This is a genomic window from Streptomyces sp. NPDC127106 (assembly GCF_042677605.1).
Lineage (GTDB): Bacteria > Actinomycetota > Actinomycetes > Streptomycetales > Streptomycetaceae > Streptomyces.
The window spans coordinates 265,889-307,437 of sequence record NZ_JBHXTC010000003.1 but is presented as its reverse complement, the minus strand read 5'-3'; the positions used below and the strand labels follow the sequence as shown (position 1 = coordinate 307,437).

General features: G+C 72.8%; 29 protein-coding genes and 1 pseudogene. 21 read left to right on the top strand and 9 right to left on the bottom strand.

Going from position 1 to position 41,549, the window contains the following annotated elements:
- Positions 1 to 157 precede the first annotated feature (157 nt).
- Positions 158 to 1,117, bottom strand: coding sequence for a DUF1152 domain-containing protein (locus ACFVGY_RS05745; protein WP_385671506.1), 960 nt, complete (start codon positions 1,115 to 1,117; stop codon positions 158 to 160).
- Between the two features lie 75 nt (positions 1,118 to 1,192).
- On the opposite strand from ACFVGY_RS05745, the gene ACFVGY_RS05740 reads away from it, so the two are divergent.
- The 7 genes from ACFVGY_RS05740 to ACFVGY_RS05710 all read left to right on the top strand — a co-directional run bounded on the left by ACFVGY_RS05740 (position 1,193) and on the right by ACFVGY_RS05710 (position 8,270).
- Positions 1,193 to 2,032, top strand: coding sequence for an arylamine N-acetyltransferase (locus ACFVGY_RS05740; protein ID WP_385671503.1), 840 nt, complete (start codon positions 1,193 to 1,195; stop codon positions 2,030 to 2,032).
- A gap of 32 nt (positions 2,033 to 2,064) precedes the next feature.
- Positions 2,065 to 2,670: a YdbC family protein gene (locus ACFVGY_RS05735; RefSeq protein ID WP_385671500.1), complete on the top strand. Its 606-nt coding sequence runs from the start codon at positions 2,065 to 2,067 to the stop codon at positions 2,668 to 2,670.
- A gap of 73 nt (positions 2,671 to 2,743) precedes the next feature.
- A complete protein-coding gene (locus ACFVGY_RS05730; RefSeq protein ID WP_385671497.1) occupies positions 2,744 to 3,403 on the top strand; it encodes a histidine phosphatase family protein in 660 nt (219 codons plus the stop codon).
- An 11-nt stretch (positions 3,404 to 3,414) separates the two neighbouring features.
- Positions 3,415 to 4,332: an ADP-ribosylglycohydrolase family protein gene (locus tag ACFVGY_RS05725; protein WP_385671494.1), complete on the top strand. Its 918-nt coding sequence runs from the start codon at positions 3,415 to 3,417 to the stop codon at positions 4,330 to 4,332.
- Positions 4,333 to 4,587: 255 nt separating this feature from the next.
- The gene (locus ACFVGY_RS05720; protein WP_385671491.1) at positions 4,588 to 6,435 is read left to right on the top strand and encodes a DUF4153 domain-containing protein; all 1,848 of its coding nucleotides are present in this window, start codon (positions 4,588 to 4,590) and stop codon (positions 6,433 to 6,435) included.
- A gap of 429 nt (positions 6,436 to 6,864) precedes the next feature.
- Positions 6,865 to 7,575: a ribonuclease HII gene (locus ACFVGY_RS05715; protein ID WP_385671488.1), complete on the top strand. Its 711-nt coding sequence runs from the start codon at positions 6,865 to 6,867 to the stop codon at positions 7,573 to 7,575.
- Positions 7,576 to 7,634: 59 nt separating this feature from the next.
- On the top strand, positions 7,635 to 8,270 hold the full coding sequence (locus tag ACFVGY_RS05710; protein ID WP_385671485.1) for a hypothetical protein: 636 nt from the start codon (positions 7,635 to 7,637) through the stop codon (positions 8,268 to 8,270).
- A gap of 188 nt (positions 8,271 to 8,458) precedes the next feature.
- Here ACFVGY_RS05710 and ACFVGY_RS05705 read toward each other — a convergent pair whose 3' ends face one another.
- Complete coding sequence (locus tag ACFVGY_RS05705) at positions 8,459 to 9,088, bottom strand: hypothetical protein (RefSeq protein WP_385671482.1); 630 nt, start codon at positions 9,086 to 9,088, stop codon at positions 8,459 to 8,461.
- 214 nt (positions 9,089 to 9,302) lie between these two features.
- Positions 9,303 to 11,462: a RecQ family ATP-dependent DNA helicase gene (locus ACFVGY_RS05700; protein ID WP_385671479.1), complete on the bottom strand. Its 2,160-nt coding sequence runs from the start codon at positions 11,460 to 11,462 to the stop codon at positions 9,303 to 9,305.
- Between the two features lie 122 nt (positions 11,463 to 11,584).
- Between ACFVGY_RS05700 and ACFVGY_RS05695 the strand changes: the two genes are divergently transcribed.
- From ACFVGY_RS05695 to ACFVGY_RS05665, 7 genes and pseudogenes are all read left to right on the top strand, one after another.
- A complete protein-coding gene (locus ACFVGY_RS05695) occupies positions 11,585 to 12,847 on the top strand; it encodes a DUF4192 domain-containing protein (protein WP_385671477.1) in 1,263 nt (420 codons plus the stop codon).
- A 131-nt stretch (positions 12,848 to 12,978) separates the two neighbouring features.
- Entirely contained in the window at positions 12,979 to 14,943 is a 1,965-nt protein-coding gene (locus ACFVGY_RS05690; RefSeq protein WP_385671474.1) for a glycogen debranching N-terminal domain-containing protein, read from the top strand.
- A 69-nt stretch (positions 14,944 to 15,012) separates the two neighbouring features.
- Positions 15,013 to 15,759 carry an NUDIX domain-containing protein gene (locus ACFVGY_RS05685; protein WP_360629282.1) on the top strand — a complete coding sequence of 249 codons (747 nt, stop codon included), beginning with the start codon at positions 15,013 to 15,015 and terminating at the stop codon, positions 15,757 to 15,759.
- A gap of 155 nt (positions 15,760 to 15,914) precedes the next feature.
- Positions 15,915 to 17,777 carry an ATP-binding cassette domain-containing protein gene (locus ACFVGY_RS05680; RefSeq protein WP_385671471.1) on the top strand — a complete coding sequence of 621 codons (1,863 nt, stop codon included), beginning with the start codon at positions 15,915 to 15,917 and terminating at the stop codon, positions 17,775 to 17,777.
- A gap of 137 nt (positions 17,778 to 17,914) precedes the next feature.
- Complete coding sequence (locus ACFVGY_RS05675; RefSeq protein ID WP_385671469.1) at positions 17,915 to 18,856, top strand: FadR/GntR family transcriptional regulator; 942 nt, start codon at positions 17,915 to 17,917, stop codon at positions 18,854 to 18,856.
- Positions 18,857 to 19,306: 450 nt separating this feature from the next.
- Positions 19,307 to 20,884 carry an RNA polymerase sigma factor gene (locus ACFVGY_RS05670; RefSeq protein ID WP_385671466.1) on the top strand — a complete coding sequence of 526 codons (1,578 nt, stop codon included), beginning with the start codon at positions 19,307 to 19,309 and terminating at the stop codon, positions 20,882 to 20,884.
- A gap of 130 nt (positions 20,885 to 21,014) precedes the next feature.
- Positions 21,015 to 21,815: pseudogene (locus ACFVGY_RS05665) on the top strand (S1 family peptidase); the annotation flags it as partial.
- 370 nt (positions 21,816 to 22,185) lie between these two features.
- Here the strand turns inward: ACFVGY_RS05665 and ACFVGY_RS05660 are convergent.
- Positions 22,186 to 22,419, bottom strand: a complete 234-nt coding sequence (locus ACFVGY_RS05660; protein ID WP_114054552.1) for a hypothetical protein — start codon at positions 22,417 to 22,419, stop codon at positions 22,186 to 22,188.
- Between the two features lie 458 nt (positions 22,420 to 22,877).
- On the opposite strand from ACFVGY_RS05660, the gene ACFVGY_RS05655 reads away from it, so the two are divergent.
- The 3 genes from ACFVGY_RS05655 to ACFVGY_RS05645 all read left to right on the top strand — a co-directional run bounded on the left by ACFVGY_RS05655 (position 22,878) and on the right by ACFVGY_RS05645 (position 27,326).
- On the top strand, positions 22,878 to 24,998 hold the full coding sequence (locus ACFVGY_RS05655; RefSeq protein WP_385671463.1) for a type IIA DNA topoisomerase subunit B: 2,121 nt from the start codon (positions 22,878 to 22,880) through the stop codon (positions 24,996 to 24,998).
- 232 nt (positions 24,999 to 25,230) lie between these two features.
- Positions 25,231 to 25,737 carry a DUF485 domain-containing protein gene (locus ACFVGY_RS05650; protein WP_385671460.1) on the top strand — a complete coding sequence of 169 codons (507 nt, stop codon included), beginning with the start codon at positions 25,231 to 25,233 and terminating at the stop codon, positions 25,735 to 25,737.
- On the top strand, positions 25,734 to 27,326 hold the full coding sequence (locus ACFVGY_RS05645; RefSeq protein ID WP_385671457.1) for a cation acetate symporter: 1,593 nt from the start codon (positions 25,734 to 25,736) through the stop codon (positions 27,324 to 27,326). The genes ACFVGY_RS05650 and ACFVGY_RS05645 overlap by 4 nt, the downstream gene beginning before the upstream one ends.
- A 44-nt stretch (positions 27,327 to 27,370) precedes the next feature.
- On the opposite strand, the gene ACFVGY_RS05640 is transcribed toward ACFVGY_RS05645, so the two are convergent.
- Positions 27,371 to 28,069, bottom strand: coding sequence for a response regulator (locus tag ACFVGY_RS05640; protein ID WP_385671454.1), 699 nt, complete (start codon positions 28,067 to 28,069; stop codon positions 27,371 to 27,373).
- Entirely contained in the window at positions 28,066 to 29,667 is a 1,602-nt protein-coding gene (locus ACFVGY_RS05635; protein WP_385671451.1) for an ATP-binding protein, read from the bottom strand. Before ACFVGY_RS05635 ends, ACFVGY_RS05640 begins: the two co-directional genes overlap by 4 nt.
- Before the next feature lie 367 nt (positions 29,668 to 30,034).
- Here ACFVGY_RS05635 and ACFVGY_RS05630 point away from each other — a divergent pair, with 367 nt between their 5' ends.
- Positions 30,035 to 31,246 carry an IS110 family transposase gene (locus ACFVGY_RS05630; protein ID WP_385671448.1) on the top strand — a complete coding sequence of 404 codons (1,212 nt, stop codon included), beginning with the start codon at positions 30,035 to 30,037 and terminating at the stop codon, positions 31,244 to 31,246.
- A gap of 87 nt (positions 31,247 to 31,333) precedes the next feature.
- Here the strand turns inward: ACFVGY_RS05630 and ACFVGY_RS05625 are convergent, their stop codons facing one another.
- Positions 31,334 to 32,614: a citrate synthase gene (locus ACFVGY_RS05625; protein WP_385671445.1), complete on the bottom strand. Its 1,281-nt coding sequence runs from the start codon at positions 32,612 to 32,614 to the stop codon at positions 31,334 to 31,336.
- 70 nt (positions 32,615 to 32,684) lie between these two features.
- Between ACFVGY_RS05625 and ACFVGY_RS05620 the strand changes: the two genes are divergently transcribed.
- Together ACFVGY_RS05620 and ACFVGY_RS05615 are read left to right on the top strand one after the other, a co-directional pair.
- Positions 32,685 to 33,836, top strand: coding sequence for a citrate synthase (locus tag ACFVGY_RS05620; protein ID WP_385671442.1), 1,152 nt, complete (start codon positions 32,685 to 32,687; stop codon positions 33,834 to 33,836).
- A gap of 14 nt (positions 33,837 to 33,850) precedes the next feature.
- Positions 33,851 to 35,182: a CobW family GTP-binding protein gene (locus ACFVGY_RS05615; protein WP_385671439.1), complete on the top strand. Its 1,332-nt coding sequence runs from the start codon at positions 33,851 to 33,853 to the stop codon at positions 35,180 to 35,182.
- A gap of 17 nt (positions 35,183 to 35,199) precedes the next feature.
- Here ACFVGY_RS05615 and ACFVGY_RS05610 read toward each other — a convergent pair whose 3' ends face one another.
- Positions 35,200 to 37,356, bottom strand: coding sequence for a restriction endonuclease (locus ACFVGY_RS05610; protein WP_385671436.1), 2,157 nt, complete (start codon positions 37,354 to 37,356; stop codon positions 35,200 to 35,202).
- A gap of 99 nt (positions 37,357 to 37,455) precedes the next feature.
- A complete protein-coding gene (locus ACFVGY_RS05605; protein WP_385671433.1) occupies positions 37,456 to 39,912 on the bottom strand; it encodes a DNA topoisomerase (ATP-hydrolyzing) subunit A in 2,457 nt (818 codons plus the stop codon).
- A 260-nt stretch (positions 39,913 to 40,172) separates the two neighbouring features.
- On the opposite strand from ACFVGY_RS05605, the gene ACFVGY_RS05600 reads away from it, so the two are divergent.
- On the top strand, positions 40,173 to 41,549 hold a 1,377-nt coding region (locus ACFVGY_RS05600), incomplete at its 3' end, for a M16 family metallopeptidase (protein ID WP_385671430.1).

The window sequence follows — 41,549 nt, the reverse complement described above, 5'->3', positions numbered from 1 at the left end:
CCGGGGCCGGCCCCCCCCCGCGGGCGCCCCGCGGGGGGGGGCCGCCGCCCCGCCCCCCCCCCCCCCCCCGCCGGCGGGCGAAGGGGATCGACCACCGGTCGGTCCCCTTCGTCGTGCCGGCCCCGGTTCCTGGGGCATCGTCCTCGGGACAGACCCGTCAGTGGGGGATCCGGCGGGCGGGGCGGGTCGCGATCTCGTCGCGGAACTCCGCGATCCGCGAGCTCACCTGCCGGATCAGGTGGGTGTCCTCGATCCGGTCCAGGTAGAGGCAGCGAGCCGCCAGGCCCGGCAGATCGAAGACGAAGCACAGCGACATCAGCGGATTGACGAAGAGCTCGCTGTTCCTGGTCCGGTCCGTGAAGCGCACGTCCCCGAAGTCGCCGCGGACGGCCGCCGCGATCGAGCCGTTCACGATGCTCGGACGGTCGGGAGTCTGATGGTGGGCGTGTGCCACCGCGTCCAGGTAGAGGGCGCCCTCCCGGGTGGCCCGCGGGATCGAGAACGCCCCCAGGTACGCCCCCTCGCGGTCCAGCGCCGCGATGTTCTCCAGGACCAGGGCGTGGCTCACCCCGTGGTAGGCGTCCACCCCGAAGCCCACCGAGACCACCAGGCGTTCCGTGACGCCGTCCAGGGCGGCCAGCGCGGCGACGCTGGCCAGGTCCTCCTCCGGGGTGCCCAGTCCGGCCTCGTCGCCTCGCATCAGGATGTCCGTACCGCCGTCGACGAGGACGACCGCATCGATGCCGAGCCGGTCGATCAGCGCCCGGTAGGCGGCGCGCAGGGGCTGCACCCCGAGCTGCGGGAAGGCGTGGACGGTGGACGGATAGCCGTGCAACTTCAGCCACCGGGCCAGTGTCCGCTCCGGGAAGTACGACTGGTGGGGCGCGGTGTCCGGGGTGATCGCTGCGACGTCCGGCGCGACCCAGGCATCGCCGGGCAGGCCGGCGAGGGTGCTGAACGACAGGTTGGCCAGATGGACTTGCTTGCCCTGATGTCGAAGCGAGAGGGCGATCGGGAGTCCGGCGTAGACGTCGAAGCCTCCGCCGGCGCCGGCGACCAGGATGTTCTCGGCATCGGTGAGGCGGGCGAAGAGGGGGTTGGTGTGTAGGGCCGTCATGTCGATCATTGTGCGAGTGCGGCGGGCAAGTGCCACGTGCTTTGACGGGCCGCGAGGCCGGAACGGGGGAGCGTCATGTGGAGTGGTGACCAGCTGGATCTCGGGTCCTATCTCGCGCGGATCGGATACGACGGACCCGTCGGGGACGACGGGGAACTCCGGCCGGACCTCGCGACGTTGTACGCAGTGCACCGGGCCCACACCGGTGCCATAGCCTTCGAGAGCCTGGACGTTCTGCTCGGCCGCCCCATCGCGCTGGACGTCAAGGCCCTCGAGGACAAGCTCGTGCACGGCCGCCGCGGCGGCTACTGCTACGAGCAGAACTCGCTGCTGGCCGCTGCCCTGGAGCGGATCGGCTTCGAGGTGGCCGGGCGCGGCGCCCGAAACCGTACGCGGGGCGACACCCTCCTCCCGGTGACGCACGCCGTCCTCGTCGTCACCGTCGACGGCCAACCATGGCTGTGCGACGCCGGGTTCGGCCACCAGGGCCCGCTCGAACCCGTTCCGCTGGGGCAGCTCGGAGCCGAAGTGACGCAAGGGGCATGGACCTATGCCGTCCGCGAGGAGGAGGACGGCATCCTCGCGCTGTCCCTGCTGCGCGGGGACACGTGGCGTGATCTCTACGCCTTCTCCCCGCAGCGCTACCACCCCGTCGACTACGTCCTGCTGAACCACTACAGCTCCACCCATCCCCGGTCCGCGTTCATCGGGCAGGTGATCGTGCAGAAGCCGGGCGACGGCGTCCGCGCCGCCCTCGTCGGGCGGGAACTCACCCGCCTGTACCCCGACGGGCGCAGCGAGCGCCGGTCGGTGACGCCGGGCGAACTGCCCGCCGTGCTCGACCGCGAGTTCGGTCTTCGTCTCTCAGAGCGGGATGCGGAGGAACTGGACGGGGTGATCCGCGCTGGGGACTGACCCGGGCCGCGCAGGGCCCGTACCATGACGCCGTGCTGGTCAAGTGGATTCGCTGCACGGTGACGGACCGACGCGGGTTCGAGCGTGGGCAGCGCAAGTGGGCGGGGCTGCCGGGCGAGCCGGGATTCCGGGGACAGGGCGGCGGTTGGAGCCGGGGGAGGCAGGGGGTCGCGCATGTCTTCGCGTTCTGGGAGAGCCGTTCCTTCTACGACTCGTTCATGGCCCGCTCGCACGACCGGCTGGCCGCCGCCCAGGCGGGCACGTACACCAACGCGCGGGTCAACCTCTTCGACCACCGCTTCGACGTGAAGACCGGCTTCGAGCCGCGGTTCACCGATGCCGACGTCGTCCGCGTTGCCCACACCCGGGTACGGGAGGGCCGCGTGGACCACTTCGCGCTCATGCAGGAGAAGGTGTGGAACCCGGCCATGGCCGGGTCGCCCGGAATGGTCCGCGGCCTGTTCGGCGAGGCCCCCGGCCGGGAATTCCTCGTCCTGTCGATGTGGCACGCGGCCGCCGAGCACGGCAAGTACCGCCAGGAGCGGGTCGAGCGGCTCTCCCTGCGCGCCCAGACCGAGGCCGACATCGAAGCGCTCACCGGAGACGTCGTGGACCTGGAAGCCTCCTGGACGGTATGACCGTACGAAGATCGGCCGGCGCAACCGGCGTGCCCGGGTGCCGGGCACGCCGAAGGCCGCATAGGGTCGAAGGATGGCAAGACCACGGCGCATCGTCCTCGTCCGGCACGGGGAATCCGAGGGCAACGTCGACGACACCGTGTACGAGCGGGAGCCCGACCACGCCCTGCGGATGACCGCGCTGGGCCACCAGCAGGCCACCGAGGCCGGTGCGCGGCTGCGCGAGCTCTTCGGCGACGAGCGCGTCAGCGCGTACGTCTCCCCCTACCGCCGGACCCTGCAGACCTTCCGGGACCTGCGGCTGGACCCGGCACGGGTCCGGGTGCGCGAGGAGCCGCGGCTGCGCGAGCAGGACTGGGGAAACTGGCAGGACCGGGAGGACGTGCGCCTACAGAAGGCCTACCGGGACTCCTACGGGCACTTCTTCTACCGCTTCGCGCAAGGCGAGTCCGGAGCGGACGTCTACGACCGCGTCGGCTCCTTCCTGGAAAGTCTCCACCGCAGCTTCGAGGCCCCCGACCATCCGCCGAACGTGCTGCTGGTGACGCACGGGCTGACGATGAGGCTGTTCTGCATGCGCTGGTTCCACTGGTCGGTGGCCGAATTCGAGTGCCTCTCCAACCCCGGGAACGGCGAGTACCGGGTGCTCATGCTGGGCTCCGGCGGCCGCTACCGCCTGGACCGCCCGTTTGAGCGGTGGACCACACCCGAGCCTTATGACCTGGACGGCTAAAGTGGCGCGCAATGACCGCTGACTCCTCTTCCGAACGGCGCTTCGCACGCGCCATGGCCAGCCTCCGCGGGCTGGCCCTGGGGGATGCCCTCGGCTCCCAGTACTTCGTCCCCGTCAACTACCCCCTGCTCAAGCGCCGGGAACTGCCCGCCGGCACCGACACCTGGCAATGGACCGACGACACCGAGATGGCCTGCTCCGTGCTCGCCGTCCTCGCCGAACACGGCCGCATCGACCAGGACGCCCTCGCCAACTCCTTCGCCCACCACCACGACTTCGACCGCGGCTACGGTCCCGCGGTGAACCGGATGCTGCGCCTGATCCGGGAGGGCGAGGACTGGCGGACCCTCGCCGCCGAACTCTTCAACGGCCAGGGCTCGTGGGGCAACGGCGCGGCCATGCGCATCGCGCCCCTGGGCGCCTGGTACGCCGACGACCCCGAGCAGGCGACCCACCAGGCGGAAATCTCCGCCTACACCACCCACCAGCACCGGGAGGCGGTGTGCGGGGCGATGGCCGTCGCCGCGGCGGCCGCGCTGGTGGCGGATCCGCTGGGCCCGCCCACCGCCGCCGACCTGCTGGACAACGTCATCGCACTGGTGCCGCGCAGCGCCGTGGGCGCGGGGCTGCGACGGGCCCGGGACATGCTGGACTACGGCGATGCGACCACGGTGGCGGCGGTCCTGGGCTGCGGGCGCCGCACCAGCGCGCACGACACGGTGCCGTTCGCCCTCTGGTCGGCCGCGCGCTCGCTGAACGACTACGAGCAGGCGTTCTGGACCACCGCGCAGGTGGGCGGGGACGTCGACACGACCTGCGCGATCGTCGGCGGAGTGCTGGGCGGGCGCGGGGAGGAGATGCTGCCGGCCGCGTGGCTGGCGCGTACCGAAGCCCTCCCGGTGTGGCTCCCCCGGGCCTCGGCGTACTAGTCGGCGGCCGGGCGGATCACCGCCGGCGCGGCGGCCGGGCGGCAGGCGGGTCAGTGTCCTCCGGGACGGGGGAGGGTATGTGTCGGAGTAGCTGGCCGGAGCGTCCGCCGCTGGGCCCGCGACCACGCGCGGATTGTCACGGTCCTGCCACAGGCGTCTGTTGATCCCTGTAAAACCGCACGTCACGCGCCTAACCTGTGCGCTTTGCCGCTTCCGCAATCAGGCGGGGGGCGGCGGACAGGGGAGGGGAGCCCGATGGCAGAGAACGCCGACGCGCAGGCCGGGCAGCCGGAGGCGGCGCAGCCGGCGCCCGGGGACGCCGACGCTCAGGCAGTGTCCGGGGACGCCAGCGCTCAGGCGGCGTCCGGGGACGTCCACGCTCAGGCAGCGCCTCCGGGCGCCACCGTCGCGGCGGCGCCCGGAGGTGCCAACCAGCAACCCGGGAAGCAGGTTCCGGGCACGGGCGGGCCGGTCCACGCCGTCGCGGGCATACCTGCGGCGGCCGCGGGCATGCCCCCGCAGGCCGCCGGGCCGCCCCCGGGCTGGGACCCCACTGCCTGGCAGAGGTACCAGGCCCGGCAGGAGCGCAAACGCAGCGGCTCGTGGTCCATCGCCCCGCTCTCCTGGGCGGTGGCCGCCCAGCCCGCCGAGGCGGCGCCGGTCTCCACCGCCGTACTGGTCTCGGCCCTCGTCGCCGGCCTCGCCGCCGCCCTGTTCCTCGGCGACGGCATCGGGCCCGGCCTGTTGCTCGTCGCCCTGCCGGCGATGGCCGCCGCGTACGCCGCCGCCCGCGCGGCCGGTCGTACCATCCGGCCGTGGACCGTGGCCTGGGCGCTCGGCTGCGTGGCCCTCCTCGCCGTGCCCGCGCTGCGCGACTCCGGGTGGCCCACCACCCTCGCGCTGCTCGGTGCCCTCCTCGTGGGCTCGCTCGCCCTGCACGGCAGCCGTACCTGGCAGGGCACGCTGCTCAGCCCGCTCGGCCTCGTCGACGGGACCGTGACCGGGATCCGTTGGACCTGGGCCGGGTTGCGCTCGCGGAGCAGCGGCGTCGACCGGGGCCGCTGGATGCCCGTGGTCAAGGCGGCCGGTGTGGCGGTGGTCCTGCTGGTGCTCTTCGGCGCCCTGTTCGCCTCCGCCGACGCGGCGTTCGCGGACCTGCTGGGCGGGCTCATCCCCGACGTCTCGATCGGCGACGGCCCGGTGCGGCTGCTGCTCTTCCTGATGGCGGCCGTCATCGCCCTCGGACTCGCCCGGACCGCCGCGGCGCCGTCACGCTGGGACCGGATCGAGGTGTCCGCCGGCAGGCCCCGCTCCCGCGTCGAATGGGCGCTCCCGCTCATCGTGCTGAACCTGCTCTTCGCCGGGTTCAACGCCGTCCAACTCACCGTCCTCTTCGGCGGGTACGACGAAGTCCTGCGCACCACCGGCCTCACCTACGCCGAGTACGCCCGCCAGGGCTTCTGGCAGCTGCTCTGGGCGACCCTGCTCACCCTCGCCGTGATCGCGCTCGCGCTGCGTTGGGCCCCGCGCTCGGGCACCGCCGACCGGCGGCTGGTCCGCGCCGTCCTCGGCACGCTGTGCGCGATGACCCTGGTGGTGGTCGCCTCCGCGCTGCGCCGCATGGACCTGTACGTGGACGCGTTCGGCCTGACCCGGCTGCGGGTGTCGGTGGCCGCGATGGAGCTCTGGCTCGGCCTGGTCATCGTTCTGATCATGGCCGCCGGGGTTTTCGGCGCCCGCTGGCTGCCGCGCGCCGTCGTCGGAAGCGCGGCGGCCGCCGCTCTCGCGTTCGGGCTGATGTCCCCGGACGGGATGGTCGCCGAGAAGAACACCGATCGCTTCCGTGAGACCGGCAAGATCGACCTGGCCTACTTCCGGTTCCTGTCGGCGGATGCGGTGCCCGCCCTGGACCGGCTGCCCGAACCCCACCGCTCGTGCGCCCTGCGCGGGATCAACGATGAGCTCGCGCGCGCCGGCCAGGTGCCGTGGTACGCGATGAGCCTCGACGAGTACCGGGCCCGGAAGATCCTCAACGACCGTCCGGTCACCGCCCCGTACGAGGTCTGCCACCGCCTCGGCGGGTTCGCGAGCCGCTCCGAATAGGGGCACGCTCCGCACGGTGCGAGGGCCCGGGCCCGGGATGAGATCCCGCGCCCGGGCCTTGTGCTGTCGGGAGCCGCAATGCTTCACGAATGCGACGCGCTGTGTACGAACCGGCCTCATGCGCCCGTCCGGGCGGAGCCTGGTGCGGCGGGCCGCTGCTGATCAGGTGTCCCGCACCGGAGGGGATGGTGCAGGGCTGCAGACGTGTGGACGCACAGAATCCGTTTTGTCTCCGGTGTCGGAATGGCGGCACGGAAGCGCCGGGCAAGGGTGTGCGGAAGCGAACGGGCGAGGCCCGAGAATCGGGGAAACGACCGCACGTGCGGCCCTGCCGCGGCCGGTGTCCGGGCCGACGGGCGGGCCGCGGTGCGGACTCTGCCCGGGCCGGGGTGTGCAGGCGGCTCGGGGCGGCGTAATCTTGCTGGCGCCATGGCCTACGAAGCACCCACTCACACCGTCGAACGCTCCCTCCGTGCAACCACCGGCGCCAAGGTCATCGCCGGGGTCGACGAAGTAGGACGAGGAGCCTGGGCCGGACCGGTCACCGTGTGCGCTGCGATCACCGGACTGCGCCGACCGCCCGAAGGGCTCACCGACTCCAAGCTCCTCACGCACAGGCGGCGCGACGCCCTCCTCGACGTCCTGGAGGCGTGGGTCACCTCGTACGCCCTGGGCCACGCCTCGCCGGAGGAGATAGACGCACTCGGGATGACGGCCGCGCTGAGGCTGGCTGCGGGGCGCGCCCTCGAAGCCCTGCCCGCACGGCCCGACGCGGTGATCCTCGACGGCAAGCACGACTACCTCGGCGCCCCCTGGCAGGTCCGCACGGTGATCAAGGGCGACCAGTCCTGCGTCGCTGTCGCCGCGGCCTCGGTGATCGCCAAGGTGAGGCGCGACCGGATGATGGCCGAACTCGGCGTCCTGGGCGGCGGGTTCGAGGCCTACGGCTTCGGCGACAACGCCGGATACCCCTCGCCCGTGCACCGGGCCGCGCTGGAGGAGCTGGGTCCCACCCCCTACCACCGGCTCTCCTGGTCGTACCTCGACGCACTGCCCCGGTGGCGCCACCTGAAGAAGGTGCGCCGCAGCGAAGAAGCGATGGAGCTGGAAAACGGAGGCCAACTCGGCTTCGATTTCTAATCGCACCCAAGTGCCCCCCACCGGTACGTTTCGTGCCGGTGTTTGATAGATATCAACTCATGCCTCTCACCCCCGAGGAGCCTCAGATTCACGAGAGTGCCCAGGGTCCCCGCGTTACGCCGGCCGCGAGCCGCACCGCGCAGACCCCCCGCCCCGTACCTGGTCCGCGTCCCGCCGCCGCCCCGCGGCCCGGGCGCCCCGGTCCCGCCGCCCGGCCCGCGCCGCCCGCACCGCGTGCACCGCAGGCCACCCCCGCAGCCGGGCCCGTTCCCCCCGCCGCCACCGCGCCGTCCGTCTCCACCGCGGTGCCGCAGATCCAGCTCATCCCGGCCTCCGCCGAGGGCGCGCTGGACGCGGCCGAAGAGGCCGTCGACCTGCTGCTCGACACCGGGCGCGCGCCCGGTGACATCCTGGTGCTCACCACCGGCGAACTGCACCCGTGGGCCGCTCACGAACTCTCCTTCGGTGAGGCCGCCTACTGGGCCCTGCACGATGCCGCGGACGACGTGTTCTACGCGGACGCGACGCAGGTCGAGCGCGCCGCCACCCGTCCCGTCGTGGTCTTCGCGGCCAACGGCGGACCTGTCGAAGCCGCTGCCGCCACCCTGCCGGTCGCGCTCGCGCGGGCCGGTGCGCTGCTGATCGTGTGTGGTGAACCGCAGCGGATCAACTCCGTGCTGGGCGCGGGCGTCTGACGCCCCGTACCCCGGTGCGGGCAAGGGGCGGGGCTGGCCGTCGCCGGCCCCGCTGAAGCCCGCGGCCCGAACCGCCGTACGCCCGCTCAGGGTGTACGGCCGCAAGGGCTGTCGGTAAGCGGTCGCGTGACGCGACCACGTGTGGGGAGCCGGCACAGTGGGCCGGATCGCGAACGGGCGGAGGCGTGTCAGCGTGCGGCAGTGCGGCGCAGGGCCTCGGCCGCGCCGCCACCGGTGCTCAAGTTCAACGCGGTGAAATCGGCCACGGTGTCGCCGAGCCGCTCCGGTCGCGAGTCCGAGCTGGGGCGTCGGCCGCCCCGGCCTTCACCGAGCACCTGCCAGCCGTTGCGGGTCAGCGTGACGTACGCGCCACAACGCAGCCCGTGCAGGGTGCAGGCGTCCCGCAGCCCCCACATCCACGCGCCGTCCTCCTCGGTCCACCGCTCGTCGCCCTCCCGGCAGTACATCAGCACGGCCGTGCGCACCGGGGTGCGGAGCCGCAGGTCGTGGGGGATGACCCGGCGCAGGGCAGCCAGGAGCGCGTTGCGGTACTCCCAGCCGTCGGCCGACGCCGACCGCTGGACGAACGACGCGCTCGCCACGAGCCGTTCCTCGGGGTCGAGGACGGCGATCACCGCGGTCGACGGCACGGGGCTGTGCCGGGAGTGCAGTCCGCTGACGACCTCGCGGGGATTGCGCAGCAGGGGGATGCCCGCCGCCGTCCACTCTGCGGGTTCCAGCAGCCTTCCGTGTCGGCTGCCGCTACGGGTCGAGTTCGCCAGTGACGATGTGGAAGGCGGGGCGAATCCGAAGGTCACGGTCCTCCCTTCGGGTACACGCCCGCGGACGGGCACAGCTGGAGTGCGGGCGCGCCGCAGCACGGCCCAATGAGTGCCGTCGAGCCGAGCGGGAGCACCCCAATTCTCGCGTGGTGCGCGAGCGCGCGGCAATGAGCAATTGGCGCCGCCGACCGGAATTCGCCTGTATGCCGCTCATATCCTTGGCCTGCCGCGCCGACAGCGCCCCATCCGGCTACGGCTGAACCGCGAGCACCAGCGGAAACACCTCCTTCGCGCCTTCCTGACGGAGCAGCCGGGCGGCCACGGCGAGGGTCCAGCCGGTCTCCGCCCGGTCGTCGACGAGCAGTACGGGACCTGCCGCTGCGGCCAGGGTCGCGGCCAGCTCCGGAGGCACGGCCAGGGCCCGGTGGAGTCCGCGCACCCGCTGGGCACTGTTGGAGGAGGGCAGGCCGAATTCCGGGACCTGGTCGGTGTAGGCCAGCGCTCCGAGCAGGGGGAGCCTGCCGACCTCCGCGATCCGCGCGGCCAGTGAGCCGACCAGCCGGGGGCGGCTGCGCGAGGGCAGGGAGACCACTCCCACCGGCCGGGCGGGCGCGTCCGGGGCCCCCGAAGCCCAGCCGCCCGGGCCCCGCGCCCAGTCGGCGAGAACCGCGACCACGGCCTGCGCCACGTCGTCCGGGACGGTCTGGTCCGGGGCCCCCGTGCTGAGCATCGGACGCAGCCGGTTGCCCCAGCCGATGTCCGAGAGCCGGCCCAGAGCACGCCCCGGTGCGGCCTGTTCCCCGGCGGGGATGCGGCCCTTGAGGTCGACGCCGACGGCCGCGAGTCCCGTCGGCCACATCTTGCGCGGCTCCAATTCCACGCCGGGACGGCCGAGCTCGCCCCGAGCGGTGTCCAGGGCGGTGCTGGAGACGTCCGCCGTGAACCGGCCCCCGGCACAGTTGTCGCAGCGGCCGCACGGCTCCGCCGCCTCGTCGTCCAACTGCCGGCGCAGGAACTCCATCCGGCACCCCGTGGCCGCCGCATAGTCCCGCATCGCCTGCTGCTCGGCGGCACGTTGGCGGGCAACCCAGGCGTAGCGCTCTGCGTCGTACACCCAGGGCTCCCCCGTCGCGGTCCAACCGCCCTTGACGCGGTGCACCGCGCCGTCCACGTCGAGGACCTTGAGCATCGTCTCCAGCCGTGTGCGCCGCAGGTCCACCAGCGGCTCCAGGGCGGGCAGCGACAGCGGTCTGTCCGCCTGGGCCAGCACCTCCAGGGTGCGGCGTACCTGCTCCTCCGGCGGGAAGGCCACCGAGGTGAAGTACTGCCAGATGGCCTCGTCCTCGCGGCCCGGCAGCAGCAGCACCTCCGCATGCTCCACACCGCGTCCGGCGCGGCCGACCTGCTGGTAGTACGCGATGGGCGAGGACGGCGAGCCCAGATGCACGACGAAGCCCAGGTCGGGCTTGTCGAAGCCCATGCCCAGGGCAGACGTCGCGACGAGGGCCTTGACCCGGTTGGCCTGGAGGTCGTCCTCGGCCTGTTGGCGGTCGGCGTTCTCCGTCTTGCCGGTGTACGAGGCCACCGTGTGCCCGCGGTGGCGCAGGTACGCGGTGACTTCCTCGGCCGCGGCCACGGTCAGCGTGTAGATGATCCCGGATCCGGGCAGTTCGCCCAGGTGATCGGCGAGCCAGGCCAGCCGGTGCGCCGCGTCGGGCAGGGTGAGCACGGCCAGGCTCAGGCTCTCCCGGTCGAGCGGGCCGCGCAGCACGAGCGCGTCGCTCCCCGCCCCCGTGCCCAGCTGCTCGGCGACGTCGGCGGTCACCCGGGCATTGGCCGTGGCGGTCGTCGCCAGCACCGGGACGCCGGGCGGCAGGTCAGCCAGCATCGTGCGCAGCCGCCGGTAATCGGGGCGGAAGTCGTGCCCCCAGTCGGAAATGCAGTGGGCCTCGTCCACCACGAGCAGTCCGGTCGCGGCGGCCAGCTTGGGCAGGACCTGGTCGCGGAAGTCGGGGTTGTTGAGCCGCTCCGGGCTCACGAGCAGGACGTCCACTTCGCCCGCCGCCACCTCGGCCTGGATCCCCTCCCACTCTTCCGGATTGGCGGAGTTGATGGTGCGGGCGTGGATGCCGGCGCGGGCCGCGGCCTCGACCTGATTGCGCATCAGTGCGAGCAGCGGGGAGACGATGACGGTGGGTCCGGCGCCGGCGGCCCGCAGCAGCGAGGTGGCGACGAAGTACACCGCGGACTTGCCCCAGCCGGTGCGCTGCACCACCAGGGCGCGCCGCTTGTGCGCCACCAGTGCCTCGATCGCGAGCCACTGGTCCTCGCGCAGGCGGGCGGTGCCCGTGGTGTCGCCCACGAGACGGGCCAGTACGGAGTCGGCCGAGGACCTCAGGTCTGCGTTCATGCCCCCATGCAACCCGATGCCTCCGACATCGCGCCAACGGCAGCACGAACCTGTGGAAGTTGAACGATCAAGAGTTATCCACAGGGGTTTCCGGATTTGATCGTGCGCGGGACCGTCGGGGCATGACGAACGAGAACGCATCGCGCACTCCGTCCGGCCGGCCCTCCGTCAGCCCGTCCGGATCTCCCACCGACCCCCAGATCACCCTGCGCAGCCCCGCCGAGCTGGCCGACGCGCTGCCCTACCTGCTCGGGTTCCACCCCACCGACTCCCTCGTCATGGTCGCCGTGCACGGCGAGGGCGGGCGCTTCGGGGGCCGGCTCCGGCTCGGCATCCCCACCGCGCCCGCGGAGTGGGAGGACACCGCCAGGCTGGTCGCCGAGTGCCTGATCCAGGGCAGCGAGCGGCGCGCCGGCAAGCCCGACGGCATCATCCTGTTCCTGTGCCAGGACCCGCGCACCGGCGAGAGCGGCCAGCGGGTGATGACCCGGCTGCGGCCCCTGGCCCAGCGGATCAGGCTGGCCTGCGGCGCGCTCGACGTGCCGGTCCTGGAGGCCCTGTGCATCTCCGGCGGCCGGTACTGGTCCTACTGCTGCCCCGACGAGCGCTGCTGCCCGGGCGAGGGCAGCGTCCTGGCGGCCCCCGGTACCTCGGTGGCAGCGGCCGCCGCCACGTTCGCGGGCCTGCGGATCCGCGGCTCCCTGCGGGAGATCGAGGGGCGCCTGGCGCCCCTGCGCGGGGCGACCGCGCGGGAGATGGAGCGCGCCCTCGACCAAGCCGCCGCCACCCTCGTTCCGAAGATCCTCGACGGGGCGAGCCGCAAGGACATCGGCACCGAGACCATCACGCTGGCCCGCACCCTCATGCGGCGCCTCACACTCGCCCCGCCCGTCGAGGGCGGGCCCGGGGCCGACGACTGGGACGACGCCCTGCTCGGACACGACGAGGCCGCGACCGTGATCCTCGGCCTCCAGGACCGCGAGACGCGGGACATCGCGGCCGAATGGATGGAGGACGAGGAGGCCGCGTCCGCACTGCGCCTGTGGCAGGCCCTGGCCAGGCGCTGCGTCGGTGCCTACGGCGAGCACGCGGCCGCCCCCCTCACCCTCGCCGGCTGGGTCTCGTGGTCCACCGGGGACGAGCCGACCGCCCGCATCGCGCTGGGGCTCGCCCTGCGGGCCGACGCCGACTACCGCTTCGCCCAACTGCTCCACCACGCATGCAACGAGGGCATCGACCCGGAAGGACTGCGGGCCTGCCTGCGGGCCGAGCGGCGGCGCAGGGAACCCCGTCGCAAGCGCACAGCCGCCCTCACCCGCCCGCCGGGCCGCAAAGACCGCGGAGGACGCCGCGAGGGCCGCCGCGCCAGCGGGAGCGACCGGTGAGCCGGGGCCCGTCCCGGGGGTGCACCGTGACCCGCGCGGGGGCGGGGGCGTTCCCCAGGAGGGTGACGGGGGCCCGGCCCCGCCGCCCTGCGGAACCGACCGGAGCGCAGCGCGCCCAGACAAGGCGGACCATGGCCCACTCTGTACTCCCAGCCCCCAGACCCGAGCTGCCACCCGTGCACGGGGCCGTCATCTGCGTATCGGCGCCCTGCTTGGTCATCTCGCCCGAGCACGGTCAGCTCACCGGCCGCGGGATCGACGGGATCTACCGGTCCGGGCGGCGACTCCTGTCCCGCTGCGTGCTCAGGGTCGGCGGCCGGGAGCCGGTCGCGGTCCAGGGCCGCAGCCTCGGTGCCGACCGGGCCCTGTTCACCGCGACCATCCGCACCGGTGCCGAAGCCGGGCCCGATCCCGACATCGGCGTCGACCGGGTTCGGCACGCGGACGGCACCGAGCGGATCACCCTGCGCAGCTTCACCGCCCGCCCGGTGCGCCTGCCCGTGGAGATCCTGCTCGGCACGGACCTCGCCGAGCTCGCGGCGGTGGCCGCCGGCCGGGCAGGGCCGGAACTTCCCGCAGGGGTGCATGCCGCCGGGCTGCGCTGGAGCACCGGCGAGGCGCAGGCCCTCACCGTGGCCGAACCGGCTCCGGACGACGCACTCGCCTCCGCCGGGTTGCTGCGCTGGCAGCTCGATCTGGGGCCGGGGGAGTGCCGCACCATCGAGCTGCGGACCACACACGCCCGCGCCTCCCGGGCGCCGGCAGGGCAGGTGGCCAATCCGCTGTCCGACGCCCGGGCCGAGTGCGACGATCCGCGGGTCGGTACCTGGTTCCGGTCCAGCGTTGAGGATCTCGGCGCGCTGCTCCTGCGGGACCAGGAGCAGCCGGCCGACGCCTTCGCCGCCGCCGGTGTTCCGTGGCGGCTCGGCCTGGCCCCCGCGGAATCCCTGTGGGCCGCCAGGATGGCGCTGCCGCTCGGGACCGGGCTCGCCGCGGCGACCCTGCGCATCCTGGCCCGGACCCAGGTGGGCGGCGGCGCCGACACCGGGAAGATCCCCGGTCCGCTGCGCGGTGCGGGCCCGCAGCTTCCGCCGGGGTGCACCGGCACCGAGGCCACGCTCGCCTTTCCGACGGTACTGGCCGAAGCACGGCGCTGGGGGATGCAGGAAGCGGACGTGGCCCGGCTCCTCCCGGCCGCGGAGCAGTGCCTGGACTGGCTCCGCGGCGCCCTCGGCGAGGACGGGTTCCTCGCCGACCCGGATCCGGGGCCGCGCCGCTGCGAGACCCAGGCCCACGCCCACCGGGCCGCACTGCTCGGTGCCGACCTGCTGGACGGGTGCGGGCGGCCCGGCGCACAGGAGTGGCGCGACCGGGCGGAGGCACTGCGCACCCGGTTCCGGGACCGGTTCTGGATCGACGGCCCCGACGGCGGGAGGCCCGCCGCCGCCCTGCACCCCGACGGACGGCCGCTGCCCAGGCTCAGCGGAGCCGCCGCCCACCTCCTCGACACCGGCCTGCTCGGCGGCGGCCTGCTCGCCCCCGGCCTACTGGACCGCGCCCGCACCGAACAGCTCGTCCGGCTCCTCGGAGCTCCGGCCATGGATTCCGGCTGGGGGCTGCGGAGCATGGCCTCACGGGAGCCCGGGCACAACCCCTTCGGTCACCGGTCGGGCGCGGTACGCGCGTACGAGAGCGCCGTGGCGGTCGCAGGCCTGGCCCAGGCCGGTTTCGAGAAGGAGGCTGCTGCACTGCTGCGGGGCCTGCTGGATGCCGCGGAGAGCTTCGGGTTCCGGCTGCCGGAGATGTACGCCGCCGAGCAGCGCACCGCGGGCAGCGCGCCGCTCCCCCACCCGGCGGCCTGCCGTCCGGCCGCGGTGTCCGCGGCCGCAGGGGTCCACGTGCTGGCCGCACTCGCCGGCATCCGCCCGGACGCTCCGGCGGGCACCGTCGCCCTCGTCCCGTTGCCCGGGGCCCCGCTCGGCGCGCTGCGGCTCTCCGGCCTGCGGGTGGCGGGCGAGCCGTTCGCCCTGCGGATCAGCCGGCTCGGACTCGGCATGGTGGAGGAGGCCGCGGATGCGCTTCAACTGGGCGGGTAGGCTGCCGGTGGTCGTCTTCAGGATCACGAAAGCTCTGTTTATCGTCAGGAAGACGACTATGATCGCGGCATGTCTCCCTACGACCCGTCGGCCTATCCGCCGTTCGCCGTCACCGTCGACCTGGTCGTGCTCACCGTACGGCGCCACGCCCTCTGTGCACTCGTCGTCCGGCGCGGTGAGCAGCCGTTCCAGGGACGCTGGGCCCTGCCCGGCGGCTTCGTGCGGGGGGACGAGGACCTGGCGGCTGCCGCGGCCCGGGAGCTCTCCGAGGAAACCGGGCTGTGCGCGCACGACCCCGCCGAACCGGGCGCGGGCAACGGCGCCCACCTGGAGCAGCTCGCCACGTACGGGGACCCGAAGCGAGATCCGCGGATGCGCGTGGTCAGCGTGGCACACCTTGTCCTCGCTCCGGATCTGCCCGCGCCCCGTGCCGGCGGAGACGCCAACAGCGCACGCTGGGCCCCCGTGGACGAGCTGCTGGCGGCCGAGGAGGAAGCCTCCTCCGGACTCGCCTTCGACCACGCCCGGATCCTTGCCGACGGTGTGGAGCGGGCCCGTTCGAAGATCGAGTACTCCTCCCTCGCCACCGCTTTCTGCCCGCCCGAGTTCACCGTCGGTGAGCTGCGCCGGGTCTACGAGGCGGTGTGGGGCGTGGCCCTCGACCCCCGCAACTTCCACCGCAAGGTCACCGGCACCCCAGGTTTCCTCGTGCCGGCCGGAGGAACGACGACCCGTCAGGGCGGGCGGCCCGCACAGCTGTTCCGGGCCGGCGGCGCCACCCTGCTCAACCCGCCGATGCTGCGGCCGGAAGCCTGAGTTCTGGGTCCCGGGCCGCAGGGCTCCGGCGTCGGAAAGGGGGCCGACACGGGGGCGCACACCGACTGAATGCGGCGAAAATCGGACATATCGCGTTATCTTGCATGGGGTATTGACCCTGCCGCAGAGCGGTCTCACCCCCCGCGAGAGAAGCGATGCTCCAGGCCATCGGACTCACCAGCAATCCCCGTCGGAACCTTCCGCCCCTCGTGGACGACCTCACGTTCGAGGCCCGCCCGGGTGCCGTCACCGCCCTTCTCGGCGAACCGGGTTCGGGCAAGACAACCGCCCTGCGCCTCATGCTGGAGCTCGAACCGGGCCGCGGCGTCACCTACTTCCGCGGTCGCCCGCTGCACCGGATCCCGCATCCCGGTCGTGAAGTCGGGGTGCTGCTCGGCGACGTCCCCGGCAATCCCGCGCGGACGGTCCGCGGGCAGCTCCGGATGCTCTGCGCGGCGGCCGGGGTGTCCGCATCCCGGGCGGACACCGTCCTGGAGGTCGTCGGCATCGCGGGCCTGCGCGACCAGCGGCTCGGCTCCCTCTCGCTCGGCATGGAGCGGCGGGTGGCCCTGGCCGCGGCCCTGCTGGCCGACCCGTGCACCCTGCTCCTCGACGAGCCCGCCGCTGGACTCTCGCCCCGCGACCGCGGCTGGCTCCACGTCCTCCTGCGCGGCCATGCCGCCCTCGGCGGTGCGGTCCTGTTCACCACCGACGACGCGAAGGAGGCCGGACGCTGCGCGGACCGGATCGTCAGCATCGCCGCCGGGCGGCTCGTCGCCGACCAGGACGCCGCGACCTTCGCGCGGAGCCGGCTGCGGCCCCGGGTCGCCGTGCGCACCCCGCACGCGGCCCGGCTGGCCGACGTACTGGGCCGGGAGGCCCGGGCCGCACAGCGCCCGGTGGAGATCGTCGAGGAGAGCGGCAACCGCCTGTCCGTTTACGGGGCGAACTGCGCCGAGGTCGGCGAGGCGGCCTTCCGCCACGGCGTCCTGGTCCACCAGCTCGCCGACGAGACCGGTGATGCCCGGACGGCCGTCGCGCCGCACGGGGCCGCGGTCCCGCAATCGCGCGCCGCGTCCGATGCCGAACCCTGCGCCGAAGCGGCCGGAGCGGCCGCCCACCCCTGCGCCGAAGCGGCCGGAGCGGCCGCCCACCCCTCCTCCTCCGGGGCGGGGGGACCGGCCCCGGCCTGGGGCGGGCAACGGCGGCTTGCCGCCCGGCCGCCCGCCTCGCAGGTGCGCAGGGTGGGCGGCCCGCTGCGGCCGCTGCGCTACGAGCTGCTGCGCGTCTTCGGAACTGCCGCGCCCGCTCTCACCGCCGCCCTCGTCGTCGCCGTCTCCGTCGTCACCTCGCTGGCGTTGGCGCGCTCCGGCCAGGCCTCGCAGGGCCGCGTGCTGGCCGCCTGGCCGGAGCTGCTGCCCCTGCCGCCCGCAGCGCTCGGTGCCGGCCTGCTCGGCGCCCTGGCCTTCGGCGAGGAATACCGCTATCCCGTGCTCGCCGCCCATCGCGGCACCGTCCCGCGCAGGATGGGACTCCTCGCCGTCAAGCTCACCGTTTGCGCCACCCTTGCCGTGCTGCTCGGCGCACTCGCCATCGCCGCCGATGCCGCAGCCCTGCGCCTCGTCTTCGACAGCGGGCCGCTGCGCGCCCCCGGCCGGTGGATCTCCCCCGCCGTCAGCTGGGCCGGCCTGCTGGTCGGCTGCGCCTGGGCCGGGGTGCTGGCCTCCGGCGTCTTCCGGTCGGCGACGGCGGGCCTGGCCGCGGTGCTCGCCGTACCGATCGCGGTGGTGCCGCTGGTGCGCAAGGTGCTGGAAGGCCCGTCTGCGCATCCGGCGACCGGGGTCGCGGCCCGGCTGCGCGGACTCGCCTGGGCGCAGTGGCCCCCGGAGGTCGACCGCCTGGTCCTCGGGGCCCTCCGGGTGATGGTCCAACCCGTGGGCGCCGCACTGGCGTTGTCGCTGATGGTCCTGTTGTGCGCCTATGGGTTCACAGGACTGCGCAGTCGCGTCCGCTGGTGAGCGATGTGGTCCCGTTCGCGGCCGCCGGGTGACCGGAGGCGCTCACATCGGGTGAACGGGACCGCAACTCCCCGTGAAAAGCCCGGTTCTTTACGATAAGTCGTCAATTGCGCAGGTGACGCCTATCACCCTTTCGTGTGCTTTTCACCAAAGACCTCAAGGCTCGTGAAGGCGCGGCCGACAAAGGATTCGTGAGTACCCTTGCGCACACCATGATGACCGCCGCCCGCCATGCCGACTCCGGCCTCGCCGGCCCGGGCGAACTGGACCGCTATCCCTACACGGAGTCCTCCGGGACCGACCGCGTCGGAACGCCCCACTGGGACGGCGCCGACGTCGAGTTGAGCCGGGTCGGCCGCCGCGCGGCGGGCAGCCGAGGCCGCGGTCTGCACGGCCAACTCGTCCAGCAGCTCGGCCAGATGATCGTCTCCGGCGACCTGGGCGCGGACCGCCCGCTGGTTCCCGAGGAGATCGGCCAGCGCTTCGAGGTCTCCCGCACGGTGGTCCGCGAATCGCTGCGCGTGCTGGAGGCCAAGGGCCTCGTCAGCGCCCGCCCCAACGTCGGCACCCGAGTCCGCCCCGTCGCCGACTGGAACCTCCTCGACCCCGACATCATCGAGTGGCGCGCCTTCGGCCCCCAGCGCGAGGACCAGCGCCGCGAGCTCAACGAGCTCCGCTGGACCATCGAGCCCCTCGCCGCACGCCTCGCCGCGGGCCACGGCCGCGCGGACGTCCAGCAGCGCCTCGCCGACATGGTCGAGATCATGGGCCACGCCCTCGGGCAGGCCGACGCGATCACCTTCGCGCGCGCCGACAACGAGTTCCACGCCCTGCTGATCCAGGTCGCGGGCAACCGCATGCTGGAGCACCTCTCCGGCATCGTCTCCGCCGCGCTCCAGGTCTCCGGCAGCCCCACGACCACGTGCGACCGCCCCAGCGAGGCCTGCGTCGCGCACCACGCGCGGATCGTCGAGGCCCTCGCCTCGGGGGACGCGGCCGGCGCCGAGAGCGCGATGCGCCAGCTGCTGACGGTGCACCCCGAGGTCGAGCGCGTGGTGCCCGCCCCGCGCGAGCACTGACGGAGCCGCGCGGACGGAAGGCACGGAGGTACTCGCACATGTCGCCGGGCCCGGCCGGGTCCGGCGACACCAGCGTGCGCGGGCCCTTCGCCGCCGGACTCCGCGGCGCGCGGATCCGGCCCCCAGCGGGCCCTTTCCGGCCGTTTTGCGACCGCGCCCCTGTAGCCCGCAGACCCCGCCTGACCTGCCCGTATGTCCTCCCAGGCGCCCTCTTGGGCCCCGCGTTGTGACTTGGGCCACGAAGATTGGGGCGTAACGCTCTGCGAAGTCAAGCGATGACCTAGAGAGGTGATGGCCGACGGAGGGAAGACAGCAGCCCTTGCGGGTGCTGTGCAGCTCCCCGGCCCCTGCCCGCGCCCCCGGCCCATCCCCAGTCGGTGGTCGTCGGCTCCGGTCCAGCACCACCCGGCCGGGGTCGGAAGCCGTTCCCATCGTTCCGAGAGGTTGTTCGTGTCGGCCAGCACATCCCGTACGCTCCCGCCGGAAATCGCCGATTCCGAGTCTGTGATGGCGCTCATCGAGCGGGGCAAGGCCGAGGGGCAGATCGCCGGCGATGACGTGCGTCGGGCCTTCGAGGCTGACCAGATTCCTGCGACCCAGTGGAAGAATGTTCTGCGCAGCCTCAACCAGATCCTCGAGGAAGAGGGTGTGACGCTGATGGTCAGTGCCGCGGAGTCGCCCAAGCGCACCACCCGCAAGAGCGTCGCAGCGAAGACCCCGGCCAAGCGGACGGCCACGAAGACCGCCGCGACGCAGACGACGGCTGCGCGGACCCCCGCCACCACGGCACCGGCGGCCGAAACGGCGGACCCGGAGCCCGCCGACGCGCTGGCGCAGGAGCCCGCAGCCGAGCCCGCCGCGAAGAAGGCGGCGGCCAAGAAGACGGCGGCGAAGAAGACGGCGGCCAAGAAGGCCGCGCCCGCCGCCAAGAAGACGGCCGCGAAGAAGACGACGGCGAAGAAGGACACCGACGAGATCGTCGAGGAGGACCTCCTCGAAGAGGGCCCCGGCGAGGTCAAGGGCGAGGTCGAAGAGGAGGAGGACAGCGGCGAGAGCAAGGGCTTCGTCATCTCCGACGACGAGGACGACGCCCCGGCCCAGCAGGTCGCCGTGGCCGGCGCCACCGCCGACCCGGTCAAGGACTACCTCAAGCAGATCGGCAAGGTCCCGCTCCTCAACGCCGAGCAGGAAGTCGAGCTCGCCAAGCGGATCGAGGCCGGCCTGTTCGCCGAGGACAAGCTGGCCAGCTCGGACAAGCTGGCGCCCAAGCTCAAGCGCGAGCTGGAGATCATCGCCGAGGACGGCCGCCGGGCCAAGAACCACCTGCTGGAGGCCAACCTCCGCCTCGTGGTCTCCCTCGCCAAGCGCTACACGGGCCGCGGCATGCTCTTCCTGGACCTCATCCAGGAGGGCAACCTGGGCCTGATCCGCGCGGTGGAGAAGTTCGACTACACCAAGGGCTACAAGTTCTCCACCTACGCGACCTGGTGGATCCGGCAGGCGATCACCCGGGCCATGGCCGACCAGGCCCGCACGATCCGCATCCCCGTCCACATGGTCGAGGTGATCAACAAGCTCGCCCGCGTGCAGCGGCAGATGCTCCAGGACCTGGGCCGCGAGCCCACCCCGGAGGAGCTGGCCAAGGAACTCGACATGACCCCCGAGAAGGTCATCGAGGTCCAGAAGTACGGCCGCGAGCCGATCTCCCTGCACACGCCGCTCGGTGAGGACGGCGACAGCGAGTTCGGTGACCTCATCGAGGACTCCGAGGCGGTCGTCCCGGCCGATGCGGTCAGCTTCACGCTCCTGCAGGAGCAGCTGCACTCGGTGCTCGACACCCTCAGTGAGCGCGAGGCGGGCGTCGTCTCCATGCGCTTCGGCCTCACCGACGGCCAGCCCAAGACCCTCGACGAGATCGGCAAGGTCTACGGCGTCACGCGCGAGCGCATCCGCCAGATCGAGTCGAAGACGATGTCGAAGCTGCGCCACCCGTCCCGCTCCCAGGTGCTCCGCGACTACCTGGACTGACCTGCACCCGGCCCCGCCGGTCCCGCCCGGTGGGGCCGGCGGAGCGGTTGGCGGTGGCTGCGCGGGTGCGCACGGCCACCGGGCATCCCACTCTGGGTGGAGTCATCCACACTCAGAGTCAGGAGGCCCGATGCGTCGACCCTTTTCCCGTGCTCTGGCGGGGGCGCTGGCCCTGGCGGCGGGGGCGGCCGCGGCGCCGCTGGCCCGCGCGCCCCAGGCGGCCGCGGACAGTGTGGTGATCGGCGGCAGGCCGGTGAAGGTGGCCGACAGCCCCTGGGTGGTGGCGCTGGCCAGCCGTGACCGGTTCGGAGGTATCCGGGCCGGTCAGTTCTGCGGCGGCGCCCTCGTGAGCCCGACCCGGGTCGTCACCGCGGCCCACTGCCTGAGCCGCGAGGTGCTCGGCGGCCCCGTCGACGGCGTACCCGACCTCCGGGTGATCACCGGGCGCACGCAGCTGCGGGCCGCCGAGGGCAGGGAGATCACCGTGCGAGCGGCCCGGGTGAACCCGGACTACGACCCGCACAGCAACACCGGGGACCTGGCGGTCCTGGAACTCGACGAAGCGGTACCCGCAGGCTCGGTGCTCCCGCTGGCCGAGGAGGGGCATTCCGGCTACGCCGAGGGCAGTGAGGCCGTCGTCTACGGCTGGGGCGACACGAGCGGGTTCGGCGACTACGCGTACGGGCTGCGGGCCGCGCGGCTGACGGTGCTGGCGGACGAGGCGTGCCTGCGCGCCTACCCGGGGGACGCGGACGGTCAGTACCGGCCGGAATCGATGGTCTGTGCGGGCCACCGCAGCGGGGGCAGGGACGCCTGCCAGGGCGACAGCGGCGGTCCGCTCGTCGCGCAGGGGCGGCTCATCGGCGTGGTGTCCTGGGGGCGTGGCTGCGGCCGGGCCGACAGCCCGGGCGTCTACACGCGTATCGCGGCCTTCGCCGGCTTCGTGACGGCCTCCGAGACGGGCCGGCAGCGCGCGGTGGACCAGGATACCGCGTGGGGGAGCGCAAGGCGCTACACACCGGCTGCAAGCGCTCTCACGGGGCATCTGGGGGGAGCGCGGGATGCATCTTCACGCGCCGCTGTGGCCTCAACGGCCCCGGCGGGAGCGCCGGCGGTCCTCTCGGCGGCTGTTTTCGGCCACAAGCGTCACGAGCGCAAGGGACGTCACGGGCATCACGGGGCGCCCGTGACGCCGGAAGGACCGCGAATGTGAGGACGGGCGGCACTTCTGGATCTCAGAAGTGCCGCCCGTCGACCGGCCCGGCCGGTCCTGGCTCGTCGGATGTGAGGTACAGGCCGTGTCAGCGGTCCTCGGTGTCGGCGTGTGCCGCCGGAGCGGACGTCAGCCGCTCGGTCTCATCCTGTATTTCCGCGGCGATCTTCTTGAGTTCCGGCTCGAACTTACGTCCGTGGTGGGCGCAGAAGAGCAGTTCACCACCGCTCAGCAGGACGACGCGCAGATATGCCTGGGCGCCGCAACGGTCGCATCGGTCAGCGGCCGTCAGCGGGGTCGCGGGTGTCAGAACAGTAGTCACGTCGCCTCTTCTCTCAGCTCGACGAGCTGTCGTACCAGGGTCAACATCCAACCAGGCCGAAAACGTTCCCGCTCGCGGCTTTACCTCGAAACTTCCTTCCGAAGCTGGCCGGCTGCTGCCGGTTGGCGGCGAAGGAGCCGTATTGCGTTGCTTTACGGTTTCGCGTTGTCAGTCGTTCGCTTGTCGCAGTTCGTCTGTCGCAGTTCGTCCTCCCCGGCGCGAGTGCCGGTTGTTCATGAGGACGTGCCCGAACCCTAAATGGTTCATGCCTGGAAGGGAACGTGATGTTTGCTTCACCCCCCCGGGGGATCGAACACCCGTGCGTATCTGCACTACGCTGATCCTGGGCGAGGGTGGCGTTGCATCGGCTCTACCAGGCCTCGGTACCCTTCGACGGGCAACCGAGCCACCCTGCGCCCCGACGGGCCAGAAGAGAAATTCAGCGAGGAGCGAACTGCGTGACCGCCGACACGTCCGTGCCTTCCAGCGCGCTGCTGTCCGGAGCAGACCGGGACGGCTCCAACTACACCGCGCGGCACCTGCTCGTCCTCGAAGGCCTCGAGGCCGTCCGCAAGCGCCCCGGTATGTACATCGGGTCCACCGACAGCCGCGGTCTCATGCACTGCCTGTGGGAGATCATCGACAACGCCGTCGACGAGGCCCTGGGCGGCTACTGCGACCACATCGAGGTGGTCCTCCACGACGACGCCTCCGTCGAGGTCCGTGACAACGGGCGCGGCATCCCCGTCGACGTCGAGCCCAAGACCGGGCTGTCCGGCGTCGAGGTCGTCATGACCAAGCTGCACGCCGGCGGCAAGTTCGGCGGGGGCTCGTACGCGGCCTCCGGCGGTCTGCACGGCGTCGGCGCCTCCGTGGTCAACGCGCTCTCCTCCCGCCTCGACGTCGAGGTCGACCGCGGCAGCTCCACGCACGCGATCAGCTTCCGCCGCGGCGTCCCCGGCGTCTTCACCGAGCAGGGGCCGGACAGCCCGTTCGACCCGGCCAACGGCCTGCGCAAGATCAAGCGGATCGCCAAGGGCAAGACCGGCACCCGGGTCCGCTACTGGGCCGACCGGCAGATCTTCCTCAAGGACGCCCGGCTCTCCCTGGAGACGCTCCACCAGCGCGCCCGCCAGACCGCCTTCCTCGTCCCCGGCCTGACGATCATCGTCCGCGACGAGCGCGGCATAGACGGCGCCGGCAAGACCGAGGAGGTCTTCCGCTTCGACGGCGGCATCAGCGAGTTCTGCGAGTACCTCGCCCAGGACAAGGCCGTCTGTGACGTGCTGCGCCTGACCGGCCAGGGCACCTTCAAGGAGACCGTCCCGGTCCTCGACGAGCGCGGCCACATGACCCCCACCGAGGTCACCCGCGAGCTGGGCGTGGACATCGCCCTGCGCTGGGGCACCGGCTACGAGACCGGGGTCAAGTCCTTCGTCAACATCATCGCCACGCCCAAGGGCGGCACCCACGTCACCGGCTTCGAGCGCTCGGTCACCAAGACCGTGAACGAGGTGCTGCGGTCGGCGAAGCTGCTGCGCGTCGCCGAGGACGACGTCGTCAAGGACGACGCCATGGAGGGCATGACCGCGGTCGTCACCGTCCGGCTGGCCGAGCCGCAGTTCGAGGGCCAGACCAAGGAGGTGCTGGGCACCTCGGCGGCGACCAGGATCGTCGCCGCCGTCGTCTCCAAGGAGCTCAAGGCCTTCCTGACCTCCACGAAGCGCGACGACAAGCAGCAGGCGCGCGCCGTGATGGAGAAGATCGTCGCGGCGGCCCGGACCCGTATCGCAGCCCGTCAGCACAAGGAGGCGCAGCGGCGGAAGACGGCGCTGGAGACGTCTTCGCTTCCCGCCAAGCTGGCCGACTGCCGCAGCGACGACGTCGAGCGCAGCGAGCTCTTCATCGTCGAGGGAGACTCCGCCCTGGGCACCGCCAAGCTGGCCCGCAATTCCGAATTCCAGGCGCTGCTGCCGATCCGCGGCAAGATTCTGAACGTCCAGAAGTCGTCGGTCTCGGACATGCTGAAGAACGCGGAGTGCGGCGCGATCATCCAGGTCATAGGGGCCGGTTCGGGCCGGACCTTCGACATCGACGCCGCGCGGTACGGGAAGATCGTCCTGCTCGTCGACGCCGATGTGGACGGCGCGCACATCCGCTGCCTGCTGCTGACGCTCTTCCAGCGGTACATGCGGCCGATGGTCGAGGCGGGCCGGGTCTTCGCGGCCGTTCCGCCGCTGCACCGGATCGAACTCGTCCAGCCCAAGAAGGGCCAGGACAAGTACGTGTACACGTATTCCGACAACGAACTTCGACAGACCCTGCTGGAATTCCAGAGGAAGAACATCCGCTACAAGGAATCGATCCAGCGCTACAAGGGCCTGGGCGAGATGGACGCGGACCAGCTGGCCGAAACCACCATGGACCCCCGCCACCGCACCCTGCGCCGGATCAACATCGGCGACCTGGAGGCGGCCGAGCAGGTCTTCGACCTGCTGATGGGCAACGAGGTGGCCCCGCGCAAGGAGTTCATCACCAGCTCCGCCGCGACCCTGGACCGCTCGCGCATCGACGCCTGATCGCACCACGCCCGACCGCTCGGGGCGGCGGCCGCACCGTACCCGGGGTGCGGCCGCCGCCCCGTCGGCTTCCGACGCGGCGCCGGAACACCCCCTCCGCCCTCCGGCGCCCCGGAATGCCCGGTGCGTCACCTGTTGGAGTGAAGAGCACCGGTACACCAGTCCGGAAACCGCCCATTCCGCTCATCCTTGTGGCCGTGCCGCCGATGCGGCAGCGGACAAGGAGAGTTCGGTGGACAAGCACGAAGGTCCCGACGCCGGAACGATCCGGCTCGACGACCCCTGGTACGACGCGCTCGCCGTCGGCTGGGGCGAGGGCGAAGGCGGATACGACGACACACCGCCCCAGCAGCCCGCAGGCGCCGGCGGGCTCGCGCCCGCGGCGTCCGACAGCATCTACCTGGACGTGCAGCGCAGCGCTGCCTTCCAGGAGGTCCGCAGCCGCTACCGGAGCTTCGTCGTCCCGGCTACCGCCGGATTCCTCCTCTGGTACGTCGCCTACGTGGTCGCGGCAACGGCAGCGCCCGGCCTCATGGCCCGGCCCGTCGTCGGCGCGGTCAACGTGGCCCTGCTGGCCGGTCTCGGACAGTTCCTCAGCACCTTCCTGCTGACGTGGGCGTACGCCCGACACGCGCGCAGGCGCAGGGACCGGGCCGCGCTGGACCTGCGCTGGACGGTCTTCGAACAGAACCGGGACCAGGCGCGTGCCCGGAACCGGACCCGGGAGGCCGGCCGGTGACCACCGAGCACCAGACCCTCGCGCTGCTCCTGTTCAGCCTCTTCATCGCGGTCACCCTGGGCATCACCACCTGGGTCAGCCGCAACCGGCACGGCTCGGCCGAGGAGTTCTATGCGGGCGGGCGGCTGTTCTCCCCGATGGAGAACGGTTTCGCCATCGCCGGCGACTACATGTCCGCCGCTTCCTTCCTCGGCATCTCCGGCCTCATCGCCCTGTTCGGCTACGACGGCCTGCTGTACTCGGTGGGCTTCCTCGTCGCCTGGCTCGTCGTCCTGTTCCTGGTCGCCGAACTGGTCCGCAACTGCGGGCGCTTCACCCTCGCCGACGTCGTCGCCGCGCGGATGCGCGAGCGGCCCGTCCGGATCGCCGCCGGTACCTCCTCGGTCACCGTCTCGGTGCTCTACCTCGTCGCGCAGATGGTCGGCGCGGGCAGCCTCGTGGGGCTGCTGCTCGGGGACTCGGGCACCACCACCCGGACGCTGACCGTCATCGCGGTCGGGGCGCTCATGGTGGTGTACGTGTCCTTCGGCGGAATGCGCGCCACCACCTGGATCCAGATCGTGAAGGCCGTCCTGCTCATGGGCGGGGCCGTCACCCTCACCGTGCTCGTGATGATCCGCTTCCACGGGAACGTCGACCTGCTGCTGGCGAGTGCCGCCGAACGCAGCGGGCACGGGCTGCGGTTCCTCGGCCCGGGGCTCAAGTACGGTGGTGACTGGACCGCCCGCTTCGACTTCATGAGCCTCGGCCTGGCTCTGGTCCTCGGCACGGCCGGGCTCCCGCACATCCTGTCGCGCTTCTACACGGTGCCGACCGCGCGGGCGGCCCGCCGCTCGGTGGTGTGGGCGATCGCCCTGATCGGCGGCTTCTACCTGATGACCATCGTGCTCGGCTTCGGGGCGGCCGCGCTGGTGGGCCCGGACGAGGTGCGGGCCTCCAACGCCTCCGGGAACACGGCGGTGCCGCTGCTCGCGGCGTACCTGGGCGGCGGGGCCGAGTCCACTGGGGGCGCGGTGTTGTTCGCGCTCGTGGCGGCGATCGCCTTCGCCACCATCCTGGCCGTGGTCGCCGGGATCACGCTCGCCTCCTCGGCCTCGGTCGCCCACGACCTGTACGCCTCGCTCAAGCGCCGCCACGCGCGGCAGCGCAGCGAGGTCGCGGTGGCCAAGGCCGCGGCCGTCGGGATCGGGGCCGTGGCGATCGCCCTCGGACTGCTGGCCCAGGACCTGAACGTGGCGTTCCTGGTCGGGCTCGCCTTCGCGGTGGCGGCCTCGGCGAACCTGCCCGTGCTGCTGTACTCGCTGTTCTGGCGCGGCTTCACCACGCGCGGCGCCGTCTGGTCGGTGTACGGCGGACTGGTCCCGGCGGTGCTGCTGGTGGTCCTCTCGCCGGTGGTCTCCGGCAGCCCGGACTCCCTCTTCCCGGGGGTGGACTTCCAACTCTTCCCACTGCAGAACCCGGGCCTGGTCTCCATTCCGCTGGGATTCCTGGCCGGCTGGGCGGGCACGGTCACCTCCGCCGAGGAGGCCGACGCGGCCCGGCACGCGGAGACGGAGGTCCGCGCCCTGACCGGGGCGGGGGCCGTCTGAGGGCCTCGCGGGGCCGGCGGCGGACGGGCGGGGCGCCGGAGGGATTACGCGCCGTCGGCCGGCAGCCAGGAGTAGAGGTGTTCCGGACGGCCCGTCTCGCCGTAGCGCAGAGCCAGGGTGACCCGGCCCGTGCGGTCCAGGAGTTTGAGGTAGCGCTGGGCGGTCTGGCGGCTGATGCCGGCACGGTCGGCGATCTGCTGCGTCGACAAGGGGCCTTCGGCGGAGCGGAGGACGCGGCGGACCAGTTCCGCGGTGGTGGGGGAGTGCCCCTTGGGCAGCTCGTTGGGGGAGCCTGCCGCGGCCAGGGCACCGAAGAGCCGGTCCACCTCGGCCTGTTCGGCCTCGCCGCCGGTCTCCAGGGTGCGGCGCAGGGTCCCGTACGCCTCCAGCCGGGTCCGCAGGCCGGCGAAGGTGAACGGCTTGACGAGGTACTGGAGGGCGCCGAGGCGCATGGCGGCCTGCACGGTGGCCAGATCGCGCGCGGCCGTGACCATGATCACGTCGGTGCGGTGGCCGAGCTGGCGCAGCCGCCGGACCAGGTCCAGGCCGCTGCCGTCCGGGAGGTAGTGGTCCAGGAGGACCAGGTCCACCGGGCGGGAGGCGAGGAAGTCCAGCGCATCGGCCGCCGAATGGACCAGGGCCGTGACGCGGAAACCGGGAACCTTCGCCACGTACGCCGCGTTGATACGGGCAACACGCATGTCGTCGTCGACGACCAATACGTGGATCGGGGACTCGCTCATCTCAGGGCCTCCGGGAGTACGACGGAGAACTCCGCCCCTCCGTCCGCTGCTTCGCCGGCCCGGGCCGTGCCGCCCTGCCGCTCCGCGAGGCGGCGTACCAGGGCCAGCCCCAGGCCGCGTTCGCGGTGGGCCGCGGGCTGTTTGGTCGACCAGCCCTCGGTGAAGATCTCCTCGCGGCGGGCGGCCGGGACGCCGGGTCCGCTATCGCGTACGAGGAGGATCGCCGTACGGCCTTCGCAGCGCAGCTCGACCTCCACCAGGGGCGCGGCCGAACCGGCCGCCGCGTCCAGGGCGTTGTCCACGAGGTTGCCGGTGATGGTGACGAGGCCGCCGGGGTCGACGAGGCGGTCCGGGAGGAACGTCGTGTCGGCGAGGCGCAGGGGGACGCCCCGCTCGGCCGCGACGGTCGCCTTGCCCACCAGAAGGGCGGCCAGCAGGGGGTCGCGGACCTTCTCGGTGACCTGTTCGGCGGTGCTGCGGTGGCCGCCGACGACCTCGGCCACGAAGTCCACCGCCTCCTCGTGCAGGCCGAGCTCCAGCAGGCCGAGGAGGGTGTGGAGGCGATTGGCGTGCTCGTGGTCCTGTGCGCGGAGGGCGTCGATCAGGCCCTGGGTGGAGTCGAGCTCGCGGCGCAGGTGCTCCAGCTCGGTGCGGTCGCGCAGGGTGGCTACGGCTCCCCCGTCCTCGGTGGGCATCCGGTTGGCGACGAGGACGCGGGAGCCCTGGACGGTGAGCAGGTCCCGGCCCGTGACACGGCCGGTCAGGACGTCGGCGGTGCGGCCCTCGCCCAGCACTTCGTCGAGCGGGCTACCGGCGAGCGTGCCGGCGCCGTCGGGCGCGAGGCCCAGCAGGCGGGCGGCCTCGTCGTTGACCAGCCGGATCCGGCCGGCGCGGTCGAGGGCGATCACTCCTTCGCGGATGGAGTGCAGCATGGCCTCGCGTTCGGCGAGCAGTCCGGCGATATCGGAGAAGGCCAGGCCGCGGGTCTGGCGCTGGATCCGGCGGGACAGCAGGTAGGCGGCGAGGGCGCCCGCGGCCAGGGCTCCGCCCGCATACGCCAGCAGGCCGGGGATGGCGCCGAGCAGCCGGTCGCGGACGCTGTCGTAGGCGATGCCGACGGAGACGGCGCCGACGATCTCACCGTCGACGGCGACGAGCGGGACCTTCCCGCGGGCGGTGCGGCCGAGGGTTCCGTCGTCGATCTCCATGACCTCGCGGCCGGCGAGGGCGTCGCTCGGGTCGGTGGAGACGGGCAGGCCGATCCGGTCGGGGGAGGGGTGCGAGCGGCGGATCCCGTCGAGGTCCAGGACGACCACGTACTCGGCGCCCGTGGCCCGGCGGATCCGCTCGGCCGCCGCCTGCACGGGGCCGTCCGCGGCCGGCCCCGACTCCAGCAGGCCGGCGGCCAGGGACGGGTCGGCGGCGGCGCTCTGGGCGATGGCCAGGGCGCGGCGCATGGCCTGGTCGTCGAGCTGGGCGCCGAGCGGGGCCAGGAAGAGCCCCGTGGCCAGCACGGCGACGCCGGCGGCGATGGCCAGCTGGGTGAGCAGGATCTGCGAGACGGCCCGTTGGGGCAGCCCGAAGCGTCGAGTGCTCATCGAGAGGAACCGCATGACCAGCAACCGTAGGTCGGCTTCGGCACAAGTGGAATGGCTCCTCGTGGGCCGGGCGCGGGCTGTGGCCCACCCCACTTGCCGCCCCCGCCCCGTTATGTTTTTGGCGGTCCTGCAAGAGGGCCGCTGGCCTCCGGGCCCGGCATGACTGTTGCCCCCTGTCGAACGGATGACCTGGGGGGTGGTGTCACCGGGCCCGAGGGGTGCCGTCGGAGACGCTGATGAGAGGTCCGACCACCGCCTGGCCGGGCGCAATGCCCGGCCGTTCGCGGGCGGCAGGTCTGCATAACGTGGATGCGCGAGAACGGCCCCGACGCCCAGGCCAGCACCGGTATCGAGCAAGTGGGGGCACGTGATCGACACCAGCGGCGTGGGCGTCTTCCTCGGCCTGGACGTCGGCAAGAGCACACACCACGGCCACGGCCTGACACCGGCCGGGAAGAAGGTCTTCGACAAACCGCTGCCCAACAGCGAGCCGAAGCTGCGGGCCGTGTTCGACAAGCTGGCCGCGAAGTTCGGCACCGTCCTCGTCGTCGTGGACCAGCCCGCCTCTATCGGCGCCCTCCCGCTGACCGTCGCCCGCGACTCGGGCTGTCAGGTCGCTTACCTGCCCGGACTCGCGATGCGACGGATCGCCGACCTCTACCCCGGCGAGGCCAAGACCGACGCGAAAGACGCGGCCGTGATCGCGGACGCCGCCCGCACCATGCCGCACACCCTGCGCTCGCTGGAGCTGACCGACGAGATCACCGCCGAGCTCACTGTTCTGGTGGGCTTCGACGACCAAGACCTCGCCGCTGAGGCCACCCGCACCTCCAACCGGATACGCGGCCTTCTCACCCAGTTCCACCCCAGCCTGGAGCGCGTCCTCGGGCCGCGTTTGGACCACCAGGCCGTCACCTGGCTGCTGGAACGCTACGGCTCCCCAGCCGCCCTACGGAAAGCCGGCCGCCGCCGACTCGTCGAGGTGATCCGCCCGAGGGCCCCACGGATGGCCGCCCGGCTCATCGACGACATCTTCGACGCGCTCGATGAACAGACCGTCGTCGTTCCGGGCACCGGCACCCTCGACGTGGTCATACCGTCCTTGGCCCGCTCGCTCGCGGCAGTCCGCGAACAACGCCGGGCCCTGGAAGCCCAGATCAACGAACTGCTGGTGGCCCACCCTCTTTCCCAGGTCCTGACGTCGCTGCCCGGCGTCGGCGTCAGGACCGCCGCCGTCCTGCTGGTCACCGTCGGAGACGGCACCAGCTTCCCCACCGCCGCCCACCTTGCCTCCTACGCCGGTCTCGCCCCCGCCACCAGACAGTCGGGCACCTCGATCCACGGCGAACACGCACCCAGAGGCGGAAACCGGCAGCTCAAACGCGCGATGTTCCTCTCCGCGTTCGCCGCCCTGCATGACCACGCCTCCCGCACCTATTACGACCGCTGCCGAGCCCGCGGCAAGACCCACACACAGGCCCTCCTCCGCCTGGCCCGGCAGCGCATCAACGTCCTGTTCGCCATGCTCCGCGACGGAACCTTCTACGAAGCCCGCAGTCCTGAACCAGCCACCGCATGACCAGCTCAAGCTTGACGAAAGACATAGAGGAACCCCCCGCCCCCCACCCCCCGCCTCCCGGGCGCCGGGACCCGGGCGCAGCCCCCGTCAGGGCATCGGCTGCGGCGGGCGCGGGCCCTGGTACTGCCCGGACGGCCGCATGCGCAGGGGTCGCTCCTCGTACTCCTCCAGGGCGTGCGCCATCCAGCCCGCGGTCCGGGCCACGGCGAACACGGTCTCCCCGGCCTCCGGCGGCATGCCGCCGGACACGGTCAGCACGGCCAGGGCCAGGTCCACATTGGCGTGCAATCCGTTCTGCCGCGCCGCCGTCGTGGCGACCAGCTCCCGGGCGGCCGCCAGTGCCGGCCCGGCCGCCGACACGCCCTCCAGCCGGGCGAACAGGGCGGTGGCCCGGGGATCCTCACCCTCGTACAGCCGGTGTCCGAGCCCGGGGACGTGTCGCCCCGCCCGCAGGTGGTCGGCCACGACGGGTGCGGCCGCGCCCCGTTCCAGGACCTCCGCGAGGGTCCGGTGGGCGAGCCGCCCGGCCGCGCCGTGCAGCGGCCCTTCGAGCACGCCCAGTCCCGCCGAGACCGCCGCGTACGGATGGGCCCGCGCCGAGGCGGCGACCCGTACGGCCAGGGTGGAGGCGGCCAGGTCGTGGTCGATGAGCAGGGCCAGGGCCAGGTCGAGGGCGTTCAGGGCGGCTGCTTCCGGCTCCCGGGAGGTCAGCCGGCGCCACAGCCGCTCCGCCAGCAGCCCGCCCTCCAGAGCCCCGTCCCGCTCGCCGTCCCGCGTGCCGGCCGTGGTGCCGGGATCCCGGCCGACCACCGGAAGGGCGTCCACCAGCGTCGGGATCAGGCAGCGGGCGGAGCCGAGCACCGCCTCGGCCGAGAGGTCGAAGCGCAGCGGGTCCGCCACCGCTGCCGCAGCGGTGGCCACCCGCAGCCGGTCGATCGGCCCGGCGTGCTCGGGCAGCGCGGCCACGGCCTGCCGGGCGGCCGCGAGCTGCCCGCCCGGAGCCGTGAAGCGGGTCCCGCGCGGCAGGGCCCCCGTCCAGAGCCACTCCGCGACCTCCTCGTAGCAGTACCGCGAGGCGAGGTCGACGGCGTCCACGCCGCGGAACCAGTACCGGTCGGGCTCGATGAGCGTGAGCGAGGTCCGAACCGACAGCTCCCCGCCCGCAGGTGTCGCAGCCTCGCGCCGGCTGCGCCGCGCCAGGGCCGCCACCTCGGCCGCGTCGAAGGTGCTGCCGCGGCCTACGGCGTCGCGGCGGCTGGTGAGCTGGCCGCGGCTGACGTACGCGTACACGGTCGCGGGCTTCACCCCGAGCAGCTCCGCCGCCTGCCGGGTGGTGAGCCGTCGTTCGCCGTGCGCCTGATCGTCCATGACGGTCAGCCTATACATATTGATTCAATCAATATTGACAAGGATTCAATCCATCATGGATGGTCGAGCCATGGATATGACAGTTGATGTGCCCCGCGGACTCGCGGGCGTCGTGGTCACCGAGACCGGTCTCGGTGACGTCCGGGGTCGCGAGGGCTTCTACCACTACCGCCAGTACTCGGCCGTCGCGCTCGCCGAGCACCGCACCTTCGAAGACGTGTGGCACCTGATGTTCCGCGGCGCCCTGCCGGCGGACGCCGCCCAGCAGACCGCCTTCGCCGCCGAGGTCGCCCCGCTGCGCCGGCTGCCCGCCGAGGTGCGCGACGCCCTGCCCGCCCTCGCCCGGGCCACCGCGCTCTCCGGCCCGCTCGCCGGACTGCGGACCGCGCTCTCCCTGCTGGGTGCCTCCGCCGGCTTCCGGCCCGTCTACGACCTCGCCCCCGACCGGCGGGCCGCGGACGCGCTGGCCGCGTGCGCCGCTGTACCGACCCTGCTCACGGCCCTGCACCGGCTCGGGCAGGGGCTGGAACCGGTCGAGCCGCGCGATGACCTGTCGTACGCCGCGAACTACCTGTACATGCTCACGGGCCGGGAGCCGGACCCGGTCAGGGCACGGGCGGTCGAGCAGTACCTGATCTCCACCGTCGACCACGGCTTCAACGCCTCGACCTTCACCGCCCGCGTGGTCGCCTCCACCGGTGCCGACGTCGCCGCCTGCCTCACCGGTGCGATCGGCGCGCTCTCCGGGCCGCTGCACGGCGGCGCCCCCAGCCGGGCCCTGGACACCCTGGACGCCATCGGGTCGGTCGACCGCATCGACCCCTGGATCCGCGGGCGGGTGCTCGCCGGGGACCGGATCATGGGCTTCGGCCACCCGGTGTACCGCACCGAGGACCCGCGCTCGCGGATGCTGCGCGGCATCGCCCTCCGGTTCGGCGGGCCGCTCGTGGACTTCGCCGTGGAGGTCGAGCGGCAGGTGGAGGCGATCCTCGCCGAACTCAAGCCGGGCCGGGAGCTCCACACGAACGTCGAGTTCTACGCGGGCGTGGTGATGGAGCTGTGCGGGCTGCCGCGCGAGATGTTCACCCCGACGTTCTGCGCGGCCCGCGTGGTCGGGTGGAGCGCGAACGTCCTGGAACAGGCCGCCGACTCGAAAATCATCCGTCCGGCCGCCCGCTACGTCGGGCCGCCGCCGCCCCAGCCGGTTCCGCTGCCGGTCTGAGTACGATCGGCCTGGTGAACAGCAGCCAGCCCGACCGGTCCGTCACGCCCATCCCCGTCGTCGTCCTCGCCGGATTCCTGGGATCCGGCAAGACGACCCTGCTCAACCACCTCCTGGCCAACCGCGGCGGCACCCGGATCGGCGTCGTCGTCAACGACTTCGGGTCGATCGAGATCGACGCGATGTCGGTGGCCGGCCAGGTCGGCGATTCGATGGTCTCGCTAGGCGGCGGCTGCCTGTGCTGCGCCGTCGACGGCAGCGAGCTCGACGCGTACCTGGAGAAGCTCTCCGCACCCGTCCACCGCATCGATGTGATCGTCATCGAGGCGAGCGGGCTGGCCGAGCCCCAGGAGATGATCCGGATGCTGGTGGCCAGCGAGAACCCGGCGATCCGGTACGGCGGTCTGGTGGAGGTCGTCGACGCGGCCGAGTTCGACGGGACCCGGTCCCGCCATCCGGAGACCGACCGCCACCTCGCGGCCGCGGACCTGGTGGTGCTCAACAAGACCGACCGGGTCGACGAGGCGGAGCGCGCCCGGATCGAGGCCGAGCTGGCCGACCTGTGCCCGGGCGCCCCCGTCGTCGCCGCAGACCACGGCCGCATCGACCCGGAGCTGCTCTTCGACCGCCGTCCGTGGACGGAAACCCGGGGCCAGCTGTCCTTCGAGGACCTCATCGCCGAGGCGCGGGACGCCGGACACGGCGACGCCGCGAGCTCCGGCGGCACCAGTGGCTCCGGCGGCTCCGGTGGCACGGACCACGGCGGGTGCGCGGGGGGCCACTGCGGCCACGCCCACACGCTGTACGAGAGCACGGAGTTCGTGTCCGAGCAGGCCCTGAGCCCGCGCCGGTTCATCGACTTCCTCGACAGCCGCCCCGCCGGTCTCTACCGGATCAAGGGCTTCGTCCACTTCGGCGTCCCCGGCCACGAGGAGCGCTACGAGGTGCATGCGGTCGGCCGGTTCCTCCGCTTCGCCCCCGGCCCCTGGGGCCGGGACGAGCCGCGGCTGACCCGGCTCGTCCTGATCGGGGCCGGCACCGACGGCGCCGCCCTGCTGCGCGGGCTGGAGTCCTGCCGCGAGCCGTCGCCGCAGGACGCGGGCCCTGAGGCCATGTGGGGTGTGCTGCGGTACGTCGCGCGACCCCCGCGGACCGAGGACGAGCACGGGGACGCGGACGGGGCCGGGGACGAGTACGCGGCCGGGGACGAGTACGCGGCCGGGGCGGCCGAGGACGGGATCGAGGACCCCGTCGGGGATCCGGAGGGGACCGGACACGGCGCGGAGCACGAACCGGGGGCGGAGCACGAACCGGGGTTCGGGGCCTCGCGGCCCGCGGAGGTCTGAGCGCCTCGCGGGCCCTCTCAGGCGACCTCGACGCCGTGGTCGCCGAGGAGGTCCGCCAGGCCGCCGCGGTACCCCTTGCCGCCCGCCACGAAGTCCCAGTCGCCGTTGGCACGGCGCCGGAACGAGCCCAGGACCAGGGCCGTTTCGCCCGGCCGGCCGTCGGAGACGTCCAGCCGGCCGAGCTCCGTGCCGTCGGCGGACAGCAGCCGGACCCGGGCATCGGTGAAACCGGCCAGGTCGGCGTGCGGATCGGCTTCCGGGTCCACCGCGGCGACCAGGACCAGCCGGTCCGCCCGCTGCGGCAGCGCGTCGAAGGAGACCTCCAGCGCGGCCTTGTCCGGTGCTGCGTGCGCGCGGGCCCGTACCGAGCCGTCCGGGGTCCGCGGGTTGTTGTAGAAGACGAAGTGGTCCTCGCTCAGCACCCGGCCGCCCTGGCAGACCAGTGCGCACACGTCCAGCGCGACCTGGCCGGCCCAGGACATGCCCAGCACGTTGTGGTCGGGGCCAGCGGAATCGGTGCCGGCGGTGTTCCCGGGCGCGGGCCCGGCCGCTGCCCGTCGGCCCGGGGCACCCGCCGCTGCCCGTCGGCCCGGGGCACCCGCCGCTGCCCGTCGGCCCGGGGCACCGGCCGCGGAGCCGTCGGCCGGGCCGAGGCGCCCCCGCAGCCCGTGCTGGTGCAGGAGGTCCACCAGGGCGGTCCCGGGAACCAGTTCCAGCGGCTTGCCGTTGGCAAAGGTGTACGACCCTGGCCCGAAGGACGCGGTGGTGACCAGCACCCCCTTGTTCGCCCCCTTGTCCTGGACCGTGCCGTACAGATCGCGCACGGCCGTCGGCGGCACCGTATTCCGGTAGCGCTTGACCTGCACCACGATCCGCCCGCCCCGGATCGGTGCCGGGTCCAGCGCCTCCACGTCCACGCCGCCGTCACCCGACCGCTGCGTGGTCACCGCCTCCATGCCCATCGCCCGGAACAGCTCCGCGACCAGGTTCTCGAAGTCGATCGGGTCCATCGCGAAAAGATCCGGCTCGTCCTCGCCGTCCGCGTGCCCGCCGTGGCTGACGACACCTCCGCCCACCTCGTCGGGCCGGCGCCCGGGGCGCACCGCCGTCAGCTGGTCGGGCCGCGCCGACAGCTGCCCGCCCAACCCCGACACCAGGCAATCCACCGCGCTGACCTGCTCCAGCCGCAGCCCCGCGAAAGCGCTGCGCGCCGCGGGCACCGTGGCGAGCACGAACCGCGCCTCCTGCCCCGTCGCCGGATCGTGGCAGTCCACGAAGCCGTTGACCACGACGGAGTCCAGTACGCCGAACTCGTCCGCCGCGTACAGCTCGCGCACCACCAGCAGCATGCACTGCGCCAGCAGGTCCCGGTACAGCGCCCGCCGCTCCGTGACCGGGCGGGGCTTCACCTTGTCCTGGTCCGTGCTCGGCAGGTACTGCACCGCCCTGGCCTCCGGCACCACCGCGTACCCGGGCAGCTCCCAGTCCAGCACCAGCTGGCGCGCGGCGGGGTCGTACGCGGCCGCCACCTGCCTCGGCAGCGCCTCGGGCCAGGCCGTCGAGGCGTAGAGGGCCGCCGAGAAGTACTCGACGGCCGCCCCGGCATCGCCCGAGCGCAGGGCGGCGGCCAACTCGGTGAGCCCGCTGTTGTGCGCCCGTACCCCGGCGAGCTGCTCCGCCGCCCACCGGTCGTACTGCTGCCGGTACGCCGCCAGTTGCTGCTGCCGCTGTGCCTCCGCGGCGTTCGCGGCCTGCCAGGCCTGGGTGTACCGGGCGTGGGCCTCCCGCTCCGCCTGTGCCCGGTGGTTCGAGCCGAGCGTCCAGCCGCTGCTCCGGTGCTGGAAGTCCTCGATGCGGGGCAGCGGCACCGGCTGCGCCAGCGTCCCGGGGTTGAACGGCTCCAGCTGTTCGGACCGGATCAGGGAGGCCGTCCGGAACGCCGGGGCCCGGCAGCCCGCGACCAGCAGGCCTTTGAGGGCGGCGACCTCGGCGTCGAGCTGTGCGGTACGCCGCTGGGCCTCGGCCTCGCGGTACTGGCGGTGGCTCCGGTTCGCCTCGCGTTCGTGGGCCCGCTGTCGGCGCTCCGCCTCCCGCTGCTGGATCAGCTGCGTCTGCTGCTGTCGGCGCTGGGCCTCGGCCCAGGTCCCGATCAATCCGCCCGACCGACGACTCATCAGCTGTGTACTCCCCCCACCAACACCGAGGGGGAAACACTAGTCGGCATTCGGGTGGTACGTCCCCTCGGTCGTACCACCCGGACGCCCTCGTACGTCCTACAGCGCGGCACCCGCCAGTACGGCGACGGCCGCGGGCAGCACGGTCCCCGAGCCGTCGCGGCGCGGGTCCACGGCCGGCAGTTCGGCCGGAGCCCCGTTGGCGGTCGCGGCCCGGGCCGGGGCGTTGCCCGCCCAGGCCAGCGTCAGCAGCTCCTCGCCCTTCAGGAACCGCTGGCAGCGGACGCCGCCGGTGGCGCGGCCCTTGCGCGGGAACTGGTCGAACGCTGTCAGCTTCCCGGACTGGACCGATCCGTCCAACGTGTCGTGCGAGCCGGCCACCGTGAGCACCAGGGCGTCCCGCGACGGGTCCACCGCCGAGAAGTGGATCACCTTGGCGCCGGCGGAGAGCTTGATGCCCGCCATGCCGCCGGCCGGGCGGCCCTGCGGGCGCACCTGGCTCGCCGGGTAGCGCAGCAGCTGGGCGTCGTCGGTGATGAAGACCAGGTCCTCCTCGCCGGTGCGCAGCTCGACCGCGCCGACGATGCGGTCGCCCTCCTTGAGGGTGATGACCTCCAGCTCGTCCTTGTTGGCCGGGTAGTCGGGCACGACCCGCTTGACCACGCCCTGCTCGGTGCCGAGCGCCAGGCCCTGCGCGGATTCGTCCAGCGTGGTCAGGCAGACCACCTTCTCGTCGGGTGCCAGCCCCGAGAGGAACTCCGCCAGCGGGGCCCCGCCCGCCAGGTTCGGCGCGGCGTGCGTGTCCGGCAGCTGCGGCAGGTCGATCACCGACAGGCGCAGCAGCCGCCCGTGGGAGGTGACCGCCCCGACGTCGCCGCGGGCCGTGGCCGCCACCTGCGAGACGATCAGGTCGTGCTTGGAACGGGCGGCGCCCTCCTCCGCGACCACCGGGTCGGCGGTGGCCGTCCGCGCCAGCAGGCCCGTCGAGGACAGCAGGACGCGGCACGGGTCGTCCGCGACCTCCAGCGGGACCGCCGCGACCGAGGCGCCCGCCGACTCCAGCAGGACCGTGCGCCGCTCGGTGCCGAACTTCTTCGCGACCGCGGCCAGTTCCCCGGAGACCAGCTTGCGCAGCTCGGCGTCGGACTCCAGGATCCGGGTCAGCTCCTCGATCTCGGCGGTCAGGCGGTCGCGCTCGGACTCCAGCTCGATGCGGTCGAAGCGGGTCAGGCGGCGCAGCGGGGTGTCCAGGATGTACTGGGTCTGGACCTCGCTCAGCGAGAAGCGCTCCATGAGCCGCTCCTTGGCCTGGGCCGAGTTGTCGCTGTCCCGGATGAGCCGGATGACCTCGTCGATGTCGAGGAGGGCCACCAGCAGGCCCTCGACCAGGTGCAGCCGGTCGCGGCGCTTGCCGCGGCGGAACTCGCTGCGCCGGCGCACGACCTCGAAGCGGTGGTCGAGGTAGACCTCCAGCAGCTCCTTCAGGCCCAGCGTCAGCGGCTGGCCGTCGACCAGGGCGACGTTGTTGATGCCGAAGGACTCCTCCATCGGCGTCAGCTTGTAGAGCTGCTCCAGGACGGCCTCCGGGTGGAAGCCGTTCTTGATCTCGATGACCAGGCGCAGGCCGTGGGCGCGGTCGGTGAGGTCCTTGACGTCGGCGATGCCCTGGAGCTTCTTCGAGCCGACCAGGTCCTTGATCTTCGCGACGACCTTCTCGGGGCCGACGGTGAAGGGCAGTTCGGTGACGACCAGGCCCTTGCGGCGCGCGGAGACGTCCTCCACCGACACCGTCGCGCGGATCTTGAAGGTGCCGCGGCCCTTCTCGTACGCGTCCTTGATCCCCGCCAGGCCCACGATCTTGCCGCCGGTGGGCAGGTCCGGACCCGGCACGAAGCGCATCAGCGCCTCCAGGTCCGCGTGCGGGTAGCGGATCAGGTGGCGGGCGGCGGCGATGACCTCGCCCAGGTTGTGCGGGGGCATGTTGGTCGCCATGCCGACCGCGATCCCGGAGGCGCCGTTGACCAGCAGGTTCGGGTACGCGGCGGGCAGTGCGACCGGCTCCCGCTCCTGGCCGTCGTAGTTGGCGGTGAAGTCGACGGTGTCCTCGTCGATCGACTCCGTCATCAGCGAGGTGGCGTCCGCCATGCGGCACTCGGTGTAGCGCATGGCGGCCGGCGGGTCGTCGTTGCCGAGCGAGCCGAAGTTGCCGTGGCCGTCGACCAGGGGGAGCCGCATGGAGAAGGGCTGGGCCATGCGCACGAGGGCGTCGTAGATCGACGCGTCGCCGTGCGGGTGCAGCTTGCCCATGACCTCGCCGACGACGCGGGCGCACTTCACGTAGCCGCGGTCGGGGCGCAGGCCCATCTCGTTCATCTGGTAGACGATGCGCCGGTGTACCGGCTTCATGCCGTCCCGGGCGTCGGGCAGGGCACGGGAGTAGATCACCGAGTACGCGTACTCGAGGAAGGAGCCCTGCATTTCGTCGACGACGTCGATGTCGAGGATGTTCTCCTCGAACTCCTCCGGCGGCGGGGTCTTCGTGCTGCGGCGGGCCATCGCTGCGCGGCTCCTTAACCAAGAAAGAATGGTGTGCTGGGGGTCTGGCTGGGTCGGACGGGTCTGGTGCGTCGGGTGGATCGGGCGGGTCTGGTGACAGGGGCTGACGTGGGTCGTCGCGACCATTGTGTCCCGAGGCACCGACAGGCCCGACTCCGACCCAGGCGTGCGCCGGGAACTTCTCCGGTCCCCGGCGCGCTTGCATACAGTGGCAGGTCTGACGGAATTCTCTGCATCGCGATCGAAGGGACCACATGCCCATGGGTCACACGGCCACAGCCCAGGCCGGCTCCGGCGGCCTGACAGCGACGGAACACCGGCTGGCCAACGGCCTGCGCGTGGTGCTGTCCGAGGATCACCTGACACCGGTCGCCGCGGTCTGCCTCTGGTACGACGTCGGCTCGCGGCACGAAGTCAAGGGACGCACCGGTCTGGCTCACCTCTTCGAGCACCTGATGTTCCAGGGCTCCGCGAGCGTATCCGGCAACGGCCACTTCGAGATGGTCCAGGGCGCGGGCGGTTCCCTGAACGGCACGACGAGCTTCGAGCGCACCAACTACTTCGAGACCATGCCGGCCCACGAGCTCGAGCTCGCCCTGTGGCTGGAGGCGGACCGGATGGGCTCGCTGCTGGCCGCCCTGGACGACGAGTCCATGGAGAACCAGCGCGACGTCGTCAAGAACGAGCGCCGCCAGCGCTACGACAACGTCCCCTACGGCACGGCGTTCGAGCGGCTCACCGCACTCGCCTACCCCGAGCCCCACCCGTACCACCACACCCCGATCGGCTCGATGGCCGACCTGGACGCGGCCTCGCTGGAGGACGCCCGCACGTTCTTCCGCACCTACTACGCGCCCAACAACGCGGTGCTGTCGGTCGTCGGCGACATCGACCCCGCCCAGACGCTCGCCTGGATCGAGAAGTACTTCGGCACCATCCCCGCCCACGACGGCAAGCAGCCGCCGCGCGACGGCACGCTGCCGGACACCATGGGCGGCGAGCTCCGCGAGGAGATCGTCGAGGACGTCCCCGCCCGCGCGCTGATGGCCGCCTACCGGCTCCCGCACGACGGCACCCGCGCGTGCGACGCCGCGGACGTGGCCCTGACCGTCCTGGGCGGCGGCGAGTCCTCCCGCCTGCATAACCGCCTGGTGCGCCGCGACCAGACGGCCGTCGCGGCGGGCTTCGGCATGCTCCGCCTGGCCGGCGCCCCCTCCCTGGGCTGGCTGGACGTGAAGACCTCCAGCGGCGTCGAGGTGCCCGCCATCGAGGCCGCCGTGGACGAGGAGCTCGCGCGGTTCGCCGCCGAGGGCCCGACCGCCGAGGAGATGGAGCGCGCGCAGGCCCAGCTGGAGCGCGAGTGGCTGGACCGGCTGGGCACGGTGGCCGGCCGGGCCGACGAACTGTGCCGCTTCACGGTGCTGTTCGGCGACCCGCAGCTGGCGCTGACCGCCGTCCAGCGGCTCCTCGACATCACCGCCGAGGAGGTGCAGGCCGTGGCCGCGGCCCGACTGCGCCCCGACAACCGTGCGGTGCTGGTGTACGAGCCCCTCGCGGCCGAGGGGGCCGCCCGCGCCGTCGAGTCCGACGCGTCCGAGAACGCGTTCGAGGGGGGGGGGGAGGGGGCGTCACCGGCG

Coding starts and splice junctions, on each gene's coding strand:
- ACFVGY_RS05745 (WP_385671506.1), bottom strand. CDS start 1,117: ATGACGGCCCTACACACCAACCCCCTCTTCGCCCGCCTCACCGATGCC.
- ACFVGY_RS05740 (WP_385671503.1), top strand. CDS start 1,193: ATGTGGAGTGGTGACCAGCTGGATCTCGGGTCCTATCTCGCGCGGATC.
- ACFVGY_RS05730 (WP_385671497.1), top strand. CDS start 2,744: ATGGCAAGACCACGGCGCATCGTCCTCGTCCGGCACGGGGAATCCGAG.
- ACFVGY_RS05725 (WP_385671494.1), top strand. CDS start 3,415: ATGACCGCTGACTCCTCTTCCGAACGGCGCTTCGCACGCGCCATGGCC.
- ACFVGY_RS05720 (WP_385671491.1), top strand. CDS start 4,588: ATGGCAGAGAACGCCGACGCGCAGGCCGGGCAGCCGGAGGCGGCGCAG.
- ACFVGY_RS05715 (WP_385671488.1), top strand. CDS start 6,865: ATGGCCTACGAAGCACCCACTCACACCGTCGAACGCTCCCTCCGTGCA.
- ACFVGY_RS05710 (WP_385671485.1), top strand. CDS start 7,635: ATGCCTCTCACCCCCGAGGAGCCTCAGATTCACGAGAGTGCCCAGGGT.
- ACFVGY_RS05700 (WP_385671479.1), bottom strand. CDS start 11,462: ATGAACGCAGACCTGAGGTCCTCGGCCGACTCCGTACTGGCCCGTCTC.
- ACFVGY_RS05695 (WP_385671477.1), top strand. CDS start 11,585: ATGACGAACGAGAACGCATCGCGCACTCCGTCCGGCCGGCCCTCCGTC.
- ACFVGY_RS05690 (WP_385671474.1), top strand. CDS start 12,979: ATGGCCCACTCTGTACTCCCAGCCCCCAGACCCGAGCTGCCACCCGTG.
- ACFVGY_RS05685 (WP_360629282.1), top strand. CDS start 15,013: ATGTCTCCCTACGACCCGTCGGCCTATCCGCCGTTCGCCGTCACCGTC.
- ACFVGY_RS05680 (WP_385671471.1), top strand. CDS start 15,915: ATGCTCCAGGCCATCGGACTCACCAGCAATCCCCGTCGGAACCTTCCG.
- ACFVGY_RS05640 (WP_385671454.1), bottom strand. CDS start 28,069: ATGAGCGAGTCCCCGATCCACGTATTGGTCGTCGACGACGACATGCGT.
- ACFVGY_RS05635 (WP_385671451.1), bottom strand. CDS start 29,667: ATGAGCACTCGACGCTTCGGGCTGCCCCAACGGGCCGTCTCGCAGATC.
- ACFVGY_RS05625 (WP_385671445.1), bottom strand. CDS start 32,614: ATGGACGATCAGGCGCACGGCGAACGACGGCTCACCACCCGGCAGGCG.
- ACFVGY_RS05620 (WP_385671442.1), top strand. CDS start 32,685: ATGGATATGACAGTTGATGTGCCCCGCGGACTCGCGGGCGTCGTGGTC.
- ACFVGY_RS05610 (WP_385671436.1), bottom strand. CDS start 37,356: ATGAGTCGTCGGTCGGGCGGATTGATCGGGACCTGGGCCGAGGCCCAG.
- ACFVGY_RS05605 (WP_385671433.1), bottom strand. CDS start 39,912: ATGGCCCGCCGCAGCACGAAGACCCCGCCGCCGGAGGAGTTCGAGGAG.